Annotated in this window: 48 protein-coding genes and 3 pseudogenes; 28 read left to right on the top strand and 23 right to left on the bottom strand. The window is 58.6% G+C overall.

All coding sequences use genetic code 11. The features are described 5' to 3' along the window. From RI03_RS15965 to RI03_RS15985, 5 genes are all read right to left on the bottom strand, one after another. The coding region (locus RI03_RS15965; protein WP_026046778.1) for a transposase at positions 1-245 on the bottom strand (245 nt) is incomplete at its 3' end. Positions 246-504: 259 nt separating this feature from the next. Further along, positions 505-1,026, bottom strand: a complete 522-nt coding sequence (locus RI03_RS15970; RefSeq protein WP_238542412.1) for a redoxin domain-containing protein — start codon at positions 1,024-1,026, stop codon at positions 505-507. A gap of 58 nt (positions 1,027-1,084) precedes the next feature. Then, a complete protein-coding gene (gene yghU, locus RI03_RS15975) occupies positions 1,085-1,975 on the bottom strand; it encodes a glutathione-dependent disulfide-bond oxidoreductase (RefSeq protein ID WP_010218551.1) in 891 nt (296 codons plus the stop codon). Positions 1,976-1,980: 5 nt separating this feature from the next. After that, complete coding sequence (locus tag RI03_RS15980; RefSeq protein ID WP_010218552.1) at positions 1,981-2,670, bottom strand: glutathione S-transferase family protein; 690 nt, start codon at positions 2,668-2,670, stop codon at positions 1,981-1,983. Positions 2,671-2,706: 36 nt separating this feature from the next. Further along, positions 2,707-3,405 carry an SDR family NAD(P)-dependent oxidoreductase gene (locus RI03_RS15985; protein ID WP_010218553.1) on the bottom strand — a complete coding sequence of 233 codons (699 nt, stop codon included), beginning with the start codon at positions 3,403-3,405 and terminating at the stop codon, positions 2,707-2,709. Positions 3,406-3,520: 115 nt separating this feature from the next. On the opposite strand from RI03_RS15985, the gene RI03_RS22290 reads away from it, so the two are divergent. Further along, the gene (locus RI03_RS22290; RefSeq protein WP_238542413.1) at positions 3,521-4,126 is read left to right on the top strand and encodes a TetR/AcrR family transcriptional regulator; all 606 of its coding nucleotides are present in this window, start codon (positions 3,521-3,523) and stop codon (positions 4,124-4,126) included. Positions 4,127-4,190: 64 nt separating this feature from the next. On the opposite strand, the pseudogene RI03_RS22755 reads toward RI03_RS22290, so the two are convergent. Then, positions 4,191-4,313 (bottom strand): annotated as a pseudogene (locus RI03_RS22755) (transposase domain-containing protein); the annotation flags it as partial. A gap of 65 nt (positions 4,314-4,378) precedes the next feature. Here RI03_RS22755 and RI03_RS16000 point away from each other — a divergent pair. Further along, positions 4,379-5,334: pseudogene (locus tag RI03_RS16000) on the top strand (IS5 family transposase). A 37-nt stretch (positions 5,335-5,371) separates the two neighbouring features. On the opposite strand, the gene RI03_RS22760 reads toward RI03_RS16000, so the two are convergent. Then, positions 5,372-5,929: an SWIM zinc finger family protein gene (locus RI03_RS22760; RefSeq protein WP_081504231.1), complete on the bottom strand. Its 558-nt coding sequence runs from the start codon at positions 5,927-5,929 to the stop codon at positions 5,372-5,374. Between the two features lie 118 nt (positions 5,930-6,047). Then, positions 6,048-7,283, bottom strand: coding sequence for an integrase (locus tag RI03_RS16005; RefSeq protein WP_010218557.1), 1,236 nt, complete (start codon positions 7,281-7,283; stop codon positions 6,048-6,050). Positions 7,284-7,619: 336 nt separating this feature from the next. Between RI03_RS16005 and RI03_RS16010 the strand changes: the two genes are divergently transcribed. Next, positions 7,620-8,501, top strand: coding sequence for a hypothetical protein (locus RI03_RS16010; protein WP_138995680.1), 882 nt, complete (start codon positions 7,620-7,622; stop codon positions 8,499-8,501). 241 nt (positions 8,502-8,742) lie between these two features. Here RI03_RS16010 and RI03_RS16015 read toward each other — a convergent pair whose 3' ends face one another. The 3 genes from RI03_RS16015 to RI03_RS22765 all read right to left on the bottom strand — a co-directional run bounded on the left by RI03_RS16015 (position 8,743) and on the right by RI03_RS22765 (position 12,300). Further along, complete coding sequence (locus tag RI03_RS16015) at positions 8,743-9,756, bottom strand: ParB/RepB/Spo0J family partition protein (protein ID WP_026046779.1); 1,014 nt, start codon at positions 9,754-9,756, stop codon at positions 8,743-8,745. Between the two features lie 79 nt (positions 9,757-9,835). After that, positions 9,836-11,038 (bottom strand): AAA family ATPase, encoded by a 1,203-nt coding sequence (locus RI03_RS16020; RefSeq protein WP_026046780.1) that lies wholly within the window; start codon positions 11,036-11,038, stop codon positions 9,836-9,838. A gap of 164 nt (positions 11,039-11,202) precedes the next feature. Beyond that, positions 11,203-12,300 carry a replication initiation protein gene (locus RI03_RS22765; protein WP_081504234.1) on the bottom strand — a complete coding sequence of 366 codons (1,098 nt, stop codon included), beginning with the start codon at positions 12,298-12,300 and terminating at the stop codon, positions 11,203-11,205. A gap of 2,008 nt (positions 12,301-14,308) precedes the next feature. On the opposite strand from RI03_RS22765, the gene RI03_RS16040 reads away from it, so the two are divergent. The 3 genes from RI03_RS16040 (at position 14,309) to RI03_RS16050 (ending at position 16,504) form a co-directional block, all read left to right on the top strand. Beyond that, the gene (locus tag RI03_RS16040) at positions 14,309-15,154 is read left to right on the top strand and encodes a DUF932 domain-containing protein (RefSeq protein WP_010218563.1); all 846 of its coding nucleotides are present in this window, start codon (positions 14,309-14,311) and stop codon (positions 15,152-15,154) included. 436 nt (positions 15,155-15,590) lie between these two features. Further along, positions 15,591-16,160: a recombinase family protein gene (locus RI03_RS16045; RefSeq protein WP_010218564.1), complete on the top strand. Its 570-nt coding sequence runs from the start codon at positions 15,591-15,593 to the stop codon at positions 16,158-16,160. Further along, positions 16,157-16,504, top strand: coding sequence for a hypothetical protein (locus tag RI03_RS16050; RefSeq protein WP_010218565.1), 348 nt, complete (start codon positions 16,157-16,159; stop codon positions 16,502-16,504). The genes RI03_RS16045 and RI03_RS16050 overlap by 4 nt, the downstream gene beginning before the upstream one ends. Here the strand turns inward: RI03_RS16050 and RI03_RS23615 are convergent. After that, complete coding sequence (locus tag RI03_RS23615; protein ID WP_010218566.1) at positions 16,501-16,695, bottom strand: hypothetical protein; 195 nt, start codon at positions 16,693-16,695, stop codon at positions 16,501-16,503. The genes RI03_RS16050 and RI03_RS23615 overlap by 4 nt on opposite strands. A gap of 124 nt (positions 16,696-16,819) precedes the next feature. On the opposite strand from RI03_RS23615, the gene RI03_RS23620 reads away from it, so the two are divergent. From RI03_RS23620 to RI03_RS16075, 7 genes are all read left to right on the top strand, one after another. Beyond that, a complete protein-coding gene (locus RI03_RS23620; protein ID WP_138995683.1) occupies positions 16,820-17,035 on the top strand; it encodes a hypothetical protein in 216 nt (71 codons plus the stop codon). Positions 17,036-17,064: 29 nt separating this feature from the next. Next, a complete protein-coding gene (locus RI03_RS16055) occupies positions 17,065-17,835 on the top strand; it encodes a ParA family protein (protein ID WP_010218567.1) in 771 nt (256 codons plus the stop codon). Continuing rightward, on the top strand, positions 17,835-18,953 hold the full coding sequence (locus tag RI03_RS22770; protein WP_010218568.1) for a ParB/RepB/Spo0J family partition protein: 1,119 nt from the start codon (positions 17,835-17,837) through the stop codon (positions 18,951-18,953). The genes RI03_RS16055 and RI03_RS22770 overlap by 1 nt, the downstream gene beginning before the upstream one ends. Positions 18,954-19,305: 352 nt before the next feature. Next, positions 19,306-19,605 carry a hypothetical protein gene (locus RI03_RS16060; RefSeq protein ID WP_010218569.1) on the top strand — a complete coding sequence of 100 codons (300 nt, stop codon included), beginning with the start codon at positions 19,306-19,308 and terminating at the stop codon, positions 19,603-19,605. Between the two features lie 51 nt (positions 19,606-19,656). Further along, the gene (locus tag RI03_RS16065; protein ID WP_010218570.1) at positions 19,657-20,466 is read left to right on the top strand and encodes a hypothetical protein; all 810 of its coding nucleotides are present in this window, start codon (positions 19,657-19,659) and stop codon (positions 20,464-20,466) included. 308 nt (positions 20,467-20,774) lie between these two features. Beyond that, complete coding sequence (locus RI03_RS16070) at positions 20,775-21,302, top strand: mobilization protein (RefSeq protein ID WP_010218571.1); 528 nt, start codon at positions 20,775-20,777, stop codon at positions 21,300-21,302. Beyond that, on the top strand, positions 21,295-22,470 hold the full coding sequence (locus RI03_RS16075; protein WP_138995684.1) for a relaxase/mobilization nuclease domain-containing protein: 1,176 nt from the start codon (positions 21,295-21,297) through the stop codon (positions 22,468-22,470). The genes RI03_RS16070 and RI03_RS16075 overlap by 8 nt, the downstream gene beginning before the upstream one ends. A gap of 42 nt (positions 22,471-22,512) precedes the next feature. Here RI03_RS16075 and RI03_RS16080 read toward each other — a convergent pair whose 3' ends face one another. The 3 genes from RI03_RS16080 to RI03_RS24115 are packed head-to-tail and all read right to left on the bottom strand — an operon-like array spanning position 22,513 to position 23,889. Further along, positions 22,513-23,043 carry a hypothetical protein gene (locus tag RI03_RS16080; RefSeq protein ID WP_010218573.1) on the bottom strand — a complete coding sequence of 177 codons (531 nt, stop codon included), beginning with the start codon at positions 23,041-23,043 and terminating at the stop codon, positions 22,513-22,515. A gap of 47 nt (positions 23,044-23,090) precedes the next feature. Continuing rightward, entirely contained in the window at positions 23,091-23,723 is a 633-nt protein-coding gene (locus tag RI03_RS16085) for an SOS response-associated peptidase family protein (RefSeq protein ID WP_010218574.1), read from the bottom strand. 10 nt (positions 23,724-23,733) lie between these two features. After that, positions 23,734-23,889 (bottom strand): hypothetical protein, encoded by a 156-nt coding sequence (locus RI03_RS24115; protein ID WP_170318384.1) that lies wholly within the window; start codon positions 23,887-23,889, stop codon positions 23,734-23,736. 501 nt (positions 23,890-24,390) lie between these two features. Here RI03_RS24115 and RI03_RS16090 point away from each other — a divergent pair. From RI03_RS16090 to RI03_RS23625, 4 genes and pseudogenes are all read left to right on the top strand, one after another. Beyond that, positions 24,391-24,825, top strand: a complete 435-nt coding sequence (locus RI03_RS16090) for a peptidase (RefSeq protein WP_037515451.1) — start codon at positions 24,391-24,393, stop codon at positions 24,823-24,825. Positions 24,826-24,833: 8 nt separating this feature from the next. Beyond that, positions 24,834-25,226 (top strand): annotated as a pseudogene (locus RI03_RS25385) (Y-family DNA polymerase); the annotation flags it as partial. Between the two features lie 58 nt (positions 25,227-25,284). After that, a complete protein-coding gene (locus RI03_RS25390; protein WP_010218579.1) occupies positions 25,285-26,097 on the top strand; it encodes a DinB/UmuC family translesion DNA polymerase in 813 nt (270 codons plus the stop codon). A gap of 912 nt (positions 26,098-27,009) precedes the next feature. Continuing rightward, complete coding sequence (locus RI03_RS23625; protein ID WP_138995685.1) at positions 27,010-27,333, top strand: hypothetical protein; 324 nt, start codon at positions 27,010-27,012, stop codon at positions 27,331-27,333. A 206-nt stretch (positions 27,334-27,539) separates the two neighbouring features. Here RI03_RS23625 and RI03_RS16100 read toward each other — a convergent pair whose 3' ends face one another. Then, on the bottom strand, positions 27,540-28,208 hold the full coding sequence (locus tag RI03_RS16100) for a hypothetical protein (protein WP_010218581.1): 669 nt from the start codon (positions 28,206-28,208) through the stop codon (positions 27,540-27,542). A 277-nt stretch (positions 28,209-28,485) separates the two neighbouring features. Here RI03_RS16100 and RI03_RS23630 point away from each other — a divergent pair, with 277 nt between their 5' ends. Then, entirely contained in the window at positions 28,486-28,872 is a 387-nt protein-coding gene (locus RI03_RS23630) for a hypothetical protein (RefSeq protein WP_138995686.1), read from the top strand. Positions 28,873-29,305: 433 nt separating this feature from the next. Here the strand turns inward: RI03_RS23630 and RI03_RS23635 are convergent, their stop codons facing one another. Further along, the gene (locus RI03_RS23635; RefSeq protein WP_138995687.1) at positions 29,306-29,866 is read right to left on the bottom strand and encodes a hypothetical protein; all 561 of its coding nucleotides are present in this window, start codon (positions 29,864-29,866) and stop codon (positions 29,306-29,308) included. A 146-nt stretch (positions 29,867-30,012) separates the two neighbouring features. Beyond that, positions 30,013-30,543, bottom strand: a complete 531-nt coding sequence (locus RI03_RS16105) for a hypothetical protein (RefSeq protein ID WP_138995688.1) — start codon at positions 30,541-30,543, stop codon at positions 30,013-30,015. Between RI03_RS16105 and RI03_RS16110 the strand changes: the two genes are divergently transcribed. The 4 genes from RI03_RS16110 to RI03_RS25125 all read left to right on the top strand — a co-directional run bounded on the left by RI03_RS16110 (position 30,537) and on the right by RI03_RS25125 (position 32,847). Next, complete coding sequence (locus RI03_RS16110) at positions 30,537-31,172, top strand: YybH family protein (RefSeq protein ID WP_238542414.1); 636 nt, start codon at positions 30,537-30,539, stop codon at positions 31,170-31,172. The two genes, RI03_RS16105 and RI03_RS16110, sit on opposite strands and share 7 nt — an antisense overlap. A gap of 287 nt (positions 31,173-31,459) precedes the next feature. Continuing rightward, positions 31,460-31,858: a cupin domain-containing protein gene (locus tag RI03_RS22775; RefSeq protein WP_010218585.1), complete on the top strand. Its 399-nt coding sequence runs from the start codon at positions 31,460-31,462 to the stop codon at positions 31,856-31,858. 182 nt (positions 31,859-32,040) lie between these two features. After that, the gene (locus tag RI03_RS16120) at positions 32,041-32,571 is read left to right on the top strand and encodes a VOC family protein (protein WP_010218586.1); all 531 of its coding nucleotides are present in this window, start codon (positions 32,041-32,043) and stop codon (positions 32,569-32,571) included. 144 nt (positions 32,572-32,715) lie between these two features. Further along, on the top strand, positions 32,716-32,847 hold the full coding sequence (locus RI03_RS25125; RefSeq protein ID WP_274517565.1) for a hypothetical protein: 132 nt from the start codon (positions 32,716-32,718) through the stop codon (positions 32,845-32,847). 46 nt (positions 32,848-32,893) lie between these two features. Here RI03_RS25125 and RI03_RS16125 read toward each other — a convergent pair whose 3' ends face one another. Further along, entirely contained in the window at positions 32,894-33,235 is a 342-nt protein-coding gene (locus RI03_RS16125; protein WP_010218589.1) for a winged helix-turn-helix transcriptional regulator, read from the bottom strand. 511 nt (positions 33,236-33,746) lie between these two features. Between RI03_RS16125 and RI03_RS22295 the strand changes: the two genes are divergently transcribed. The 3 genes from RI03_RS22295 (at position 33,747) to RI03_RS16140 (ending at position 37,727) form a co-directional block, all read left to right on the top strand. Then, positions 33,747-37,004: a PAS domain S-box protein gene (locus RI03_RS22295; RefSeq protein ID WP_051007281.1), complete on the top strand. Its 3,258-nt coding sequence runs from the start codon at positions 33,747-33,749 to the stop codon at positions 37,002-37,004. Between the two features lie 97 nt (positions 37,005-37,101). Beyond that, the gene (locus RI03_RS16135; RefSeq protein WP_010218591.1) at positions 37,102-37,497 is read left to right on the top strand and encodes a response regulator transcription factor; all 396 of its coding nucleotides are present in this window, start codon (positions 37,102-37,104) and stop codon (positions 37,495-37,497) included. 56 nt (positions 37,498-37,553) lie between these two features. After that, on the top strand, positions 37,554-37,727 hold the full coding sequence (locus RI03_RS16140) for a hypothetical protein (protein ID WP_170318385.1): 174 nt from the start codon (positions 37,554-37,556) through the stop codon (positions 37,725-37,727). Here RI03_RS16140 and RI03_RS16145 read toward each other — a convergent pair. From RI03_RS16145 to RI03_RS22785, 3 genes are all read right to left on the bottom strand, one after another. Beyond that, a complete protein-coding gene (locus RI03_RS16145) occupies positions 37,722-39,998 on the bottom strand; it encodes a putative bifunctional diguanylate cyclase/phosphodiesterase (RefSeq protein WP_138995689.1) in 2,277 nt (758 codons plus the stop codon). The two genes, RI03_RS16140 and RI03_RS16145, sit on opposite strands and share 6 nt — an antisense overlap. A 113-nt stretch (positions 39,999-40,111) precedes the next feature. Further along, entirely contained in the window at positions 40,112-40,498 is a 387-nt protein-coding gene (locus tag RI03_RS22780; RefSeq protein WP_010218597.1) for a type II toxin-antitoxin system VapC family toxin, read from the bottom strand. A gap of 2 nt (positions 40,499-40,500) precedes the next feature. Continuing rightward, positions 40,501-40,788, bottom strand: coding sequence for an AbrB/MazE/SpoVT family DNA-binding domain-containing protein (locus RI03_RS22785; RefSeq protein WP_010218599.1), 288 nt, complete (start codon positions 40,786-40,788; stop codon positions 40,501-40,503). Positions 40,789-41,019: 231 nt separating this feature from the next. Between RI03_RS22785 and RI03_RS16160 the strand changes: the two genes are divergently transcribed. The 3 genes from RI03_RS16160 (at position 41,020) to RI03_RS16165 (ending at position 43,517) form a co-directional block, all read left to right on the top strand. Next, complete coding sequence (locus RI03_RS16160) at positions 41,020-41,580, top strand: recombinase family protein (RefSeq protein WP_010218601.1); 561 nt, start codon at positions 41,020-41,022, stop codon at positions 41,578-41,580. Positions 41,581-41,647: 67 nt separating this feature from the next. Next, a complete protein-coding gene (locus RI03_RS24750) occupies positions 41,648-41,851 on the top strand; it encodes a DUF5818 domain-containing protein (protein WP_081504233.1) in 204 nt (67 codons plus the stop codon). 139 nt (positions 41,852-41,990) lie between these two features. Next, positions 41,991-43,517, top strand: coding sequence for an SNF2-related protein (locus RI03_RS16165; RefSeq protein ID WP_138995690.1), 1,527 nt, complete (start codon positions 41,991-41,993; stop codon positions 43,515-43,517). Here RI03_RS16165 and RI03_RS16170 read toward each other — a convergent pair. After that, a partial coding sequence (locus tag RI03_RS16170) for a transposase (RefSeq protein WP_026046790.1) occupies positions 43,463-43,755 on the bottom strand: 293 nt, incomplete at its 5' end. The genes RI03_RS16165 and RI03_RS16170 overlap by 55 nt on opposite strands.

Raw genomic sequence — 43,755 nt, forward strand, 5'->3', positions numbered from 1 at the left:
TTGATCAGGCTCGCTACCAACCCTGTCACTTGCCGCAATGGCAGATTGAATAGCGATTTCAGCGTCAGGCAGAGCTCAATCGCGCTGTCCGAAAACCGCATCGGCCGACCAGGACGACCGCACGGCTTCGACAGCCAGGGCATCTGCGGATCAAACCATATTTCCAGTGACCCGCGCCGCTTTAGCGCTGCATTATACTCCGGCCAGTTCGTCGTGCGATATTTCGGTGCGGCAGGTTTGGGCATCGCGCCCATCTATCTCGCTCGATTCCCTTGGGGAATCCCCAGCGTCAGTTTTGCAACAAAGCCTAAGGGAACTCGGAGTTTGGCGACAGGTTGACGGACAAGCATCGAATTGCCCAGATATATGCCGGGCAAAAATGCTGGCATCGCCTTTATGTCAGACTGCTTGCTCGCTTCGAGGATGACAAGCGTCGCCGAATAACGCTTCCCAAAAGGGCGATTTGGAAGCTTGCGGGTCCGATCTCACGCGCCGTGCCACATCTTAGCTTGCGACCCCGCGCGCCGGGTCATCCTTTTCCTGAACGAAGCGGATCCCGCCGATCAGCGTTTCCAGCTCGGGCCGCAGATAGGGTGCGCTCGAGATGTCGACGGCCCGAACGTCGCCAGCCGGGCCGATCAGAAACATGGCTGGTTCGGAGAAGTTACGATCGGTTTCGTCAGGCGAGCGAGGCGATGAGATGTAGAGGCCGAGAGTGCGCATGTCGTCCTCGCTTAGACCTGCCAGAACGGGCAAGGTCCAACCTTCCATGTCCGCCTCCTCCGCTGCACGGTCGATCGGATCGGCCGATACCGCCCATAAAGTCACTCCCAGCTCGACGAACTTGTCCTGCATTGCGTCGATCTTGCCGAGATAACGACGGCAGATCGGGCAGTGCTTTCCGCGGTAAACGATGAGCAGCCGCCAGCCGCTTTCTCGCGCCGGCATGATCCGTCCGCCGCCGACCTTTTCCCAACCGAGCGGCGGGAAAGCGGCACCGGATTGAAATTTCTCGTTCACGCTCACGGCATGCTCCACGTCGTTTGGTTCATATCAATTATCGCCGCTCGCATCGGATGACGCTTTAGGCGTCGGCGGCTGGCTCCACTTTGTCCTGAGTCTTAATCTCAAAGTCGCGCGCATCATGACGTTCGTGCAACTGGCTCGCGGGATCGCCGAAGATGCGATTGACCATCCGGCCGCGCTTGACCGCGGGGCGTTCGCCGATCTCGTCGGCCCAGCGCTGAAGGTTGGTGTAGTCCTGCACCTGAAGGAACTCGCCCGCGTCGTAGAGCTGTCCCTTGGCCATGCCGCCATACCACGGCCACACCGCGATATCGGCGATGCTGTAGTCGTCGCCCGCAAGATAGGCGTTGTCGGCGAGCCGCTTGTCGAGCACGTCGAGTTGGCGCTTTACCTCCATCGCGAACCGGTCGATGGCGTATTCGATCTTGCTCGGCGCATAGGCATAGAAATGGCCGAAGCCGCCGCCGAGATAGGGGCCGCTGCCGACCTGCCAGAACAGCCAGGACAGGCATTCCGCACGGATCGCCGGATCGCTCGGCAGGAACGCACCGAACTTCTCGGCCAGATGCATCAGGATCGCGCCCGATTCGAATACCCGGATCGGTGACGCGCCGCTGCGGTCCATCAGCGCTGGGATTTTCGAATTGGGATTCACATCGACGAAGCCGCTGCCGAACTGATCGCCTTCGTTGATGCGGATTAACCACGCGTCATATTCCGCACCCGTCTCCCCGCGCTCGAGCAATTCCTCGAGCATGATCGTCGCCTTCACCCCGTTTGGCGTGGCGAGCGAGTAAAGCTGGAACGGGTGCTTGCCGACCGGCAGCGCCTTGTCATGCGTCGCGCCGGAGACGGGGCGGTTGATATTGGCGAACTTGCCGCCGCTCTCCTTGTCCCAATTCCAGATTTTGCGCGGGGTATATTCGGTGTCGGTATCGGCCATGATCATCTCCCTCAGGCGGTCGCGAGTCGCTGGTTCTGCGGGAACATGACGGCGCGTGCGGCATCGTCCATTTCCTGCTTGAAGCTGTATTTCCCGGCGAGCGCGGCAACCCGCTGGGCAGCGGGTCGCGCGGTGATCTCGTCGACCAGCCGCTTGACGTTGGGATAGTCCGCCCATGCCGTTTCGCCGAAGATGAACGGGATTGCCCGCGCCCATCCCCACACCGACATATCGACGATCGAGTAAATGTCGCCGACCATGTAGCGGCCCTTGCCAAGTTGCGTCTCGATCAGCCGCCAATGGCGCTCTGCCTCGAACATATAGCGATTGACCGCATAGTCCTTCGGCTCCGGCGCGAAATGCTTGAAATGCACCGCCTGGCCGCAATAGGGTCCGATGCCGGTGGCGACGAGCATCAGCCAGGAGAGCATCTGCGCGCCTTCCGCCGACGCCTCGTCGACCATGAACTTGCCGGTCTTGTTTGCCAGATAAAGCAGGATCGCGGTCGAATCGAACAGGGTCGCTTCGCCATCGGTCAGCGCTGGCGTCTTAGCGTTGGGATTGATCGCGAGATACGCCGGTTCGTGCTGATCGCCCTTGCGCGTGTCGACCGGCACGATCTCGTAATCGAGCCCGGCTTCCTCCAGAAAAAGCGCGACTTTCGCCGGATTGGGCGACGGGTGATAATAGAATTTGATCATGCTCGGGCTCCTTTATGAGATTCACGCAGTGCCGGGTCAGAAACGCTCGATCCACGGCCGTAACTCGGTCTCGTGCGTCCAAGCGCTGCGCGGCTGCGCGATGACCGACAAATAGGTATCGGCGATCGCATCGGGGTCGAGTTGGCCATCGGGTTTCTCCGCCGGGTCGGGATTCGCTGCGCTTCGAATCGCACCGTCGATGACGATGTGCGCGACGTGTACGCCCTTGGGGCTTAGCTCGCGCGCCATGCTCTGCGCCAGCCCACGCAGCGCGAACTTGCCCATCGCGAACGGCGCCGATCCGGGATAGCCCTTCACGCTAGCCGAAGCGCCAGTGAACAGAATGACGCCCGATCCGCGTTCGACCATCCTCCGTGCGGCCTGTTGTCCAATTAAAAAGCCACCGAACGCGGTGACCGCGAGCGTCTGCGAGACATCGGCCGGATCGAGCTCGGTGATCGGCCCGCGTGCTCGACCGCTGGCGTTGTAAATCACCACGTCTGGCACCCCGAGCTTGGCCTGTACGTCATCGAACATCCGCGCGACATCGGCCGGATCGGCGGCATCGCACGAAAAAGCCAGCGCGGCGGTCTCGGCGGTCAAGTCGGACAGCTTGTCGGTATGGCGCGCCACCAGCGCCACTTTCAGCTCAGCCGCCGAAAGCTTGCGCGTAAGTGAAGCACTAAGCCCCGCTCCGGCGCCGACGATCAGCGCGACCTTGAGGTTCTCAAGCAAGGTGGCGTCTCCAAAAAAGGGCCCATGGCTCGCGAAAGCGATATGCGCCTTCTTGTAACGACCGGTCAAGGATGCATTCCGATCTAATTTCGTGCTAAGGCGTGACATGGTAGGCGTGGCACGGTTCGATAAGGGAGAAGTGCTCGACCGCGCGGGGCGCGTGTTTTGGCGCCAAGGCTATGACGCGACGTCGATTCAGGACCTGGAAGCGGCGACCGCGCTTGGCCGGGGCAGCCTTTACAATGCGTTCGGCGACAAGGCCGCGCTCTTTCGCGCCGTGCTGGTGCGATACGGCGAGACCGAGGGTGCCGCGTCGCTATGTCATCTGCGCGATCCCGACGTGTTGGCCGGGCTAACGCGCATGCTCCATTCGATCGTCGAACGAATGCGCACGCCTGATCGACCACGCGGGTGCCTCATCACCAATACCTGCATCGCGGGTGGCGGCGGCATGCCGACCGAGACGCAGATCGCAGAGAACATCCGCGGCATGGAAGCCTTGTTCGAGGCGGCGTTCGTCCGCGCACGCAACAGTGGGCAGCTTGCCGACACGGTCGATCCCTTGCGGCTGTCGCGGTTCTATTGCGGTGTTGTCCAAAGCCTGGGCGTCATGCACCGCGCCCTTGGCGATTGCGCAACCCTGTATGATATCGTGGCCGTCGCTCTTTCCAAATGGCCGTACCCGGACGAGCCTCAAAACGCGGCTACAGCCGCCTTTTGAGGCTTTGTTTGGCTAGGCCAGCCTCCTTATGGTACGCACCGCTGCAGGCCGCGACGGCTTGGTCCTGACGGGCTGCCGCGGCCCAGCGCCACGGCAGGAGCTCGTGCAACCGGCTCCGGGGAATTTCGAAGATGCGGGCCAGGACGTCAGCCAGCCAGGCCCGAGGGTCGACGTCGTTGAGCTTGGCAGGGCTTTGTTGCAAAACTGACGCTGGGGATTCCCCAAGGGAATCGAGCGAGATAGATGGGCGCGATGCCCAAACCTGCCGCACCGAAATATCGCACGACGAACTGGCCGGAGTATAATGCAGCGCTGAAGCGGCGCGGATCGCTGGAAATATGATTTGATCCGCAGATGCGCTGGCGGTCGAAGCCGTGTGGTCGTCCTGGTCGGCCGATGCGATTTTCGGACAGCGCGATTGAGCTCTGCCTGACGTTGAAATCGCTGTTCAATCTGCCATTGCGGCAAGTGACAGGGTTGGTAGCGAGCCTGATCAAACTTGCCGGGCTGGACTGGCCGGTGCCGGATTATACGACACTATGCCGACGGCAGAAGACCGTGAAGGTCGAGCTTGGCGGTCGGCCCAGTTCAGGCGGCCTTTGCCTTCTGGTTGACAGCACAGGAATCAAGATGACGGGTGAAGGTGAGTGGAAGACGCGCAAACATGGCGCTTCCTATCGCCGCCAGTGGCGCAAGCCTGTCCTGAGTTAGTCGAAGGGGTACATCTTGGGATCGACGCGGCAACGCTGGATATCCGGGCCATCGAGGTCACGACGAATGCCATCGGCGATGCGCCGACCTTGCCCGATCTGCTGGCGCAGATCCCGCAGGACGAGCAGATACTCAGCGTCGGCGGAGATGGCGCTTACGATACCAGGGCGTGCCATGCTGCCATTGCCGAACGTGGTGCAGAGGCGGTCATCCCGGTCCGTCGCAACGGCCAACCATGGACGAAAGACGGTCCCGGCGTCGATGCTGGCAATGAAGCGCTACGCGCTACAAAGCGCCTTGGCCGCGCGATCTGGAAGAAGTGGAGCCGCTATCATCGCCGCAGTCTGGTCGAGACCAAAATGCACTGCTTCAAGCTTCTGAGCCAACGCGTTGTGGCTCGTACCTTCGATCGTCAGATCACCGAGCTCAAAGTCCGTGCTGCAATCCTCAATCGCTTCTCCAAAATGGGAACGCCGGTCACCGTCCGCATCGCATAATATCTTCAAGTAAAACGTCGCTCATGCTCTCTAGGCGTTATGCAACAAAACCACCCGGTGTTGTCAGCGATAGCAGTGGCCGCTTCTTTGATAGGCGCATATTGCCGACCATCGCGTGAACCCGCACGACGTACATGATGGCACGCAGTGCCGGAGGCGCTGCCGCCCCGTGGCGTTCCGCCAAGGGCTTCATTGCGGTCGCCCATTGCGCGATCGACGCCGGTAGCAGGTCCGTCGCCAGTAATGTCGGCGAGCGTGCTACCACCGCCCCTCCCTCACGGACTGTCGGCACTGCGCGAGGCGGCTGTCCTGCGCCTTGGCGTGCCTGCAACGCAAACAGAACGGCTGCCGCGTGCTTGCAGCCGATCCCGACCGGGCATGTACAGATCGCGATAACCGCATCAGACCGGAAGCGTAGTTCCACCTGGTACGGTGAACGGGCACTTCCCGCGACCGCTGCTTGTACGACGCTTTCACTGTCTTCCAGATGCAGGTCCCCGACACGTCCGCGACGCCAATAGTCTCGACCGGCCTCCAGCATCCGTTGCGTTGAGATCGCCCGGGTCAGGGCGGCGTCGGTGACGAGCGGGATCATTGCGACATCGTAAATCGACTGACCCGTGGATACCACCCGTCCGACAGCGCCAGCAATCCATCGCGTTTCGGCCTATTGTGCTCCTGCGACGGGCTAGCCGCTTAGGTTGTGTAGTTGCTCAGCTTCGGATCCGGGACAGGACGCGCGCCGCAACATTGCTTCTGGCGGCAAGCTTCCGCCCATAGCGCAGTGCCGTCGACGGCGACGACCAACGGAGTGCCTGGGCAATGCCAACGCCGTCCTCGCCGGCGGCAAACAGATCCTGCGTCAGCCCAACGCGCAGCGAATGGCTCGACAGCGCGCGCGCGGCCTCTTCGACCTTGCCGATCAGCATCTCGACCAGCCCCTGATCGAACGCGCTGAGCGCCACGCGGCGATAGATCCCGTTGACGCCCTGCCGGCTGAGCGACGTCGTCCCAACGGTGTAGACCGTCCGCGCAGGTTCGGCCTTCTTGCCACGGAGTTTCTCCTGCCAATGCCGCGTGTGCCCTGGAATCGCCTCGTACGCCATCGGCGGAATTGCGGCGCGTAGACGGCGCCGATCGACCCCCACGCGGCGGAAGACTGGCCCCTCGGTAATCGCACTCGCTACCAGCCAGGCGCCGACCCGGCGCATCGTGTCCGCGGACAGCCAGCCCCAGGCCCCCTGCCCTTCCTGATCGGTCTTGGACGATGGGATGAACAGGAGCGCCGAACCATCGCTGTGCGGATCGATATGCGCGACGCTGACCGCGACGAGCTCGCTAACGCGCAATCCCGCATCGTAGCCCAGCGACAGCAGCGCGGCATCACGCAACCCCTGCAGGTCGCCGCCACAAGCCCCGAGCAGCGCCGTGAGCGTGAAGCCTTTGGTATGGGAATCAAGAGAAGCACCGAAGCGCAACGGAGCAGCCTGGCGTTGGGCAGCGCCACGCCTCCGTCGCAGGCCCTTGAGGGCGGCGCGGACCATAACGTGGCTGGTGGGCGCATGCCCCCTCTCCTGCAGGCCTGACAGGGCGTGTGCGGTGGCGAGACTGGCAACCCGCCGGGCCACCGTTGCGGGCTTGGCACCGCGCGTTTCTAGCATGGCAATGTAGCGGACCAGGTTTTCGGGCTCGGCGGGCAGCGGGGCGACACGGATGTCCTCACACCAACGCAGATAGTAGGCCAAGTCCGACGCCAGCGCCGCCTTGCTCGCTTCTGCCATCGCGCCAAGCTGCGCGGCGAAGCCGATCTCGCTGACAGGGACACCTTCAGCTGGCAGCGCAAGACCCAGCAACCGGGTGACGCGGACATCGATCGGCTCGACCAACCCACGTCGTGCCCTGACCGGAAGCCCCTCCCCGTCGGTGCGGTGGACGACGATCACGCTCATCCGGCGCCTGCCGCCTGGTCCAATTTACCCTGCATTCCGCCTGTGTAGCACATCTCTGTACTTACCATAATGTCCCATTATGGTAAGTTCCCCCGATTGCCGCAAGGCATTGCCTAGTAATTTACAGATTACTAGCATGCTGCCATCTAAATGCCGCTCCTTGATCTCACTTCTTTGAGCTACGCGTTCGGTCGACTGGCTGGCGCAGCGCGCTTTGCGTCCCCCGAAATCCGCAGCGTTGCGTGCCTGGCAACCGTCGCCGACGCGTGGCGCGCGTATCGGCGCGATGCTGGCGCTGGCGATGTTGGCCCTGCTCACCACGCTTCCGCTGACAGCATGTCGATCCTCCTGACCGATGACCCGCGCCGTGACGCCGTCGTGCTCTGGCTCGCTGCCCACGGCGTGCCGGCGATAGCCGACGCGGCCGAGACCGTCGTTCGCATGGTCAAAGCGACGCGCGGATTCCGACCCGATGCGTTAGGGCTGCTTGAAGCCGCTCAAGACGCAGTGGCGCAGAGGACCTCCGTTGGCCCCCTCACCCGGGCCTGTGGGTTGGCAGACATCGGTCAGGATTTTGCACTCGAGCCGCTGGCGCGTGCCGTCAGTGCAGTCGATGCCTTGATCCGCCACCTCGATTTTGCCGAAGGTCAAGGGCACGAAACGATGCTCCCCCTGCCCTATCGATCGGTGAGTTATTACGTTTCCGCCGAACCAGCGGGATGCTGGGCGCTTAACCTTGCCCTAGTTGCTCGCGGCGTCGTGCCATGCGTTACGGGAATCATCCCGCGTACGGCATTCAGACTTGATCTGGAGGACACCGAACGCGCGGTGGCGCTTATTGATCAATGCGGTAACGAGACGTCAGCGGCCTTTAGAAATTTGGAGCGCATGGAGGCATCACTCGGCCACGGTCGCGACGGCCTTGCCAGCTTATCACGCAACGCCCGTGCCGCCGATACCTGGGCCCTTATCGTAGCATTTGGTCCGACTACGCGGACGCAGATTGCACGTGCACTTTGCTTGTCACGCGCCGGTGCCGATATTCAGGCACATGCCCTTGCCGCTGCAGGACTCGTTCGGCTCGAGGTGGGGGGCCGGCTGACCCCCACCTTGCTTCATACGTCGCTACGTCCCCCTGACCTCCTCGATCAGGGACCGCTCAGTGCGGCGGCGGCGGATCTCGATCTACCTCTGGCGGAGATCGATCGGTCCTCTTAGACCAAGGCACAGCAATCCGCAGTGTACCAAACTATGAACGGCCGGTAGAAACCTTAAGGCAGCCACGTCGGAAACGATCGTAAGCAGCATAACCCCCCGCCCTCCTGCTCGGAAGGTCTTATCGGGTCGATGATAGATCGTTGCAAACTCCGAATCGAGGTGCGAATTCGACTAGCGTCTGCAATCAAATTACCGGTCGAAGCAACCCGGATTGTCGCGCTCAACAGCGAAGCGCATCCTTTTAGGGCCAGTGCGAGTCTAGTATTTTCCGAAGCGCCGTTTCCACGTCTCCTCGAGACGCACCGCCTTTGTGCAATAGCGTAAGGCGTACGCCTTTGCGATCGGCTCCTTCGATCCGCAACACGGGCTTACCGTCTTCACTGGACACCGTGTGAGCTATTCCTGACTTCTTGGGGGATCCTGACTTCTTGGGGGGGTCTGTCGCGAGCATAAGAGCTTTGATGACGTCGAGCACGGGCATCTCACTTCCGATTTCTTGCTGCTGCTCGCGCAAGTTCTCAGCCGCAGCATAAGCTCGGGCCCGTCTGTCGTCTGGCTTTAGCAACGCTTTTAATGCGATCGCATTACGGATGCCGAGTTCCTGCGGCTTTCTGAAAGCCACCATTAGTTCGTCCGGGATGCGCGCCAGATCAAGGTAGCGCGTCAGCCAACTCTCACTCACCTTCAACCGCTCGGCCATCGTTTTCTGACGACCTTCGTAATACGCACTGAGTGCGCGCAGGTAATCCCGTGCCCGCTCGAGATCTGTCAAATCGTCTCGGGCACGGTTCTCTATATCAGCTAGCCGAAAAGCCTCCTCGTCGCCAATTTCCCGAACGTCGATGAGAAACTTGAAGTCAGGATAGTTGTGCGCGCGTAGCCAGCTAATCGCCCAGTGACGGCGCGCGCCACAGATCACCTCGAAATCGTAATCCGGATTTCCTGGAACTCGTCTAACGATTGCGGGAATTTCTTGTCGGCCTTGTGCCTTGATGCTTTCGATAAGATCTTCGCAGCGCTCCTCGTTCAGCAGTCCATATTCCCGATTATGGCCCGCCCACATACGACAACGTATCGGGTCAACTAGCTCATGCGTCCGGTGCACGACCGCGCCCGAAGCGAGATCGGCTAATCGATTTGACCGCCCCGTCAGAACGTTGGCCGCAATGCTCGATCGCCGCGACGGCTCAGCATCATCGGACAGATCGATGCCTGCGGCGAGATCGGCAGCAAAACCCGTGTTTTTTCTGCTCATGAGAGCCTCCCTCTGCTCACAATTGCACACGTGCAATTCAAGCTTTTATGGCCGGTTTCGATCACGCAGTGCGCCTCGTTCATGCCAACGCCTCCTGACGTAGCCTCTTCTGATGACTTGGCCAGGTTGAACGAATATCGACCTCGATTTCCGAGTTTACGCCGTCGAGATACGCCAAACATCGGTTGCGCACCGCCGAACTAGTTGCTGGTCCGTCGAGTTCGTAGACCGTCATCAACCGAGCGGTCGCGTTGTCGATTTCGGCTGAGTCCTTTAGCGGCGTTCGAACCATCGCGTGACCAAATAGGGTCCTCATGAGGTTCAACATTTCCTTTTGCATGGATTTGTTCTCGTCCACCTTTGACGCTACAAATCTGAGAAAGCGCAATTCAGGAGCGAGATCCCGTTCTGCGAGCTGCTCAATCGTTTCGTCCAACATAGATAAAAACGCCGCAGTTGACGAGAAATCCATCACGGTTGGCGGGACGGGCACGACCAGTGCGTTCGCAGCTCGCAAGACCGACAGCGAAATAGCTCCGAGCGCTGGCGGCGGATCCATTACGATGACATCAAATCGATCCGCAACACTTTCAATTCCCTCCCTTAACCGATCCAGCAAAGCGCCACTGCCGCGTGCCATTCGTGCTGCGAGCTCGTACTCGGACTGGAATAATCGAAGATTGGAGGGAATCAGCTCAAGACCGTCGAAATGCGTCTTGCGTAACGCGTAGTCGAGCGAGGTTCGCTCTTCCTCCCTCAGGAACGGATATAGCGTATCGTCCTCGTCCAAATCGAGGTCCGGCACATAACCGAAGAGCGTTGTCGCAGACGCTTGGCTGTCGCAGTCAATCAGCGCGACCCGATACCCACGGATCGCTAAATACTGCGCCAGATGCACGGCAAGTGTCGATTTGCCGACGCCACCCTTAAAGTTTTGCACTGCGACAACGCAACACGGGTCTTCGGGGCTTCGATATGGACGTGTCCCGAATACGCCGCGCATGTCGTTAAGTTGCGCTAGGGTGTAGCGTTCACGCCGGTTATTGCCGGTGCGAACCGGCTCGGGAAGCCTCCCGTCCTTTTCTGCGTCACGGATCGCCGCAGCAGTCCGACCAATTAGGTCAGCAGCCTTGCTGATTGTAAAGGTAGGTTCCCGGCGATCGTCTGATCGAGCGCTTCTAGCAGCGTCTCTCAATTTTTCTAAAACAGATGACGTCCGGCGCGCCAGTGTCGCTACCGACACGAGGCGGTCGGCCTCGTCAAGTTCCAGACTGTTCGTCATGAGCTCATCTTTCGCAATTTGGCCCATGGTACACAAACTTGCGCTTTTTGATCAGCCTTTTTTGCTTTTTCGAAAGTTGGCATACCTACGGCGTTCAGAAAAGGCGTTTGGAGCGCTATCCTGACTAGCTGGGGGAGAAAAATTGCACACGTGCAATTGCAAACTTAAGCCCGTCCTCGCCTCGTCACCCAGCCCTCGCAAAACCCCGTCCACGCGGAGATTAGTTTCGCTCCGCGTAGTTTGACGAGGCGTTCGCCCATCTGGGCTCGAAACGCTTGCGCGATGAGATCTACGTCCCACCCGCCTCCCTGGCTCCGTCCGACCGCGTAAAGTTCTTCGGCCCCGAAACGTATCGAGCCGGTTGGAAAGGCAACGTCGACATCGATTGATCTAGATGTTGCCTTTGGCACCGAAAATGTTTCTGGCCGCCCGGGTGCGGCTTCAGTGCTCCCCACTACCGTATCAACTTTTCCTGCGCGACGAGGCGTTCGCCCACTCGAATGCCGATCCAGTTCGTCGACTGTTTCGATAACTTCCGGCGCTCCTTTGGGCTCAAACCGAAATTCTATCTCGGCGACGGTTCGGCCCTGCCTGATTTCACGCCACTCGACTCGAAAATGTGCAAGCTGATCAATCTCGGCTTTAGCTTTTTCAAGAACCTTGCGCCTCAATTGCGCAAAGTCGGTATACACCTCCGGCGGGATTCCGAGTGCGGCTCGAAGCGCCGCCATGTCGCCGCGCCAAGTCGCCTGCCGTCGGTGAAGGCGAAGCGCACCAAGTTCGTAGAGCTTGAGCGCATAGTTCGAGCGAAAACCAAGTACCGCTTGACGGTTTAAGACTGCATAGGTCTCCGAGGCTTGAATCAACTTTCGTGCGTCAGGGGTAAACTCCCATTCGATCCATCCGGCCTCACCGCCATCCTCGTCGGTTTCCTCTTTTGAGCGAGAAATAAGGGAGAATAACGTGGTCGCCTTCTTTCCGCGCCAAGAGCGATCGTCGATTGCAAACAGTGTCCGGTGAAGCTCCTGAAGCATATCGGTAATACGCTCGTTGCCTTTGTGACCGCGGCGTATATCAGCCTTACGCATCCGATGCGGCCTATCCTCCCAGGCATCGCCACCCGCAGTCAAGATCATCAAGGCAAGCAAGCGAGACGCGGTCAGGCTCAGGGATTCTCCCTTGACGAACTTGACTTCAATAATGGCGCCGGGCTTCGCAAACTCATCGCCGCCCTTCGCCCGTAAGACGGCAGCGACCCGCATCGCGCGGCCGGGCGTCACTTCCACAATCGGTTCGTTAGTAGCTGCTTCAGCTAGTTCGTTGTCGTCTGATTCCATGGGATAGTACGATCGCAACTAAGTTTTGGGCCAAACTAGGCTGCCTGACCTGACCATGGTCGTCAAGTCAGGTCAGGTTAGACCTGGGTAAAGTTGCCCCCAAAAAGTCAGGACGGAGTTCGCAGTCGAATTACTTAGATCCGAGGATTCCCGCCGAGTCGGATTTCCCTCCTCGCACATGTCTTCTAATCAACGACTCACCTTCGGAATATGAGGCTATCACGCGAAAAACAGCCAATGACGCTACGAAGAGAAATCGCCCCCACAAGGTCAGGATGCCCCCCACTTAGTCAGGCTGGCTCCCCCACATGGACAGGTAGCGGCCCCCAAGGGGTCAGCTAAACACCTCCACCTGGTCAGCCTAAGCGGCTTAGCTAATTGTAAAGGCTGGATTTTCCGCTGCGGAATTAGAATCTATTGAATTATGAATCCTTCCGCTGCGAGCAGCGGCGTTTTTGTAAGTATGATTCTTGGTTCGAAAACATGAGAACAAGCCGCCAGGTCATCGATCAGGTGGTACAGATCTGGAACCGTAACAAACATATTTTCCTCCATCCAAAGGGGCAGGGCGGTCGTCAGAACCGTATGTCATTTGTTAAAACGCGGACGAGGGAGTTTTTCGAAACCACCTAGTGCTCGCTAGGTCCTAGCGGGGCAGGGGAGGGGGCCACTTCGACGATCGTCGTGATATAAAATCGCCGAAGTTCGGCGAGGCGATCCATCGGAAAACAGCGATTCTCAATTCAAGACTCAACCGCTAGCAGATTCATTTAATCATAGTTCAGGTGGGGTCGGCCGAGCGGCCAACGGGGTTTCACCTGATGGCGAGGGATGGGAAGCGTATCACAAGAATCAGGCACGCAAACCGTATGAGTAGGGCAGGGGTGTCGGCTATGCCGCCACGATGCCCCACGATAGAGCAAGCGGCTTTGTCAGCTCTAAGTCGCGCGCGTTCGTCCCGTTGGAACGTCGATGCCGTGATAATCCGACCGGTTTTGAGCGTAGGGAGTGTTGATGTTCACCCCCCCCCGTTGAGCGCCACCAACTAGGGCAGGAGTAGCGTCCGAGTTGCTACGAACCCAGCGAACGCCGCAATTCGGTAACCCAGCACGTTGAGACGTTAGCCGATCGTTGAGCTGATCGCGCTGGACGGCTACCATCCGGCGATCGTCGTCGGCCTCTAGCATCCGATCAATCATCACGGTTAAACCGGCCGTCAAGTCGACGCGCCGCACGTTCGCCAATAGCTCTTCCGGGTATTGCTTGAGAGCGTCGACCGTCATCCGCTTAGACGGAAAATTGCGGTTTCAGCCATCGCCGGACGATCCCAGGCAAAACCAAACCGGCCGTAGAAGCGCGCGAGCTGATCGAAGGCCGCAGCATTCCCCGGCGATAGTAGAGTGATCGGAACGACAGTTTGACCGAGGAAGGTCCGTTGAGCCCAAGCGGTGACGACGTTGAAAACGAGCGTTCCGATACCGCGCCCTCGCAATCGATCGTGCCGAACTATCACGTCGCCGTCGTGATTTTGACCCCGGAATAGGAACGGCGAGCCTCCCCGACATGACCTGGCGGTGATGCCATTCGCTATGCGTCAGGTCTAAAATCAGCACGTCTGGGCGTCGATTTTTGCCGCCCTCTTCCTCTAGTGCCCCGAGGGCGATCAAGCAGCCGCTCGGGTGTGGTCCTACCTCGAAAAGGGACCAGCTATAGCGTTTGTCCCACTTCCTCGGCGACGGGAAGAGCGTGGCGATGTCGGGCGTGAACAGCATTTAGAAAGCCTCCCAACCTCCCCAACTTAATACGATATCGTAAAATAGCGTTCAATATGCAAAGTACTTATTGCATATAAAGCGATATCGTTTAATATTGTGACTGGAAGGACGGCCTTCCCGCCGATTTGCAGCGGCGATCACCAACCGGAGACAGACCCATGAACGCCACCCTCGCAACCCGCTTCGCTCGCAACGCCCGCCAGATTCGCGGCACGGAAGCACTCGACAATGAAACGCTCCGCGCCCTCGTCCCCTCGATCTTCGCGGAAGAGGCGCACGACAGCCGTTCGCAGCGTTACGTTTATGTCCCGACGATTCAGCTCGTCGACGGACTCCGGAAAGAGGGCTGGGCACCGTTTTTCGCGGCACAGTCGAAGCCCCGCGATGAAGGTCGCATGGCCCATACGAAGCACATGCTTCGCCTTCGCCGCCCCGACGATATCGGCAACGCCGAGGCCGCAGAGGTCATCATCGTCAACAGCCATGACGGCACCAGCGCTTACCAGATGTTCGCCGGTATGCTCCGGTTCGTCTGCACCAACGGCATGATTTGCGGCGATCAGTTCCAAGAGGTCCGCGTTCCCCACAAGGGCAACATTCAGGATCAGATCATCGAAGGCGCTTACACCATCGCCAAGGACTTCCCGCGCATCATCGACGCCACGGCCGAAATGAAGGGAACGCGCCTTAGCGAGGCCGAGCAGCGTGTTTTCGGCGAGGCTGCATTGATCGCCCGCTATGGCGACGTCGTAAGCCCGATCCGTCCCGACCAGATCATTCAGCCGCGCCGTTCGGCCGATGCTGGCGGCAGTGTCTGGAGCACGTTTAACGTCATTCAGGAGAACGTCATTCGTGGCGGCGTGCACGGGATGAAGCGCACCGACGAGGGCCGCATTCGCCGTAGCAAGTCGCGCCCGATCAACGGCATTGACCAGAATGTCAGCGTCAATCGGGCCATGTGGACACTGGCCGAGGGTATGCAGCGCCTAAAGGCCGCAGCCTGACAAAGGTGGGGGGACGGCATTGCAGCGCCGCCCCCCCGGTTTTGCCGACAATCGGAGACAGACCCCTAAGCCGACGCGCGCCCCCTAACAGGGTCGCGTCGTGCCGTCACGGAGACAGACCCATGACGACCGTTGCCAATCCCGCTGGCGTCACCTGGCCCCAGCCCACGCCGCCCTTTCATTCGTCAACTGGCTGGACGCCGACACGTATCCGCCTTGCCGCGTATGCGTCGCGCACGAGCTGCGTCGCGCCGCTGACATCCGAAACCGGAGATTTGCATGATGACCGTTCCCGCATGGCGCGGCGCGATTATCGGGAAGGCCGATAATCGCGCGCATCGCTTCGCGATGCAGAAATCAACAATTTTGCATCGTTTCAAAAACGGCTGTTTTCCGCGGCCTTCCGCTATGCACATTTCTGATACAAAAGAGGGCCATGATTTTGGGCTATGCGCGCGTCTCGACAGGGGGACAGGATTTGACCCAGCAAGCGGAGGCGCTTCGCGCCGCTGGTTGTCAGAAGATTATTCGCGAGACGCGCAGCGCCGGCGCCAACGCCGATCGGCCAAAATTACGGCAAGCCTTGAAGTCGCTAGAACCGGGCGACGTGCTGGTGGTGACTGCGATCGACAGGCTGGCACGCGACACGCGCGACCTTTTGAATATCCTGCACGAGGTCAAACTATCGGAAGCGGGTTTCCGATCGATCGCGGAGCCGTTGGTAGATACGTCGTCGGAGCTGGCCGAGGTAGTGATTGCCGTTCTCGGGATCGCAGCCAAATGGGAGCGAGGGCGCATCATCGCACGCACAACGGCGGGACGGGTTCAGGCGAAGGCCGCAGGGATCAAGTTCGGTCGCAAGCCGACACTGACACCTCACCAGATACGCGAGGCGTCTGCACGCGTTGCCAGCGGCGAGACACAGCGCAACGTCGCGCGATCCTTCAACGTGAGCCAAGCCACAATTTCGCGGATTGTGACGCGGACCGAGGAACAGCAAATATGAGCCGGTACGATTTTGAGGGGAACGGCGCGCGCCTCGCGATCGGATGGGACGCGCCGCTTGCGTCGTTCTTTCTGACCGTCTGGACGGACGCCCTGCAGGACGGTTCGGAAGACGAGCCGCCTTTGATTTGGTTAGGCGCGTCCTATGCCGAGGTCAGTCATCCCGGCGTATTGGTGACGATCGCGAAGCGTCACGTTCCGGAGATCCCGGCCCACCTGGCGCGAACGCTTATGGTCGACCAGCTCAAGGCCCCTGCCCGGCCGCTTGCGGCTGGCAACTCGACAATGGACCGCCTCTTAAACACGTTGACCGGCCAACCGCCGATCAACCCGACAGCGCACTAGTCCTTATGTTCGGTATAGCCCTCTTGCTTCGCCAGCGCGTCAACCGCGCGCTCGATCGCCGTAACAAGCGACCAGCCCTTTTCTTCGCGGATACGCTGCAACAGTTCGTGCTTATCGGCCGCGAGACGGGCGTAAACCGACCCCATCGCGCCACGAGAAGGCCGACCGCGCGGCTTTGCTTGATCGTCCATAATGCTCCTACACCGATCGCGTTTGACGATGGCAGGAGCGATCATAGGCGATTTAACGATATCGTGCTAGGGTGGCGTCATCGGATGACGTAAGCACCCCCGGCCGAGTAACGGAGGAACGATAATGCAAGAATTATGGGACGGCATTCGCGGTATTAGCGAAGCGATCGGCTACCTATTCATTGCAGGATTGATCCTTTGGGGACTGTTCGTGCGCGGATCGACGCCCTTCGGGCGCAATCGCGGAGCAGGACGCGGAGGGGAAGGCCCCTACCGTTACGATCAATCGGCCCAAGAACTTTATGACCGCAATCTCCGGAAGGGTCCGGACAACCATTGATCCCGGCATAGCCGGTGGAGGCTTGAGCCATGCAGACGATCGTAATCAACAATCAGAAGGGCGGCGTCGGAAAGACGTTGTTTTCCGTACACCTTGCTTGGTTTTTGGCCGAGCTAAAGGCGAGCGTCCTGTTCATCGACCTAGATTGCCAAGCCAACTCCAGCACCGTTTTACAGGCTGAACGGAAAGGCGGCTATGCAGCCGACCTATTCGAGACAGGCAAGCTAGATCCTTTAACCGCCGAGCCGGGCATCACCGTCTTAGCCAGCGACGGACGCCTAGACACCATTGAGGCGGCGGGCGCGGATGCGATGATTCCGCAGTTCGCGAAGATCGCGGGTGCGTTTGATTTTTGTGTGGTCGACACCCCGCCCGCCTGGGGCTGGCGGAACTTCTCTGCAATGGCCGTTTGCGATCACGTAATTGCGCCGATCGAATTGAAGGACTTCGCGATAAGCGGCGTCGGCAAGCTATTGCAGTCGATGAAGAATGTTCAAGATAAAGGAAGAAACGGCAAGCCCGTTAACTTTCTTGGTTTGCTCGCTTCGCGGTTCAACAGCCATTCGCAGCGCGAACGCGACAATCTACAGACGCTTATAAACGCGCTTGGCTCAGATATGTTATTTCCGGGTGTGATTACTAACCGAGACGGATACGAACAGGCAATGTCCGACGCTGTTCCGGTTTGGACAATCAAGACTTCCGGCGCGAAAGTTGCGGGCGCAGAAATCCGGAAGATACTTACGACGGTTTACGAGCGGGTTGCACCTAAGCAGCCCGAAACGACGGAGGCTAAGTAATGTCCAAATTTGGAAGCCTACTTGGCGACGTTGCATTTACGCTCAATTCTAACGCGAGCGCGGTTGCTATTCAGATGATCCCGCTCGATCGGATCACGAGCGACCCAAACAATCCTCGCAAGATTTTCGATCAGACGCAGCTTGAGGAAATGGCGCAGTCGATCAAAGAGCGCGGGATTCTACAGCCGATCACCGTTCGCCCGCTGGAAGGCGGAACGTCGTTTATGGTCCGCTATGGCGATCGGCGCTTTCGCGCCGCCCGGATTGCCGGGCTAACCGAAATCCGCGCGATCGTGACGACCGCTGATGTGTCCGAAGATGATTTGTTCGATCAAGTCATAGAGAACGACCAGCGCGCGGCGCTGACTACCGCCGAAATGGGCGAGGCGATCGGAGCTGCGTTGGCGCGAGGCGACAAGGCAGCGGACATAGCGAAGAAGCTAGGACGACCGAAATCGGTAATCGCGGAATATTCCGCGTTGCAGGAAATGCCGCCATTCCTTCGCGCCCTGGCCGACACGACCGCAATCCGAACGCTCTACGAGCTTTATCAAGGTTGGAAGGCAGACCCGGCAAAGGTCAAGACGTTTGTTGCCGACAGTGACGGAACAGGTATTCGACGAGCTGCGGCGCGTGAGCTTGTACGCGGAGCGGACGCAGTAAATAAGCGCCCGGCACCAGCTCCAGCAGCAACCCCAAACGCCGATGAGCCGCCCCTACCGCTGGAACCAGACGACAAAAGTTCGTCCGGACGAACTTCCGCCGACGATGAAAAAGGTTCGTCCGGACGAACTTCCGCGCCAGCTCCAAACGGATCGACAGCGAAAGACCCACCGGCCGAGACGGGAAAAGACGCGGAAAACCTATCAGCTCCAGTAACGAAGCCCGTTGCAAAGGATGCGACACCGGCAGCGCCAAAGGGTGAGGGAAAGCCCGCGCAATCCGCGCCTGAAAAATCCCGTGCGACTGACAGCAGCAAGCCAAGCCTTCCTGTCATGGTGCATGGGCGAGCAGCGAGGCTTATCATGCCGCCAGTTGTTCGCGTCGTGTTTGACGATGACGGAGCGGAAGAGTCCGTTGATCCAAACGACGTTAGCCTTTTGGGGTTCGGTTCATAAAGGGAGGGGGATGGCGTCTGCCGCTTCGCGGCACCGTTCATTCAGTCGCTACGCTCCCCAAGCCCCCAAGCGGGGTCTTGGCCCTTACGGGTTCCAATCACTGACGAAGAGGCGGCGCGGAAGAGCGCCGCAGAAAGTGCCGGCGAAAGCCGGCGCGTAGTTTGTAGAAAGGGGGGAAAGGACGCACGCGCCCTCTCCCCCGCAACGACAATCTAGGGGACCGAGGCTCAGTCGCTAAAGCTCCCTGCGCCCGCACCACTCCCCTAGATTCTCGCTGCCCCCCTCTCCCCGTTAGATTCCACGATGAAGGAGTTTGCGGGGTGTTCCCGCCAGCCAATGAAGGGATCGCAAAATGCGCTGGATCATCATCACCGACAAAATCGACGACGGTAACGCAGTCAACTTCGGCCAGTTCGACGACGAAACGCGGCGCTGCCAGAACGAGAGCAAGGTTGCCGACGCACTGGCAACGATGCCGACCGAGTTCGAGCTTTTGGACGATGACGGCGAGGTCTATTTTGAGGGTCGCACCCGTTGCATCAACCACGGCGCGGACCTCGCTTTCGCCCCGCTCGATTGGGCCGAAGCCTACGGCTGCACCGAATTACGATATCGGCCCGTCCGTTCGGACGAACCTTGGAAAACCCTCTGATCCATTGCGGGCCGGGCAACGTCCCGGCCCCTCTTTTTCGAGGATGCCGATATGACCACCACCACCAAGACCCGCGACGCGCTAGGCGAACAGATCATCACCGCAGGACTCGCGGAGAATGATTTCATTCTGGACCTTAATGGCGGTTTGACCGTGCCAAGCGGCTTCCCCCTGCCCTCCCCTTGGGATCTTCCTTCCCGCCTGTTCCGGTTTCCGATCGAGGTATGCAAGGCGCGAGGCGATCGGCCCCGCACGATCGGCCTTCGTCACCCTGATCTAGCCGGGCATCCGTTCGTGCAGCACGTCGAGGCAGCGTTAGGGTTCAAGCTGGACCCGAACGGCGCACCCAACGAAAACGGCTACAGCACTTGCGAAAGTTTCGGTTGGTTTCACGCGGTCGACCTCGTGACGGCGGGCCAGTGGCGCGCGTTGCTTGATACGTCCGACTTCACCACCACCCGCAGCATCTTCAACGCGGTGGATTTTGGTTTGCGATATTCAGACCATAGCGAGGGGGGGAAGCGCCACGGCCACCTTTCCACGTCGGAGGCCCGGCAGATCATGGACGAGCTTGGAGCTACCGAACCGACCAATCGCGCCTCTATCATTCGGGAACTCGGCAAACCGTCAGCTTGCAATTCAGAGGGCAAGAAAGGCGGCGAGCGTTGGCCGATCAACGGGAAAGCCAGCAGCCTTGAGGATCAGGCGTGGGCGATGATTTTCGGAATTGAAGACGGATGGTTTGAGTATGACCGAGCCGGATTCTTGCAATGGTCCGTGAAGGGACGCGACAGGTACAGCGCCGGGAATGCCGTCACCTACGTTGAGGCGAAGACAGGACAGGCAGCGTTCGCGTTTTAGAATGAGTGAGTGACGGCGCGGAACAGGGGTAAAAACTGCGCCGTCAGAAGGATAACAGAGGGCAGGGGATTACGATCCGGGCGGTGCGAAAATGCCCCCGTGACGATCGGCGCAAGAGCTGGATCGTCACGGGGGCATTTTCGCGCGAGCCGGGCTTTGCCCGGCGTTCGACCGAGAGAGGGCAGGGGGAGGGGCAAACGAGCGGTCAGAAGCGATCGTTAGCGAAAGTTCGTCCGGACGAACGATTTTAACTCTTGTGGTATGATGGCGGGATAGGCTTACAGCCGGTTTTGTAATACATTCCGCCGATGGCTACATTCATTGTTCGATTGGCTGACGACGTTGCCGCCCGGTTTGATAAGCTCGCCGCGAGTTACGGTGGACGGTCGAAGGCGTTGCGTCTCGTCATCGGAGACGCGTGCAATCAAGCGAAACCGCTTCCCGAGGTTCAGCCGTCAAGTGGTCGATACCGCGTTGAGATTAAGTTGAACGAGGGTGACGCGAAGCGGCTGGAGGCGATGGCCGACGAACGCGGGTTGACGCGAACAGACTGGATTGTCGCGCTGATTCAGACCCGGCTAAACGGTGCGCCGGTTCCGGTAGTCGACCAGCGGCAGACGCTAACCGACATTCGCATTCAGCTTCGCGGGATCGCAAAAAACGTCAATCAAGTCGTGAAGGCGTTCCACGCTGCGAACATGGAGGATAGCCGTTTGGAGGTAAGCCGCGAGGTTGCGCGCTTGGCTGCGATGGCGGAATCAGTAAGCGAACAAGTCGAGGCGATCGGTGACGCGATGCGCGGCGACCTATCCTATTGGAGAGCCGGGGATGAGTGACGGCCCGAAGATCGAGTTTCTAGACACCACCTGGCGCGCACCAGCAGGAGGCAAAACAACAGGCTCGAAAGGCCGGTTGAATATACCGGCTGGCAAAAGCTCCAGAGGGGGAGGGGGCGGTAGCGTTGCGGCGACAAAGGCAAAGCTCCAGCGGATCACGAACCGCGTCCCGGAGGTCATGGTCAAGGTTTCCGGCCGTCAACGTGGTGGGGCGCATACCGCCGCGCACTTGGAGTATATCGGCCGACACGGAAAACTTGAGGTCGAGACGAGCGACGGCGAAAAGCTGGAAAGCGTGAAAGACCTTCGCGAGCTAGCGCAGGATTGGGCCGAGGATGAAGCGGCGACCACCAAGCGCCGCGAACCGCTTACGTCGATTTCGTTGGTTCTATCCATGCCGCCCGGCACCGATCCGGACACGGTGTATCAGGCAGCGCGGGCGTTCGCTCGCACCGAGCTGGAGCGCTTTCCCTACGCAATGGCGCTGCACACAGACGCGGATCATCCGCACGTTCATTTAACGGTCGCGGCCCGAGGGGAAGGCGGGGAGAGATTCAATCCGAGGAAGGACGATCTAGCCGGATGGCGCGAGAGCTTCGCACGCGAGTTACGGGCGCGCGGTATCGAAGCCGAGGCAACACCTCGCCGAGCGCGGGGCGTTATTCAGAAGATGGAGCGGACGCCTATCCGCAAGATACGCGATCGGGCGGAGGCCGGAACGGCCGAGCTGCCCCGCGTATTGCAATCGAGCCGAGCCGAGGCCGCAGCTATGGCACAGGAGAAGCCAGCCAAGGCGCGACCGTGGGAGGTGAGCGCGATCGTTCGGCAATCCGAGGTGCGAGCGTCTTACGAGAAGGCCGCTAGCGAACTGGACGCCAGCGCCGACCCCGCCGATCGAAAGCTGGCCCAGCAGACGCGGGCGTTCGTCGCTTCGATGCCTGATCCAATGACACGGGATCGCGACCAAGCCCGGCAGATGGCAGAGGCGACAAGGAATGTCCGCGATAGCGAACGGGATCGGGAGGGTAAGCCAGTGACCCGAGCCGGGCCGGTTCCTCCAGCGAGGTCAGAACGGCAACGGCCGACCCAGCAGCCGCAGCCAGAGCAGACGAACGACAAGCCTCGTGCGACACCGAGGACGCCAAAGCGGCCCGATCGAACCCGATAGTTTTGCGGAAAGTTCGTCCGGACGAACTTTTGCGGCTTGTCTCTAAGGCGCTACCCGTGCGCTTCGGTTCCACCAACGGGGCTTAGGTGCGGTTGAAGGGTCGAAGCCAAGGGCGCTTCGGCCTTGTATGTGAAGAGTGGCAAGGGCGTCGTCAATCAGGCTGTATTCAAGGTTGTAGGCATCAAACGGGTCTTCAAAATCGATTCCGTCGAGATCAATCGCGAGCTTGGAGAGAACCCCATCCGTTTCAGGAGGTAGGATCAGCCTCGCAACGGCCCCAGCGTTTTCGATATTCCGCTTTGCGGCAGAGTACCGCTCGGCGCTCTTCTTTTTAAACTCTTCACTGTAATGTTTACCCGCTCCCTCAATTTCGTCGGCCCAACGCCCGACGATCAAGCGCATTTCACCAAGCGCAGAACATACGTCGACATATGCGGTTAGCTGTCGTTCCCACGTCTTTTCATCTTTATACCGCGAGAGCGCCCAGCGAACGGCGAGACGCGCGATCGCGATTGCGCCAACGAATTGAACAGCGAGTTTCGCAACTTCCAACCAGACCTGATCCGCACTCATCGAATTTTCCTATCGGGGAAAGTTCGTCCGGACGAACTTTTCACCGCCTATCGCTCTTTACGGCGCGTCGGGAAGACAGGGCCGCGCACCGTCATCTTGTCCGGATCAAAAGGCTTCTGGAGCCGAACAACGTCGTCGTATGAGCCGCGCAACCACGTCTCGATATCGTCGGGATCGAGTATCGTAATCATGGCTTTGGGGTGGATCGGGCTAACCAGCGTATTGGGATCGCACGTCACCATCGTAAAGCCGTTGCCCTCCGCTGTGGTCTGCCAGAATCCCGCAACAGCGAACACAGGCTGACTTGGCACCGAGAACCACATTTCGCCTTTGAGGGGCGGTTTGCCGTCCTCCAGATCGTGCTTGTCCGGAGTGAACTCGCAGAACTCCGTGACAGGCACGAGGCAGCGGTTTTCCGGCTTCTCGGCCAGTTTGCGCCATTGAGGGAGCGCGAGGTTCCGCACGTTCGTCATCGGCCAAGGGGCTTTGCCGCCCGTAACGTCCCACGTCATCACGTCCCAGGCGCGTTCGCCGTCCTGTTCGCGGATGATGTAATTGCGGCTCTTCGGCCGCAGCTCGCGCGGATTAAACCGATTGTCGCGGGGGCGTTCGATAAAGAGCTTTGACGCCGATCCCCATAGGGTTTCTGGTTCGCCATCCATGCGGGCGCGGTTGCACATTTTGCGATCCCTAGTCGTCTATTGCGTGGTCACGGATCGCTTGAGCGATCTTACGCAGCAGCTCCAGAACGCGATCGTCAGTTTCGCTTTCCGCGAACGCTTCGACGATTTGAGCGGACTGTTCAAAGCTATCGGGGGTGTTTGCCATACCGCGAAGATGGTTCATCCGCTCGCGTTAGGCAACGAGCCGTGCGGCGATCGTCAGGCTAGTTGGAGCGCCCTACAGGATCGAGCTTCCAGCTTATCGGCGCACCGTCTGCGATCGAGCGCATGACCTTCGCAATTTCACCCCGACAATAATCCGCAGTCTCGCGCCGATCCTTTGCCGTGGTCGCTTCACCCGATTGCATGACGAGAGTAGCAATCGCAGCACATAGCGCGTCCACCGCGCTATCTAGCTCTATATAACCGCCCTCCGCACCTGGCACAGCGCCCGCGTCCACGACCGCAGTAAGCACGCCTTGAACGACCTTCTCGCGGTACGTCGGTGATGTGTCGCTAGTTGGAGCCATCGCGGTAGCTTCGACGCTTAACCGAGGGCTTACATGGGGTTCGCAATGATACTCGAAAGCACGAACCCCGCCGCGTAAAATCAGATCAGCCGAAAATCTAGCCGTTCCCTTTCTGTTCTTTCATGCGTTATGAGGGGCCGAAGGGAGACGCCAAAATGCTGCCGCTGATGCAGCCAATTCCGATCGCAGATATTCCGCTAGGCATATTTCCGCGCATTCTCGCAGCCGCTGGAGCTGGATTCCCATCGCCCGCGCAGGACTGGGCCTGCGAGTCCGTCAATCTGGTGGACCTGTTACGATTGGATCGAGCCGCGAGCTTTGTTTTCCGGATCGAGGGAAGCAGCATGAGGGATGCAGGAATCCACGATAACGACGTGGTTGTGGTCGATCGAGACACGCGCCCGTCAGACGGTCATATTGTAATCGCGGTTGTAGATGGCGGGTTCGTATGTCGCCAACTGGTGTTCCGCGAAGGTGTGCCGCACTTGGAGGCGCGCAACGTATCGACCAGCTATCCCGTGACAATCGCAGATGAGGCGGTCGACGTGTCGGGCGTCGTCCGATCGGGCGTCCGCGACTACCGGCGTTAGATCGAGCTATGTCCTACGCAATCTGTGACGTGGCGAATTTCTATGTATCGAGCGAGCGGCTTTTTGATCCTCGCTTGCGTGGCGTGCCGGTAATTGTACTATCCAACAACGACGGATGCGCCATCGCTAGAAGCGAAGAAGCAAAGGCCCTGCATATAAAAATGGGCGATCCGATGTTTAAGATTCGTGACGTTGTAAAACGTCACGGAATACAGGTTCGTTCGTCTAATTATGAATTGTACGCCGATCTAAATAGGCGTTTCAATGCCGTTATTGCGGAGTTTTCCGGCACGGTTGAGGTCTATTCAATAGACGAGAGTTCTTTTCGCCTTCCCGTTCTTCCGAGCGGAGTTGGCGACGTGGCAACCGCGCACCGCGTCATCGATGCCATATCACGAAGCGTTGGTTTGCCTACCCGCATAGGATTAGGACCAACGCGAACACTATCAAAGGTTGCTAATGCTCTTGCAAAAGCGACTGAAAAGATTTTGGGGCGGCGTCGTCGACCTTCACGACGAGGAATTGCGTCGCCGGCTGTTCGCGCAATGGCCGGTCGGAGAGGTTTGGGGGATCGGGAAGGCTCTGGAGGCCCGCCTGAAGCCGCTAGGGGTGCGAACTACGGCTGACCTTGCTGCATTGCCCCCAGCGGTCGCGAGAGACGCCGGAACCGTCGTTCTGGAGCGCCTTGTGCGTGAGTTGAACGGTATCGAGTGCGCCGAGTTCACGGTTGAACCGGAGGCAATGAAGGGAACAGCCGTCACGCGGCAGTTTGGCGCACCTGTCAGCACGTTGGACGACCTATGCGAGGCGATGGCACGTCGCGCAGCTCGCGCGGCCGAGAAGATACGCGCGCAAGGGCTGATGGCGTCTCGCATGATCGTCTTCGCGCACGGCAGCAGATACCGGCCGAACCCACCGAGCGCATCGCGATCGGCGCGCTTGTCCCCGGCGAGCCATGACCCCCGCGTAATAGTCGGGATGGCAACGAGGCTTACCGAGGCGATGTTTCAGGAGGGCGGGGTATATACGAAATGCGGGGTTCTTCTGGAGGATCTAAACCCGGCTGGAGCGGCGCAGACCGACTTGTTCGCGATATCCGACCCGCGCGCTCCTGGCCTGTTAGCCGCGATGGACGGACTAAATGCGCGCTTCGGACGAGATACGATCACCGTTGCGGCGCAAGGGCGCGGGCCAAAGTCTTTCGATACCAAGCGCAGCCAGAAATCTAATTCGTGGACGACCAACATCGCGGAAATCCCGGTTGCGCGATGAGTACTGCGCGTTTTGAAACGACGATGGATTACGCGCGTCATCGCGCAGATATGCGAATCGTGTGCCAGTGCGGGCGGACGATTAATGTACCGTTCGCCAACGTATTGAAGCTCTTTGGCGGTTTGCCGCAAACAATGCCGCAAGCCATTGCGCGGCTAAAGTGCAAGCGGTGTTTCAAGCGGGGGCAAGTGACGGTCTCGCCTGTGCCTACGGTTCAGCGATAAGGCTTGCAGCTTGTCGTTAAGGACGTGGAACGTCCTCTAGTATTCTCATAAAGGATCGAATTTTGGGAATGGCCTCATAAGAGGCGACAGCTATCCTCCCCCCATTCCGGCCATTCCGCTATCGCCCATTCCCGGTCGATTGGGACGCGCGTTCAGCGTCTCGAAACCGGTCGATCGTTAAGTTCGAACCATTCTACAAAAAGCTTCCGAATCGTAGCGACGTGGCCACGGAGATCGTTCGGCACATCAACTGTCATTCGATGTAAAGGTCGGATATCGTCTGCCTCCTCGACGTAGTGGGTTATACAAGGTCCCCACGTCACATCTTTGATAACAGAAACGAAAAGTTCGCGAACGCCGTCTTCGGCATAAAAGCTCGATCCGTCGATTGGATTGTAAGCGGATGCTGGACGAATACGAACGCCAGAATTTAAAATAGTAAGTTCGGCCGCAAGCTCTAGTCGCTCAGCACTCAGTGTCTTTAGGTTGCGGTCCACTGCGAATTACCCTGAGCCAAGTTTGTATGAAGGCTCTCATACCTACTTTTTTGATGATTTTGGCCTCAAATCTGCCGTTCCGTTTTTCTTCATAACCCGGAAATTTCCGAAATTCGATCCTTCACGAGAACGTCGGAATCGGCAAGAACACCCAATTACAGGTATTAGGCAGATCGGTCGAAGGTTGAGCTATGTTCGATGATGCTATTGCGGGTAATTTATGGATGATCGCTGTCGTGGCAGCTGTGGTTGGCGCTGGCTTAGCTGGGTTTCCCCGTTCTCGACTTCGAAGCGTGCTCATCTGGAGTTGGTGTCTTGCGCCAGTGATATTAGCGGTTTGTGTAATGGCTGCCTTGATCCTGCAAAGCGACTATCACGCGGCCTTCTACGCAACGTATTTTCCTTTGCTTTTGACCATTGCCCTGCCTCTATGGTCGGGTTTGGCGCTCACTCCTTACGAGATAATTCGCCGCTGGCGCGAAATGCGTAACGAGATCAATGGCCGGAGCGACTAACCGAGAGGCGCAACATCCACTTCCACCGATCCCTTCCATTCCCAAAATCCGATGCTATTTCGGGAAACAGCGAACTACCGGTGTGCCCACCTGTGGTGGAGCAATCCGCCCGGTGTGATAGCGAAAAAGGCTTGAGTGCCGGGAAGACCCGACAGCTGCTGCGGCGCAGCAGGCCGGGTCGCCGTCCCCCCGGGGGGCGGTCACCTCTAGGGAACGCCATGTCGCGGAAGGTTGCTTGGCGTTTCAGCGAAGATGACGCGCCAAACGGGACGCTCCGCGCGGAAGGTCGGGCGGCTATCGGAGTCTCGCGTTAGCTGAACAGTGACCCGCGTCACCCCCAGTTCGTCCGCTGACACCTCATGCCAGCTTGTCGGATCGGCGGGGTCGGTGAACGTCACGAACATCGGCCAGGTCCTGATAACGTCGTCGCGATGATAGGGACCGTCGCTGATGTCGCCTCGCAGGACCTGACGGGGCAGATCGCGCTCCGTTTGAAGGGCGACCGTCGGTTCGTATTTGCCCTTGCCGTTCTCAGACTCGCGCTTGGTGGCCAAGATGGTTGCGACCGCCTCGGGTGGAACATCGTAGATCGGAAGGGCGTAGACAGTGGCTCGCCCGGGTGCGGCAATGGCGACCGGGTTATGGTTCGTATGATCCACATGCTGTTTGCGCAGGCCCTCAAGGGCGAAGTCCGATTCATACTTCACCTGGGTAACGGACGAGAACGTCCGCCCGTCCGCATATATCGTAAGACGATACCGGTAGTCGTCGGGTGAATCGATCGAGGCGCACGCCTTCAGCGTTACGAAAAACATCATGCTGACCAGCAGGAACAGAAGCGCCCCGAATACCTCAAAACTGCCTGCCCACTTCATGGCGATTACTGTAGGGCTTAAAAGCGTGACGAATGGTTAAGCACCGCGCTTCAGACCTGCGGCTGGAGCATAGCCGACGGAGCGCCGGGAGTGCGGGGGGGCGTAACTGGCGTTTTCACTATTCCCAAAAGGGATCGAGTTTCGAGAATGCCCGCCTCATTCCGGTTCGCGACCTGACATGTATCGCTGATATCTGCACCTTTGTCGGGGCCTAGCGCCAACGCGGATCGCAAACCGCGCGTTGACTCCTCATGGCAATGAGGTTCAATTTTGGATCATGACCAATGCTGACCACCTGATCCCGCGACTTTACAAGGTGAGTACGCTTTTCGTGGCTTTATCATCTACGGCATGCGCTTCGGCGCAGGACTATGACCAGGCGGCAAGAAATGCGGCACGGGCATGCAATGTCTCTGAAGGCAATCTCGTTTTAACTAGTGATCGTGGCGTTGATCAGCGACGTTTCTGGTTGGTGGCTCGGCGTGGCGCGGTAACACAGGCGCAATTTGACTGCATCGATAAATGGTCAGTTACCAACTTTACGCTCCATGCAGAATTGGCTTCGTCCTTACCTCCAAGATGGCCGAGCAAAGCGGAAACCGAACAGCAAGCTGATCTTTTGGCGAACAAGATGGTCGCGGAAAGGGTATTACCCCATCCGTGATTATAGCGCCGACTTACCGACATCTGGCAGGCGTTAGTGTACGTAAGCCGTAGGCGTTTCCGCGTTACGATCCCAACTTAGAACGCCCTCGCTACACTGCGACGTTCTCGGAATCGATGGTCAATCGAGAACCGTGGGCTTCGTCCCGGCGTCAGCGTGGGAACCGGCCATGGATGGGTGCTGCGACGACGCCTGCTGGGATTGGAAGCGTGCGGAACTCCGCCATCATCGTCCCGTTTCGTCCGTTGAAACGCTCATCCAGCGGTCGACAGCAATTGACGCGCTCGGCCCGGAAGGCGCGATAGTCGCCTCGGACCTCGCACCACGCGCCGATAGCCGTTTACATTTAGACCTGCGAGGTGCTGACCGTAGCCGCGATTGTAAACATCGACCGAAAGCAACGCCAAAAGCAGATCCTGGTTCATTGCCGGCCTCACTGCGCAAAGTTTTCCTGAGTCACCCGCCTCGGATCTTCCACCGAAAGGCCACCATACCACCTTACGAAATCACTACTGGATTTATAAGGCGGCATGTCTCTCTCATCGTTGCGAGAAACCGGATCGTCAGTGATTTCTACCCTCACTAATTTTAACACGACGCCTGCCCCGAGCTCTTCCTCAAATTTTTCCGGATAAAGAGGTTGAATGCTGGTGACATCCTCGCTGTCTTCAAACCGGACAAAAAAAGGGCAAACGTCGCCACCTGCCCCCGGAACTCTACAGTCAAGACTACGCATCAAGCCTGGCTGAAGCTTAATCGCATTAAGATCTTCGATGCGATCGTTGTGGATAGGCAATTTGCCAGCCTTACCTCGCCCAATGTCGCCAAACAGCGTTTCTGGAATCAGGCTCATGTTGTCGAACGAGGTAGGCAGGTCGTTAGCGGATCGGCCGGCCAGCAACGCGTATATCCGTCCTTTAAGAAGATGGACAATGATTGCCTCCCCGCGTAATTTGGATTCATATCCACCGTTTAAACCTTTGGAAACAGTCACGCTCCATACGCTTGATCCAGACCGGAGACGACCGTGATCGAGTACGTCAATCGATATACGGTATCTTACCTCGCTTGATCTATGGCAACTTGCAGTGAAGATGAGCATACCGCAAATAGCCAATAATCTAAATCGTTTCCTAAGCATCAGCCGACTTTTCCGCAATCTATTGCAGCCTTGGCCACTCGTTGATGCTCAGTTGAAGGAACAGAGAAGTGCTTAGCTGCCCAAGCGGTCAATAGGCGACAGGCGCCGTTTAGCACGTCACTCGATCTGCGGAACGCCAACCACGCCTTGCGATCCGCAACAAACTGGTGAGCCCGAGTCACCAGAACGCGAACGTCACCTGTTCGGGACATACGCTCTGCGGTCAGGTCAAGCCTTAGCCGCAAACCGCCAGCTTCATAGTTCGCAATGTAGAACTCTTGGCTAGGGTGCAATCGATCAACCCGCATCCAGCCGGTGGTCTCGTCATCATAGAAGCGCTGCTCGGCGTTATCGAACCTAATCATTGGCAGAACATAGCCGAGACTGTGTTCATGATCTCTGAATTTCCACGTAGGCGCGTCGGCTTCCCGAATGGGAACGGCGATCGAGAAGGCCCAGGCATTCCCGGAATCGATCCTTTTCGAGAAAGCACCCAGTCCGCTAGCGCCCAGGATGCGACGTTTTGACACATGAAGACATGCTCAGACCTGTTGCTGCGGGCCGCTGGCAATCTGGGCAGACATGGCCCAATGTGCATTTGCTTTGGGAGCCTGGACTAGGAGCGGCCATGTTGGGTGATCGTTGGGGGATAGTCCCATGCGTATGCGCGGCAGCACTATCGGCTTCGCCGGCAGTCGCTCAAACCGCAGGTGACAAGGTGGCCATCATCCGAGTGGTAAGTCAGCAATACGAGATGTTCGGAAAACGAGATGCCGTTGGCTATGGCAAGCTGTTTACGGAAGACGGCACATTCATTTCGATGCCGGGATTGAAGATCGATGGACGCCGCGACATCACAGATGCCAACGCCAAATTCTTTACATTTATGAACGTCGAAAAAACACGAATGGCGTATAAACAGCCGCGTGTTAAATTTCTCAGTCCGAATACGGCTATAGTTTATAGTCCGTGGAGCGGTTTGTGGATGATTGGCGAGACTCGCGAGGAGTCCGGTTATTTGACGATGGTGATGTGCAAGCAGGCAGGCGGTTGGAAAATTAACTCGGCCACCAATGCTGCCAACGCAATGGGCGCAAAGGATTTTGATCTGGTGGATTATGACCCCGCTGATCCCCGTTGGAATGGGAAGGCGCAATAGAGGCCTCGGGTAGCTTTTGCTGACGTCCGCCATAGCCTTCGAACCGAACCGGAGGGACCGCTGACCACCAGACATTGCCCTACTTGTATCCGCGTGCAGGCCGAGTTTTGGGAGGCCGCTGGTGTTCTCATTGGCCGATCCCAATCGAAAACGCCCCGGCGTTCTCAATCACCGTTTGTTTTCAGGAAAGCAGGGAGCGGCCGGAAGCGCCCAGTTGTGGTCATAGTGACTGGCGTGCAACACACCTATCAGGGATCGCAAAAGCGATCGTTGACACCGGAGGCACTATGAAACGTATCCTGGGAATCGCCATGGCCGTAGTTGTCTGCGCGGGCACGGTAGCGCTGGCCCAATCGCCACCTGCGGGCCTGAAGCGGACCGATCTTCTACGGCATGATCTGTCGATAGAAGGTCGTGAAGCGATTCAAACGCGGGTGGATTTTGCGCCGGGCGCGGTGGCGCCTTGGCACAGTCACCCGGGTGAAGAGTTGATCTATGTGCCAGAAGGCGCGCTTCAGTTTCAGATACAAGGGCAAGAGCCCGTAACTCTCAAAACTGGAGATACCTATTTCATCCCCGCTGGTGTCGTCCACACGGCGCGCAATCTTGGGACAATCCCCGGCGTCGAACTGGCAACTTATATCGTCGAGAAAGGCAAGCCGCTTCTCGTGCGTGCCGCGAAATGAACGGCAGCTAATCGCCAGACCCGGCCATTCCCGAAACTCGATCGTTAAACGGGAAAAGGATGGACTGCTGCCTCCAAGCGCTAAAAAAAGCCCGCTCGATCGAGCGCTTACCAAAAGGTACGTACTAGACTTTTCGACCACGATCTCCACCTTCGCCACCGAGCAACGGCGAGGTGAATAGAATGGCTGGACGACCCTTTCGCGGCATCGATCACGTCGGCATCACGGTGCCCGACATCGAGGCGGCTACGACCTTCCTGACCGTCGCTTTTGGCGCTCAGGTCATCTACGAGTCCTTTTCGGCCGATCAGTCCCCGCAGGGTAGCACCGAGATGGAGCAGGACCTGAACCTCGCCTCGGGGACGCAGCTCGTCGCCGCACGGTTGATCCGGCTCGGAGTCGGGCCGGACGTTGAACTGTTCCAACTCAAGGTGGACGATCAGCGACCCGCAGCCCGACCCAGCGACTTCGGCTTGCAGCACCTTGCCCTCTACGTCGATGACATGGACGAAGCGATCCGTCGCTTCAAGGCGGCCGGCGGAAGGATGTTTTCACGCTCCAACCCGTTCCTATTTCCCAAGGAAGTCGGGCCGGGAAACGGCTTCTGCTACGGCCAGGCCCCTTGGGGGATGATGATTGAGTTCCTGACCTACCCGTCCGCGATGGGCTTCGAGAGCGACACCCCGCTCCGTCGCTGGCACTCCAACAGCTAACCTCATAGATGAAGGATATCACATGGTGACCAACGAGGATGTCATTCGCGCCCTCTACGGTGCGCCGAGGCTGCTCACCAGGACGCGGACAAGTTCGGATCCCTGTTCCATGACGACTGCTACTTCCTTGATGAAGCATCTGGCATGAGGTGGGTTGGGTCGGACGTTCGCCAGCCGATCGAGGCAATCGCGGGTGCGTTCCCCGACATGCACCGCGAGTTGCTGCGCTTTCATCTCGGCGCGCTCAATAACCTGAACGCGGCGGTGAAGCGCTAGTCTAAGCCGGACGCTCCCGGTCGGAACGGTCGGCCGGACAGCTGATCTACTGCGGAGCGTCCGCCTGGCGATGGATCGCGCGCGCCTCGGCGATGCGCGCGATCTCGCCGATGTTCCTCGCTCCCCACTCGCACACGGGCTGCATGGAATCGCACAGGTCGCGCCCGAACGCGGTAGGCTCATATTCGACGTGAGGCGGGACCGTCTTGAAGTCGATGCGGCGCACGAGCCCATCCGCCGTTAGCTCCTTTAATTGCTGGCTCAGCATCTTCTCGCTGACGCTGCCGACAAGCCGTCGCAGTTCACTGAAGCGACGCCGCTCCCCGCACAGATGATACAGAATCAGCAGCTTCCACTTGCCGCCGACCAGATCGAGCACGGCCTCCATGCCGCACCGAAAGGCCGGGCCTAACGGGTTGTTTCCATTGTTCGTCATGCTTTCCAAATGGGGTGTACTGGCAAGCTTTCTAGAGCACCCGCAAAAGCCGCTTGGCTGACGTGGGCGTTCCCGTAAACGAACCTCGACCGGGATCGCAGAGGGGAGGGGGAGGCTACATCGCCTCGCCGGCAGGGTCGTTTCCCAAAACCCGTTCCCAATTACGCTTTCCCGAAAAAGGCACGTGGCAACGGAGTTATGAGAAAGCGGTAGCTTCGCGTATGTCCTGAGTTTCGGATGTGGCGTACGTCGTCGCTCCTGCAATACGGCCACCCAATTCGATGCTGGCGCTCAGTCGATGTTTACCATTTTACATTAAAGCGCTGGTATGCGCTTTGACCTATCTCACCTTCGTTCCATTCAAGCCGCTTGGTTGAGCAAGCGACACCATGTTGCCCGCCTGAGCCCAGGTCGGTCGTGGCTGCTTTTCGGCTTCAGCTTTGCGGTACTTACCGCTCTGGCAATGACAATCATCCTCACGTCAGAAGCGACCCGCGCACAACAAGAACGCGCTCAATGGTGGCGGGTCCACACTCTCGATGTGTTGATCAGCACCGAACAGGCTGACACCGCCTTGAACCGCGCCATGCGTGGTGAGCGAAGTTATTTGGCAACGCAGCGTCCACAATCGCTAATGCTTTTTGAGCAAAGCCTCTCTGACTTCGCCCGACTGACGCGCCACGTTCGCGAACTCATTCGTGACAATGATGCGCAGTTACGTCGCTTGCGCGTCCTCGACCGACACGTCGCAACCTTCGCCTCCATCGCGCAGCGGGTGGTGGATCGCGTCAGGGTCCACGATCTGCGCGGTGCGATAATGATCTCGCCGGTTGGTCGGGAGCGTGAAGCCGTCGAGGCTGCGAGCGTGGTACTGGACCAGGTAAAGACCGTTGAGCGCCGGCTACTGGCCCAGCGCGAGGTTAAAAACGCCCAGGTGCTGGCGCAGTCCGCACGCATCACTCGCATCGTTCTCGGCTTGATCGTTTTACTGCTGCTGTTGGTGGCCGCGGCGGTGACGATCATGCTGCGGGCACGTGCCGAGGTGTTACGCGCTACTGACGAGGTGAAGGCAAGCGAACGTCTCTACAGATTGATGTCGGAAAATTCGAACGACATGGTTGTTGCAATCGGTCTCGACGGTGTTCGCCGTTACGTGTCGCCCGCCTGCAAATCGTTGCTTGGCTATTTACCCGAGGAGCTGATTGGCGGAATACCAGTGGCAGCGATCCACGTCGAGGATCGCGCCCGTGTGGTCGAAACGTGCCAGTCACTGCTCACCGGCATCGAAAACCCAATTTGCTCGTATCGGCAGCAGCACCGCGATGGTCATTATGTCTGGCTCGAAGCGACCTATCGTTTGATCCGCGATGATGATGGCGGACCCACCGAGTTCGTCGCCAGCGTACGCGATGTTAGCCAGCGACAGGCAGTGGAAAAACGGGCGGCAGAGGCCGCAGCGCTCCTCGAGGACAACAACCGATTGTTCGCCATGGCAGCCTCGATTGCCAAGCTCGGCCATTGGCGTGTGGATCTCACGCGCAATGAGGTAAGCTGGTCGAGCGAAGTGCATCGGATGCACAATCTTGGATTGGACTACGTGCCCACTCTGACAAGCGGCATCGATTGCTACCACATCGATGATCGCGAACGCGTGGGTGCGATCATAGAAGAGGCTATAGCATCGGGAGAACCTTTCGATTTCGCCGCAAGAATCGTGCTGCCCGATGGCACCGCGCGCGAGGTCGCTGTCCAAGGTCAAGGGGAACAGGGCCCGAATGGAGATATGCTCAGCATCTTCGGCGTTATCCAAGACGTAAGCGTCCAAGCCGCCGCCCAGGAGGCGATCAGTAATAGTGAGCGCCGGTATCGCCTGCTAGCTGACAACGCGACGGACGTTATTTTGCGGACCGACGAGGCTGGCATCGTCACCTACATCTCACCGTCATGTGTGGAGTTGTCGGGCTATACAGCTGACGAGCTACTCGGACGCCCTTGCTCAGAGTTCATTCATCCGGACGACTACGGGGTGGTCCATGCCGCGCATATCGCGATCATCACCAAGACAGAGCCCGCGGTTACTGTCGAGTATCGCTTGAAGCAGAAGGAAGCCGGCTGGCGCTGGCTTGAGTCGCACATGAAGGCTTGGCGCTTGGATCATTCGGGAGGGGCCATCTCGGCAATCCGCGACATTGAGCAACGCAAGGTTCTTGAACGTGATCTGGTTGCTGCACGCGATGCCGCGGAGGGTGCCGCGCGTGCCAAATCGGCCTTCCTCGCGAACATGAGCCACGAGATCCGCACACCGATGAACGGTGTGCTGGGGTTTACCGAGATCGTCCTCGCGGGCCAACTCGAAGCCCAACAACGACGCCACGTCGAATTGATTGCCGAGTCCGGCCGCTCAATGATGCGGCTTCTCAACGACATTCTCGATGTGTCGAAGATCGAGTCGGGCAAGATGGAACTTGCCCAGGAGCCGGTCGATCTACGCCACGTGATCCGTCGCTGCGTCGACCTGATGGAGCCGGTGGCACAGGTAAAGGGCGTGTCCCTTTTGACGGCGTTCTCCGCCGACATACCACACAGCATTTCTGGTGATGCGCTACGTCTGCGGCAGATCCTCCTCAATCTAATAGGCAACGCACTAAAGTTCACCGATCGCGGCACCGTCACCATCCAATGCCAGATTAACGAGGATCAGCTACAGCTCAACGTGGTCGATACCGGGATAGGGATCGCGGCGGACAGAATCGAAGCCATTTTCGAACAATTTGCGCAGGCCGATGAGCGCACCGCCGGGCGATACGGGGGAACAGGCCTGGGCCTCACCATCAGCGGAAATCTAGCCCGCTTGATGGGAGGATCGATCACGGCGAAGAGCGTCGTCGGCAAAGGGTCGACATTCAGTGTTGTCGTGCCGCTACGATCAACCGAGTGTAGGGCTCCCGACGTCGAAGCATCGCCGCCCGTCGCTGCCGCTCAACGCAAACATAAGCCGCGCGTGCTGGTCGCTGAGGATCACGACATCAACCAGGCGTTGATGATGGCAATGGCGGAGCGCGCCGGTATGGACGTGACGATTGCAGTCGACGGGCTCGAGGCGATCACGATGGTTGAGGACGCGGCTCGCGCCGACCGGCCATACGATCTTGTCCTAATGGACATGCAAATGCCTAAACTGGACGGACTGGAGGCAACCCGTCGGCTCCGACTTGCGGGGCATCAGCCAGACACGCTTCCAATCGTCGCTCTTACCGCAAACGCGTATGAGGAAGACATTCGAGCTTGCCTAGACGCCGGTATGCAGGCCCATCTCGGCAAGCCGATCCGCATCAATGAACTCACCGCAACGCTCTCTCGCTTCATCCGGAAGCCTCGTGCGGAGGACACACCTGCATCTTTTATCACGCCCAAGCTGCGGGCTCGCTACAATGCGCGAAAGGCGGAGGTTGCGTTTAGGCTCGAAAGGCTGGTCACGGCGTTCGATCCCGAAGCCGAGGTAATCAATGACGCGCGAGACGTGCTTCACAAATTGAGCGGCACCGCAGCGATGTTCGGCGAGGCCGCGCTTGGGAAGCAGGCGAGAGACCTCGAAGAGCTCCTGCTAGATTGGTCGGCCGCGTCAGCGCACCTACCGGTTCGCGCGGCTGTGCTCCAGCTAATAGCCGATCTGTGCCCCGAGGATGCTCCCACGTTGAGATCGATAACGCTTGCGCCGTGATCGCCGGTTGATCACGGTGCGGCTCCACGTCTTAGTAAGACTTAGCGACTAGTCGGTAGTATACGGCCACCCGCCGCGCCTTGATGGAGACGGTATTTTGGCTCGGATCATCATCGTGGACGACGACGAGATCATGGCGGAAATCGTCAGCGAAGCGCTAGAAGCCGCCGGCCATCTGGTCAGCGCTGTGCATGATGGCTTTGACGCGATGGAAGCAATCTCGCGCGGCGATCCCGACCTTCTAGTCCTCGACTACAACCTGCCGGGACGGACAGGCATGGATATTCTTCGCGAAATCCGCGCTTCACCGCGCGCCGAAGGCCTGCCAATCATTATGGTTACGGCCCACGGTGGACGGCTGCTTATGATCCGTGCCGATCAAACCGGTGCCGACGATTACATCATCAAGCCATTCGCGCCCGCTGAGCTTGTGCAGCGAGCTGAGGCACTGCTACTTAGCAGCCGCATCACCCGTGCAGCCTTGCGGCTGTAGACCGCGATTATGGCACGTACATCTACGTCGAGGATGACGACCTGATGGGAGCGGTGGTGAAGGACATCCTCACCGCCGCTGACCATCTCGTCAGTGTGATTGCCCATAGCACCCTCGGGTTCATCACAATTGTTTTCAAAAAGCACGACTTCGTGATCCTCGACCTGATGCTCCTCGGCATAGACGGAATTGCTGTGATTCACGCCTTGCGGCGTGATCCACCATCATAACAGTGTTGCAGCGACGATGGCTGGCACTGGCCATGAGAAGTAATAGCCCTGTCCCAGAGTACAACCCATGGACTTCAGCATCATCGCTTCCGCGGGTTCCTCCACCCCCTCCGCTACGATTGCTACGTCGAGCTTTCGGCCAAGTTGGACAATTAACTCCACCACGGCCAGTGTGCGCTGGTTGCCGCTCATCCCGGCTACAAACGACTTGTCGATCTTGATGGTGTCGATCGGATATCGATTCAGATAGCTGAGTGACGAATAGCCGGTGCCAAAATCGTCAAGCGCGATGCGCACTCCCAGCCGCCGGACGTCGTCGATGGCGTCGATGACGTTTGGCGTTGGGTGAAGAAAAACGCCCTCAGTGATCTCAATTTGGACGGAGCTTGGCGAGAGGTCCAGTTCCATCAGCAACACGGCCAGCTCCCCCACAAAGTTGGCATCTGCGAATTCCGTCGCCGACACGTTGACACTCATTCGCAGATCGGGCCGCCCACAGGCGACCTGCCAGCGCTTAAGCTGAGTGCAGGCCTCGACGCGTACCCAGCGATCGATCTGACGGATCAGACCGATCTCCTCGGCAGCGTCGATGAACTCCACTGGCGACAGAAGGCCATGAGCTGGATGCCGCCATCGCAAGAGAGCCTCAAAGCCCGCCACGGCTTCATCACAGAGGGTCACGATCGGTTGATACGCCAGCTCGAACTCGCTTCGCTCCACAGCGCGGCGGAGATCGGTCTGGAGCTGCAATTTGGCAACCGCGGTTGCGTGCATCGACTCGTCAAACACCGCATAGTCCCCGTGCCCCGCACGCTTCGCCTCGTACATTGCGATGTCCGCGTCGCGCAGCAGCGCCTCGGGGCTGCTGTAGTGCACTGATGAGCGGACGATTCCGATGCTGCATGCGGGAAAGACATCCTGCCTGCCAAGCCGCACCGGCGCACGCATGGTCGCCAGGATGCATTCGGCAGTGCGGACCGCGATAGTTAGATCGCTGGCCTCATCAACCAGAACGGCGAACTCGTCACCGCCGATGCGGGCCAGCGTGTCCTGTGGCCGTATACAACCCTTAAGACGCCGCGCAATTTCTTTCAGCAGCGTGTCGCCGGCGAGATGCCCAAGGCTGTCGTTTACAACCTTGAAGCGATCGAGGTCTAGGAAAAGAACAGCGCAAGGGCGTGCAGGGACGTCACCGTTACGCTCGATCGCTTCTGCCAAGCGCTCCATAAAGAATGCTCGGTTGCGGAGTCGCGTCAGATTATCGTGATAAGCCGTATAGACGAGTTCCGCCTCTACACGCTTGCGCTCGCTGATTTCGGAGGCGAGCATTTCGTTTTCGATCTGCGTGATACGCATTCGCATTGCGAGCTCTTCGGCCGCCTTACGCTCAGTAATGTCGCGCTGAACAGACACCCAATGTGTAAACCATCCGGCTTGGTTGGCGACCGGGACAATACTCAGCTCCACCCAGAAGGGAGTGCCGTCCTTTCGGTAGTTGACGAGCTCGACCTCAACAGGTTCCCACTTCGCAAGCGCATCGCGAAGCTTTGCCCGAGTGACCGGGTCGGTAGCCGGACCCTGAAGAATTCGTGGCGTCCTGCCGAGCACTTCGTCGGCTGAATAGCCGGTAGCCCGCTCGAACGCCGCATTACAGAACAAAATCCGCGGGCCGGGAAGATTAACCGGCTCGGCCTCGGTGATAATGATCGAATCACGCGCATGCACGGCAACGGATTCCAGAAGCCGCAGACGTTGGGACTGCTCGCCGTGACCCCGCGGGCTATTGTTCTCCTGGCTAAGGGTTTCCTCTAGCTCGATCAACGTGCCACAGTGCGCAGCCTGTGCATCTAGGACGTAAGTTTGCGCGGGACTTAGCTGGCCACGTGCCAGTTCATCGATTACAAGTAGCAGACCCCTGACGCCGGACGCACGATCGAAGGCGCTGGCAACTGCGAAACCTGAATGCGCTTTATCTGTGAAGTCCACGCGTAAACGAGCGACACCGCGGGGGGGCGGTAAAATTTGAAACGTTCCCGACGGGAGGGCCGATGTTTCCGCGGATTTTACTACCGCAAGATCCTCGAACACAAGCGAACCGGCCGTCGCTCGCAGCTCGTATTTTCCATCTTTCAGAACGAGAACGGCCGCTCCTGAACACGCTGTCGCGCGCATCGTCGAGCCTAACAGCTGATCAAGATCCGAGGTGATGGTTGAAGGCTGCGTAAAGACCGCCTCGCCACCGGTCCAACGCGCCAGCGGGTCGTGAAGCATTCAGAACTCCCCACTAGCAAGCCTCCGAGCCAACCTCGAGTGCGTTGCAGTCCGAATCCTCTTATTGTGCTACGGTAAAGAGCGGATGAACCGAACCGTAGGGGTATCAGCCGCTAGCGGATATGCTCTACCTTGAGGCCCTGAACCTTCACCTTCTTCCATTCGCGATCAGCGGTGAGGGCGGGAACGCCCAAATGCATCGCGAGCGCCAAACAGGACCGATCACCGAGGCCCCGTCCGAACTCTCTGGTCTGCGCGTGCAGTCCAGCGGCCGCATAGGCGGCCTCCACATCGTGAGCCCGGATATCGAGACGAAGTTCGTCAAGCAGCTCGTGAATGGTCGCGGCATCCAAGCCATTGAGCAGAAGCTCCTTCACCACTTCCTGAAGGTTGACGGCCGAGATCGCGGCTCGTCCAACATGCGGCCCGACCTTGTCCGCACCGGGTTCGTCCCGAACTAATGCCAGAACAGCGGAAGCGTCCATTACGACCGATGTCATACTCAATCCTGCCAATCGTCTGGCTGATCAGCTTTGCCTGCGTCCTCGACAGCTTCTGCTTTTCGGTCAGAAAGGAAGTCGTCGATCGTGCGAGCGTGTTTGGCATGTTCTCGGTAAAGGGCTTGCGCGCGGGACACCCCATGGCCGATTGGCGACAGCCGCACCTGATCGTTCTCAACCGTCAGGATGACCTTGGCCTCTCCGTGAAGCCCCATGGCCTTGCGAACCGAAGCCGGTAAGATCATACGCCCGTTTCCCGCCACCTTAATGTCTATGGATTCGGTTGGCACGGTGACACTGCTCCTTATCAATAATCGTGTACTCTATGCCACTGCAAGCGAAGTGGCACAACGTCGTATTTGACATGGTCCCAGACCTAGCACCAGCGTCATGTCCATGTCGGTATACCCTGCATGTACACACGTCGTGATACATAAATCCCGTTCAATCAGGGTCGTTATCATAGAGATTGAACAGTCTGTGTCGCAGGTCTAGAACCTGACGGAACAGATGGGGCAGTCATGACGCTTTTTGGTTACGCACGCGTATCGACCTTGCAACAAGACCTCGGAATACAGGAGGCCGCACTGCGTGCTGCGGGATGCCAAACAATTCGGTCTGAAAAAAGGTCTGGGACTCAGCGGAGCGAGCGTACCGAACTGCAAGTGCTGCTCGACTTCCTCCGCAAAGGCGACACGCTAGTTGTTACACGGATCGACCGCCTCGCGCGGTCAATGAAGGACCTCCAAGACATCGTTCATGAGCTAAAGGGCAGGGGCGTCTCACTCAAAGCGACGGAACAGCCTATCGACACCAGCACTGCAGCCGGCAAGGCGTTTCTCGATATGCTTGGTGTGTTTGCAGAGTTCGAAACGAACTTGCGGCTTGAACGCCAGATGGAAGGTATCCAGGCGGCCAAGGCGCGCGGCGTGTATAAGGGCGGTAAGGCTCGCATCGATCCAGACGCCGTACGGAAGTTGATTACGGATGGAATCAAGCCCGCCCATATCGCTCGACAGCTCGGTATCTCCCGGGGCACCGTTTACCGGTACATACCAAAGCCCTCCGAAAGTTCGGGTTAACGTCTATGAACGAAGCTTCCCCACGGGGAGATTGGCAACTACCGCAAACCAGAGGAACGGGGTGCGTATGACGACTATTGGAACACGGATCGACGAAACAGGTACGCTGCTTCGCGAAGGCGGAGCATTTTACCTTCGTCGTGATCTTGGCGGCCGCTACGAGCTCGAACTCCATCGCACGCCTGTCGATCTAATTGAGAAGCGTGTGCGACTACTAGGCACCCTTGTCGGTCCGGATATTGTAAACGCAGACGGCGTAGCCCCGGCGTAAAAGGACCGAGAGCGGATATATCACTGGTCTTTTATTCACGGGTAACGTCGATAGTAAGTAAATCAAGATGCCCGCATGGGCTGGAGGCTATTAGATGCGGCTAGTCGGTAGTACGGGAAGTGAAAGAACCTTTGATATCTTGAATAAGATAAAGGGCGAGACGTTAAACGTTCTTACCGACCAAGTTTCAATTTATGGGGCACATTCGGCGCTTGGAGGCGATCGTCAAGCACTTCGGCGTATCCTACTGGGGGCGACGACGGATACGTCTCTTGGCGGGGACGACGGTGATCGGGTCCGTCGTAATCGCCTGCAAGGCCGGGCAATATCGACTGCCCTCGCACGAGCGCTCGCGGCTGCGGAAATCCGACAAACGCGCCTGCCTCCTGCGCAGGCGGTGCTCCTAACTGAACGAGGTGCCATTATAGGCAATTGCAGTCTGACCACCGGCGGTCTCGGCCTTTCTCCACAGTCGCGGCTTGGATTTGTGCAACAGACTGAGAACGAGGTGGAACTGGGAATGGTCACCCAGTGGTACGAAACAGAGTGGAACGCCGCAAACCCGGAAGGGCCAGCAGTCGCGGTTCTGACCGAAGCCGTCACAGTCGCTGCTGCCGATCACGCACCTGCCGCAGTCTACACGCAAGCGCTGAACCAGCTCTTTGCCGAGATGGAGGCCGGCACAGATGCGTCGCGCATTGTCGACCCTGCTACTGGGATTCGCGAGACGCAAATTTGGTCGAAGCTATATCGCTTTCAGAAAGACGGCGTCATTGGCGCAATCGACAAACTGCAACGCTTTGGCGGTTGCATTATTGCCGACAGTGTTGGCTTGGGCAAAACTTTCGAGGCACTGGGCGTTATCAAATATTTCGAGTTGCGCAATGCCCGGGTACTCGTCCTCGCTCCCAAGCGATTACGTGAGAATTGGACGCTCTGGACGCGTAATGACGTCCGCAACATATTGGCTGCTGACCGCTTCGCATTCGATGTGTTGAACCATACCGATCTGTCGCGCGAAGGTGGCAGGTCCGGCGATGTTGACTTGGGTAACGTAAACTGGGCGAATTACGACCTCGTCGTCATCGACGAGAGCCATAATTTTCGAAACCGCCCTGCCGGCAAAGGCGACCGAGAGAGCCGGTATGACAAGCTGCTAAATGCCGTTGTGAAGGCTGGCGTAAAGACTCGAGTACTGATGTTGTCGGCAACCCCGGTGAACAACCGCCTAAATGACCTCAAGAACCAAATTGCGTTCGCTACTGAGGGACACGACCAGGCTCTGGTCGGACACGGCATTGTAAGCATCGCTGGGACCATACGTATCGCGCAGGGCCAGTTTAACCGTTGGCAGCAACTCCCGGAAGCGGTGCGAACACCCGCTAAACTGCTTGAGATGCTGGGCTTCGATTATTTTCGGCTGCTTGATCTTCTCACCATCGCGCGCAGCCGCAAGCATATCGAACGTTACTACGGCACCGCGGAAACCGGCACTTTTCCTGAAAAGTTCGCACCGACGAACATAAAGTCAGATGTCGATCTCACTGGCACGTTCCCGGCAATCATCCAAGTTAACAACGAAATTCGCCGACTAATACCAAGACTCTCTGATCAGGACCGATGGGCCCACGACCGCAGTCCGATGGACATGATGCGCCACGGCTGATCGGTGAGGCGGTTCCAGGCGAAGCAGCAATGGTCGAGGATGTCGTCGTAGGATTTGAAGATGCGGTTCGACAGCCAGTTGTCGCGCATGAACTGCCAGACGTTTTCGACCGGGTTGAGCTCGGGGCATTTTGCCGGCAGCGGCAGCAGCGTGATGTTGGCCGGGACGATCAGCCCCGCCGAGAGATGCCAGCCTGCCTGGTCAAGTATCAGCACGGCATGGGCGCCGGGCGTCACGG

It is taken from the genome of Sphingomonas sp. PAMC 26621, from assembly GCF_000251145.1.
Lineage (GTDB): Bacteria > Pseudomonadota > Alphaproteobacteria > Sphingomonadales > Sphingomonadaceae > Sphingomonas.

Excerpts from the sequence above, each read along its gene's own strand:
- yghU (WP_010218551.1), bottom strand. The coding sequence starts at position 1,975 with ATGATCATGGCCGATACCGACACCGAATATACCCCGCGCAAAATCTGG.
- RI03_RS15980 (WP_010218552.1), bottom strand. The coding sequence starts at position 2,670 with ATGATCAAATTCTATTATCACCCGTCGCCCAATCCGGCGAAAGTCGCG.
- RI03_RS22760 (WP_081504231.1), bottom strand. The coding sequence starts at position 5,929 with ATGATCCCGCTCGTCACCGACGCCGCCCTGACCCGGGCGATCTCAACG.
- RI03_RS16005 (WP_010218557.1), bottom strand. The coding sequence starts at position 7,283 with ATGAGCGTGATCGTCGTCCACCGCACCGACGGGGAGGGGCTTCCGGTC.
- RI03_RS16010 (WP_138995680.1), top strand. The coding sequence starts at position 7,620 with ATGTCGATCCTCCTGACCGATGACCCGCGCCGTGACGCCGTCGTGCTC.
- RI03_RS16015 (WP_026046779.1), bottom strand. The coding sequence starts at position 9,756 with ATGAGCAGAAAAAACACGGGTTTTGCTGCCGATCTCGCCGCAGGCATC.
- RI03_RS16020 (WP_026046780.1), bottom strand. The coding sequence starts at position 11,038 with ATGACGAACAGTCTGGAACTTGACGAGGCCGACCGCCTCGTGTCGGTA.
- RI03_RS22765 (WP_081504234.1), bottom strand. The coding sequence starts at position 12,300 with ATGCGGGTCGCTGCCGTCTTACGGGCGAAGGGCGGCGATGAGTTTGCG.
- RI03_RS16040 (WP_010218563.1), top strand. The coding sequence starts at position 14,309 with ATGAACGCCACCCTCGCAACCCGCTTCGCTCGCAACGCCCGCCAGATT.
- RI03_RS16045 (WP_010218564.1), top strand. The coding sequence starts at position 15,591 with ATGATTTTGGGCTATGCGCGCGTCTCGACAGGGGGACAGGATTTGACC.
- RI03_RS16050 (WP_010218565.1), top strand. The coding sequence starts at position 16,157 with ATGAGCCGGTACGATTTTGAGGGGAACGGCGCGCGCCTCGCGATCGGA.
- RI03_RS23615 (WP_010218566.1), bottom strand. The coding sequence starts at position 16,695 with ATGGACGATCAAGCAAAGCCGCGCGGTCGGCCTTCTCGTGGCGCGATG.
- RI03_RS23620 (WP_138995683.1), top strand. The coding sequence starts at position 16,820 with ATGCAAGAATTATGGGACGGCATTCGCGGTATTAGCGAAGCGATCGGC.
- RI03_RS16055 (WP_010218567.1), top strand. The coding sequence starts at position 17,065 with ATGCAGACGATCGTAATCAACAATCAGAAGGGCGGCGTCGGAAAGACG.
- RI03_RS22770 (WP_010218568.1), top strand. The coding sequence starts at position 17,835 with ATGTCCAAATTTGGAAGCCTACTTGGCGACGTTGCATTTACGCTCAAT.
- RI03_RS16060 (WP_010218569.1), top strand. The coding sequence starts at position 19,306 with ATGCGCTGGATCATCATCACCGACAAAATCGACGACGGTAACGCAGTC.
- RI03_RS16065 (WP_010218570.1), top strand. The coding sequence starts at position 19,657 with ATGACCACCACCACCAAGACCCGCGACGCGCTAGGCGAACAGATCATC.
- RI03_RS16070 (WP_010218571.1), top strand. The coding sequence starts at position 20,775 with ATGGCTACATTCATTGTTCGATTGGCTGACGACGTTGCCGCCCGGTTT.
- RI03_RS16075 (WP_138995684.1), top strand. The coding sequence starts at position 21,295 with ATGAGTGACGGCCCGAAGATCGAGTTTCTAGACACCACCTGGCGCGCA.
- RI03_RS16080 (WP_010218573.1), bottom strand. The coding sequence starts at position 23,043 with ATGAGTGCGGATCAGGTCTGGTTGGAAGTTGCGAAACTCGCTGTTCAA.
- RI03_RS16085 (WP_010218574.1), bottom strand. The coding sequence starts at position 23,723 with ATGTGCAACCGCGCCCGCATGGATGGCGAACCAGAAACCCTATGGGGA.
- RI03_RS24115 (WP_170318384.1), bottom strand. The coding sequence starts at position 23,889 with ATGAACCATCTTCGCGGTATGGCAAACACCCCCGATAGCTTTGAACAG.
- RI03_RS16090 (WP_037515451.1), top strand. The coding sequence starts at position 24,391 with ATGCTGCCGCTGATGCAGCCAATTCCGATCGCAGATATTCCGCTAGGC.
- RI03_RS25390 (WP_010218579.1), top strand. The coding sequence starts at position 25,285 with ATGCTCTTGCAAAAGCGACTGAAAAGATTTTGGGGCGGCGTCGTCGAC.
- RI03_RS23625 (WP_138995685.1), top strand. The coding sequence starts at position 27,010 with ATGTTCGATGATGCTATTGCGGGTAATTTATGGATGATCGCTGTCGTG.
- RI03_RS16100 (WP_010218581.1), bottom strand. The coding sequence starts at position 28,208 with ATGAAGTGGGCAGGCAGTTTTGAGGTATTCGGGGCGCTTCTGTTCCTG.
- RI03_RS23630 (WP_138995686.1), top strand. The coding sequence starts at position 28,486 with ATGACCAATGCTGACCACCTGATCCCGCGACTTTACAAGGTGAGTACG.
- RI03_RS22775 (WP_010218585.1), top strand. The coding sequence starts at position 31,460 with ATGAAACGTATCCTGGGAATCGCCATGGCCGTAGTTGTCTGCGCGGGC.
- RI03_RS16120 (WP_010218586.1), top strand. The coding sequence starts at position 32,041 with ATGGCTGGACGACCCTTTCGCGGCATCGATCACGTCGGCATCACGGTG.
- RI03_RS25125 (WP_274517565.1), top strand. The coding sequence starts at position 32,716 with ATGAGGTGGGTTGGGTCGGACGTTCGCCAGCCGATCGAGGCAATCGCG.
- RI03_RS16125 (WP_010218589.1), bottom strand. The coding sequence starts at position 33,235 with ATGGAGGCCGTGCTCGATCTGGTCGGCGGCAAGTGGAAGCTGCTGATT.
- RI03_RS22295 (WP_051007281.1), top strand. The coding sequence starts at position 33,747 with ATGACAATCATCCTCACGTCAGAAGCGACCCGCGCACAACAAGAACGC.
- RI03_RS16145 (WP_138995689.1), bottom strand. The coding sequence starts at position 39,998 with ATGCTTCACGACCCGCTGGCGCGTTGGACCGGTGGCGAGGCGGTCTTT.
- RI03_RS22780 (WP_010218597.1), bottom strand. The coding sequence starts at position 40,498 with ATGACATCGGTCGTAATGGACGCTTCCGCTGTTCTGGCATTAGTTCGG.
- RI03_RS16160 (WP_010218601.1), top strand. The coding sequence starts at position 41,020 with ATGACGCTTTTTGGTTACGCACGCGTATCGACCTTGCAACAAGACCTC.
- RI03_RS24750 (WP_081504233.1), top strand. The coding sequence starts at position 41,648 with ATGACGACTATTGGAACACGGATCGACGAAACAGGTACGCTGCTTCGC.